General features: G+C 61.7%; 55 protein-coding genes, 1 pseudogene and 1 riboswitch (1 of these 57 running past the window's edge). Of the genes and pseudogenes, 29 read left to right on the top strand and 27 right to left on the bottom strand.

The features are described 5' to 3' along the window. Together gcvT and CCR94_RS07435 are read right to left on the bottom strand one after the other, a co-directional pair. On the bottom strand, nt 1–754 hold the 5' portion of the coding sequence (gcvT, locus tag CCR94_RS07440; protein WP_104507247.1) for a glycine cleavage system aminomethyltransferase GcvT. 347 nt of this gene lie to the left of the window's left edge; the window shows 754 of its 1,101 coding nt (coding positions 1–754); the start codon lies at nt 752–754; its stop codon lies off the left edge, out of view. Nucleotides 755–897: 143 nt separating this feature from the next. Continuing rightward, nucleotides 898–990, bottom strand: a riboswitch (glycine riboswitch). Nucleotides 991–1,029: 39 nt separating this feature from the next. After that, nucleotides 1,030–1,536 carry an invasion associated locus B family protein gene (locus CCR94_RS07435; protein ID WP_104507246.1) on the bottom strand — a complete coding sequence of 169 codons (507 nt, stop codon included), beginning with the start codon at nt 1,534–1,536 and terminating at the stop codon, nt 1,030–1,032. A 149-nt stretch (nt 1,537–1,685) separates the two neighbouring features. Here CCR94_RS07435 and thrC point away from each other — a divergent pair, with 149 nt between their 5' ends. The 4 genes from thrC to CCR94_RS07415 all read left to right on the top strand — a co-directional run bounded on the left by thrC (nt 1,686) and on the right by CCR94_RS07415 (nt 8,097). Then, nucleotides 1,686–3,104: a threonine synthase gene (gene thrC / locus CCR94_RS07430; RefSeq protein ID WP_104507245.1), complete on the top strand. Its 1,419-nt coding sequence runs from the start codon at nt 1,686–1,688 to the stop codon at nt 3,102–3,104. Further along, nucleotides 3,094–4,356: a M16 family metallopeptidase gene (locus CCR94_RS07425; RefSeq protein ID WP_104507244.1), complete on the top strand. Its 1,263-nt coding sequence runs from the start codon at nt 3,094–3,096 to the stop codon at nt 4,354–4,356. The genes thrC and CCR94_RS07425 overlap by 11 nt, the downstream gene beginning before the upstream one ends. Nucleotides 4,357–4,404: 48 nt before the next feature. Then, nucleotides 4,405–5,031 (top strand): GNAT family N-acetyltransferase, encoded by a 627-nt coding sequence (locus tag CCR94_RS07420; protein WP_425332319.1) that lies wholly within the window; start codon nt 4,405–4,407, stop codon nt 5,029–5,031. A 165-nt stretch (nt 5,032–5,196) separates the two neighbouring features. Continuing rightward, a complete protein-coding gene (locus CCR94_RS07415; RefSeq protein WP_425332318.1) occupies nt 5,197–8,097 on the top strand; it encodes an EAL domain-containing protein in 2,901 nt (966 codons plus the stop codon). A gap of 165 nt (nt 8,098–8,262) precedes the next feature. Here the strand turns inward: CCR94_RS07415 and CCR94_RS07410 are convergent, their stop codons facing one another. Then, complete coding sequence (locus CCR94_RS07410; protein WP_104507242.1) at nt 8,263–8,868, bottom strand: YqgE/AlgH family protein; 606 nt, start codon at nt 8,866–8,868, stop codon at nt 8,263–8,265. Between the two features lie 203 nt (nt 8,869–9,071). Here CCR94_RS07410 and CCR94_RS07405 point away from each other — a divergent pair, with 203 nt between their 5' ends. The 3 genes from CCR94_RS07405 (at nt 9,072) to CCR94_RS07395 (ending at nt 10,862) form a co-directional block, all read left to right on the top strand. After that, on the top strand, nt 9,072–9,770 hold the full coding sequence (locus CCR94_RS07405; RefSeq protein WP_158254658.1) for a protein-disulfide reductase DsbD domain-containing protein: 699 nt from the start codon (nt 9,072–9,074) through the stop codon (nt 9,768–9,770). Then, nucleotides 9,767–10,513, top strand: coding sequence for a 16S rRNA (uracil(1498)-N(3))-methyltransferase (locus CCR94_RS07400; protein WP_104507240.1), 747 nt, complete (start codon nt 9,767–9,769; stop codon nt 10,511–10,513). The genes CCR94_RS07405 and CCR94_RS07400 overlap by 4 nt, the downstream gene beginning before the upstream one ends. 73 nt (nt 10,514–10,586) lie before the next feature. Then, the gene (locus tag CCR94_RS07395; protein ID WP_146089887.1) at nt 10,587–10,862 is read left to right on the top strand and encodes a hypothetical protein; all 276 of its coding nucleotides are present in this window, start codon (nt 10,587–10,589) and stop codon (nt 10,860–10,862) included. On the opposite strand, the gene CCR94_RS07390 is transcribed toward CCR94_RS07395, so the two are convergent. The 3 genes from CCR94_RS07390 to CCR94_RS07380 all read right to left on the bottom strand — a co-directional run bounded on the left by CCR94_RS07390 (nt 10,856) and on the right by CCR94_RS07380 (nt 15,203). After that, entirely contained in the window at nt 10,856–12,256 is a 1,401-nt protein-coding gene (locus CCR94_RS07390) for a glutamate--cysteine ligase (protein ID WP_104507238.1), read from the bottom strand. The two genes, CCR94_RS07395 and CCR94_RS07390, sit on opposite strands and share 7 nt — an antisense overlap. A 182-nt stretch (nt 12,257–12,438) precedes the next feature. Beyond that, nucleotides 12,439–13,218 (bottom strand): DUF937 domain-containing protein, encoded by a 780-nt coding sequence (locus CCR94_RS07385; protein ID WP_158254657.1) that lies wholly within the window; start codon nt 13,216–13,218, stop codon nt 12,439–12,441. 119 nt (nt 13,219–13,337) lie between these two features. Next, nucleotides 13,338–15,203, bottom strand: coding sequence for a monovalent cation:proton antiporter-2 (CPA2) family protein (locus CCR94_RS07380; RefSeq protein ID WP_104507236.1), 1,866 nt, complete (start codon nt 15,201–15,203; stop codon nt 13,338–13,340). Nucleotides 15,204–15,352: 149 nt separating this feature from the next. Between CCR94_RS07380 and ispH the strand changes: the two genes are divergently transcribed. The 3 genes from ispH to cobT all read left to right on the top strand — a co-directional run bounded on the left by ispH (nt 15,353) and on the right by cobT (nt 18,476). After that, nucleotides 15,353–16,312, top strand: coding sequence for a 4-hydroxy-3-methylbut-2-enyl diphosphate reductase (ispH, locus tag CCR94_RS07375; protein WP_104507265.1), 960 nt, complete (start codon nt 15,353–15,355; stop codon nt 16,310–16,312). A 192-nt stretch (nt 16,313–16,504) separates the two neighbouring features. After that, nucleotides 16,505–17,353 (top strand): tRNA nucleotidyltransferase, encoded by an 849-nt coding sequence (locus CCR94_RS07370; RefSeq protein ID WP_104507235.1) that lies wholly within the window; start codon nt 16,505–16,507, stop codon nt 17,351–17,353. 106 nt (nt 17,354–17,459) lie between these two features. Further along, a complete protein-coding gene (gene cobT / locus CCR94_RS07365) occupies nt 17,460–18,476 on the top strand; it encodes a nicotinate-nucleotide--dimethylbenzimidazole phosphoribosyltransferase (RefSeq protein WP_104507234.1) in 1,017 nt (338 codons plus the stop codon). 63 nt (nt 18,477–18,539) lie between these two features. Here cobT and CCR94_RS07360 read toward each other — a convergent pair whose 3' ends face one another. Next, complete coding sequence (locus CCR94_RS07360) at nt 18,540–20,009, bottom strand: sensor histidine kinase (RefSeq protein WP_338052975.1); 1,470 nt, start codon at nt 20,007–20,009, stop codon at nt 18,540–18,542. A gap of 214 nt (nt 20,010–20,223) precedes the next feature. Here CCR94_RS07360 and CCR94_RS07355 point away from each other — a divergent pair, with 214 nt between their 5' ends. From CCR94_RS07355 to CCR94_RS07345, 4 genes are all read left to right on the top strand, one after another. Continuing rightward, a complete protein-coding gene (locus tag CCR94_RS07355) occupies nt 20,224–20,835 on the top strand; it encodes a glutathione S-transferase family protein (protein ID WP_104507232.1) in 612 nt (203 codons plus the stop codon). Between the two features lies 1 nt (nt 20,836). Then, nucleotides 20,837–21,508: a uracil-DNA glycosylase family protein gene (locus CCR94_RS07350; RefSeq protein WP_104507231.1), complete on the top strand. Its 672-nt coding sequence runs from the start codon at nt 20,837–20,839 to the stop codon at nt 21,506–21,508. Nucleotides 21,509–21,610: 102 nt separating this feature from the next. After that, complete coding sequence (locus tag CCR94_RS24460; protein ID WP_146089886.1) at nt 21,611–21,832, top strand: hypothetical protein; 222 nt, start codon at nt 21,611–21,613, stop codon at nt 21,830–21,832. A 15-nt stretch (nt 21,833–21,847) separates the two neighbouring features. Next, nucleotides 21,848–22,579, top strand: a complete 732-nt coding sequence (locus CCR94_RS07345; RefSeq protein ID WP_104507230.1) for a DUF1614 domain-containing protein — start codon at nt 21,848–21,850, stop codon at nt 22,577–22,579. A 76-nt stretch (nt 22,580–22,655) separates the two neighbouring features. Here CCR94_RS07345 and CCR94_RS07340 read toward each other — a convergent pair whose 3' ends face one another. From CCR94_RS07340 to CCR94_RS07320, 5 genes are all read right to left on the bottom strand, one after another. Further along, nucleotides 22,656–23,825: a DNA cytosine methyltransferase gene (locus CCR94_RS07340; RefSeq protein WP_104507229.1), complete on the bottom strand. Its 1,170-nt coding sequence runs from the start codon at nt 23,823–23,825 to the stop codon at nt 22,656–22,658. 54 nt (nt 23,826–23,879) lie between these two features. Then, on the bottom strand, nt 23,880–24,137 hold the full coding sequence (locus CCR94_RS07335; protein ID WP_104507228.1) for a hypothetical protein: 258 nt from the start codon (nt 24,135–24,137) through the stop codon (nt 23,880–23,882). A 75-nt stretch (nt 24,138–24,212) separates the two neighbouring features. Beyond that, the gene (locus CCR94_RS07330) at nt 24,213–24,659 is read right to left on the bottom strand and encodes a DUF1178 family protein (protein ID WP_104507227.1); all 447 of its coding nucleotides are present in this window, start codon (nt 24,657–24,659) and stop codon (nt 24,213–24,215) included. Further along, complete coding sequence (gene grxC / locus CCR94_RS07325) at nt 24,656–24,922, bottom strand: glutaredoxin 3 (RefSeq protein ID WP_104507226.1); 267 nt, start codon at nt 24,920–24,922, stop codon at nt 24,656–24,658. Before grxC ends, CCR94_RS07330 begins: the two co-directional genes overlap by 4 nt. A gap of 68 nt (nt 24,923–24,990) precedes the next feature. Continuing rightward, nucleotides 24,991–25,809, bottom strand: coding sequence for a ComF family protein (locus tag CCR94_RS07320; RefSeq protein WP_184421678.1), 819 nt, complete (start codon nt 25,807–25,809; stop codon nt 24,991–24,993). Between the two features lie 85 nt (nt 25,810–25,894). On the opposite strand from CCR94_RS07320, the gene CCR94_RS07315 reads away from it, so the two are divergent. Beyond that, a complete protein-coding gene (locus tag CCR94_RS07315; protein WP_104507225.1) occupies nt 25,895–26,758 on the top strand; it encodes a methyltransferase domain-containing protein in 864 nt (287 codons plus the stop codon). 81 nt (nt 26,759–26,839) lie between these two features. On the opposite strand, the gene CCR94_RS07310 is transcribed toward CCR94_RS07315, so the two are convergent. Next, nucleotides 26,840–27,355: a disulfide bond formation protein B gene (locus CCR94_RS07310; protein ID WP_104507224.1), complete on the bottom strand. Its 516-nt coding sequence runs from the start codon at nt 27,353–27,355 to the stop codon at nt 26,840–26,842. Nucleotides 27,356–27,357: 2 nt separating this feature from the next. Then, the gene (locus CCR94_RS07305) at nt 27,358–27,939 is read right to left on the bottom strand and encodes a YqaA family protein (protein WP_104507263.1); all 582 of its coding nucleotides are present in this window, start codon (nt 27,937–27,939) and stop codon (nt 27,358–27,360) included. A gap of 230 nt (nt 27,940–28,169) precedes the next feature. Between CCR94_RS07305 and CCR94_RS07300 the strand changes: the two genes are divergently transcribed. The 3 genes and pseudogenes from CCR94_RS07300 (at nt 28,170) to CCR94_RS25635 (ending at nt 29,764) form a co-directional block, all read left to right on the top strand. Further along, complete coding sequence (locus tag CCR94_RS07300) at nt 28,170–29,474, top strand: DEAD/DEAH box helicase (RefSeq protein WP_206605795.1); 1,305 nt, start codon at nt 28,170–28,172, stop codon at nt 29,472–29,474. Beyond that, nucleotides 29,465–29,536 (top strand): annotated as a pseudogene (locus CCR94_RS26575) (hypothetical protein); the annotation flags it as partial. The gene CCR94_RS07300 and the pseudogene CCR94_RS26575, both read left to right, overlap by 10 nt. A 72-nt stretch (nt 29,537–29,608) precedes the next feature. Next, on the top strand, nt 29,609–29,764 hold the full coding sequence (locus CCR94_RS25635; protein ID WP_206605794.1) for a hypothetical protein: 156 nt from the start codon (nt 29,609–29,611) through the stop codon (nt 29,762–29,764). A 783-nt stretch (nt 29,765–30,547) separates the two neighbouring features. Here the strand turns inward: CCR94_RS25635 and CCR94_RS07295 are convergent. The 7 genes from CCR94_RS07295 to CCR94_RS07265 all read right to left on the bottom strand — a co-directional run bounded on the left by CCR94_RS07295 (nt 30,548) and on the right by CCR94_RS07265 (nt 39,485). Further along, nucleotides 30,548–31,252, bottom strand: a complete 705-nt coding sequence (locus CCR94_RS07295) for a hypothetical protein (RefSeq protein ID WP_104507223.1) — start codon at nt 31,250–31,252, stop codon at nt 30,548–30,550. Nucleotides 31,253–31,511: 259 nt separating this feature from the next. After that, nucleotides 31,512–32,234, bottom strand: a complete 723-nt coding sequence (locus tag CCR94_RS07290; protein WP_146089885.1) for a DUF7168 domain-containing protein — start codon at nt 32,232–32,234, stop codon at nt 31,512–31,514. Between the two features lie 86 nt (nt 32,235–32,320). After that, nucleotides 32,321–33,061 carry a M48 family metallopeptidase gene (locus tag CCR94_RS07285; protein WP_104507221.1) on the bottom strand — a complete coding sequence of 247 codons (741 nt, stop codon included), beginning with the start codon at nt 33,059–33,061 and terminating at the stop codon, nt 32,321–32,323. Next, nucleotides 33,058–36,027: a type I restriction endonuclease subunit R gene (locus tag CCR94_RS07280; RefSeq protein WP_104507220.1), complete on the bottom strand. Its 2,970-nt coding sequence runs from the start codon at nt 36,025–36,027 to the stop codon at nt 33,058–33,060. The genes CCR94_RS07285 and CCR94_RS07280 overlap by 4 nt, the downstream gene beginning before the upstream one ends. Next, the gene (locus CCR94_RS07275) at nt 36,024–37,331 is read right to left on the bottom strand and encodes a restriction endonuclease subunit S (protein WP_104507219.1); all 1,308 of its coding nucleotides are present in this window, start codon (nt 37,329–37,331) and stop codon (nt 36,024–36,026) included. Before CCR94_RS07275 ends, CCR94_RS07280 begins: the two co-directional genes overlap by 4 nt. Further along, nucleotides 37,321–38,847, bottom strand: a complete 1,527-nt coding sequence (locus CCR94_RS07270) for a type I restriction-modification system subunit M (RefSeq protein ID WP_104507218.1) — start codon at nt 38,845–38,847, stop codon at nt 37,321–37,323. The genes CCR94_RS07275 and CCR94_RS07270 overlap by 11 nt, the downstream gene beginning before the upstream one ends. 8 nt (nt 38,848–38,855) lie before the next feature. Further along, nucleotides 38,856–39,485, bottom strand: coding sequence for a restriction endonuclease subunit S (locus CCR94_RS07265; protein WP_104507217.1), 630 nt, complete (start codon nt 39,483–39,485; stop codon nt 38,856–38,858). A 165-nt stretch (nt 39,486–39,650) separates the two neighbouring features. Between CCR94_RS07265 and CCR94_RS07260 the strand changes: the two genes are divergently transcribed. Further along, complete coding sequence (locus tag CCR94_RS07260) at nt 39,651–39,902, top strand: hypothetical protein (RefSeq protein WP_104507216.1); 252 nt, start codon at nt 39,651–39,653, stop codon at nt 39,900–39,902. Between the two features lie 132 nt (nt 39,903–40,034). After that, nucleotides 40,035–40,322 (top strand): DUF3892 domain-containing protein, encoded by a 288-nt coding sequence (locus CCR94_RS07255; RefSeq protein WP_104507215.1) that lies wholly within the window; start codon nt 40,035–40,037, stop codon nt 40,320–40,322. 147 nt (nt 40,323–40,469) lie between these two features. Here CCR94_RS07255 and CCR94_RS07250 read toward each other — a convergent pair whose 3' ends face one another. The 3 genes from CCR94_RS07250 to CCR94_RS07240 all read right to left on the bottom strand — a co-directional run bounded on the left by CCR94_RS07250 (nt 40,470) and on the right by CCR94_RS07240 (nt 43,749). Beyond that, a complete protein-coding gene (locus CCR94_RS07250; RefSeq protein ID WP_206605793.1) occupies nt 40,470–41,660 on the bottom strand; it encodes an XRE family transcriptional regulator in 1,191 nt (396 codons plus the stop codon). A gap of 46 nt (nt 41,661–41,706) precedes the next feature. Next, the gene (locus CCR94_RS07245) at nt 41,707–42,420 is read right to left on the bottom strand and encodes a hypothetical protein (RefSeq protein ID WP_104507213.1); all 714 of its coding nucleotides are present in this window, start codon (nt 42,418–42,420) and stop codon (nt 41,707–41,709) included. A gap of 423 nt (nt 42,421–42,843) precedes the next feature. After that, nucleotides 42,844–43,749, bottom strand: a complete 906-nt coding sequence (locus CCR94_RS07240) for a hypothetical protein (protein WP_146089884.1) — start codon at nt 43,747–43,749, stop codon at nt 42,844–42,846. Between the two features lie 642 nt (nt 43,750–44,391). Between CCR94_RS07240 and CCR94_RS25630 the strand changes: the two genes are divergently transcribed. The 5 genes from CCR94_RS25630 to CCR94_RS07215 all read left to right on the top strand — a co-directional run bounded on the left by CCR94_RS25630 (nt 44,392) and on the right by CCR94_RS07215 (nt 49,036). Continuing rightward, a complete protein-coding gene (locus CCR94_RS25630) occupies nt 44,392–45,381 on the top strand; it encodes a hypothetical protein (RefSeq protein WP_206605792.1) in 990 nt (329 codons plus the stop codon). Beyond that, nucleotides 45,382–45,660: a hypothetical protein gene (locus CCR94_RS07230; protein WP_104507211.1), complete on the top strand. Its 279-nt coding sequence runs from the start codon at nt 45,382–45,384 to the stop codon at nt 45,658–45,660. An 18-nt stretch (nt 45,661–45,678) separates the two neighbouring features. Then, complete coding sequence (locus CCR94_RS07225; RefSeq protein ID WP_104507210.1) at nt 45,679–46,428, top strand: hypothetical protein; 750 nt, start codon at nt 45,679–45,681, stop codon at nt 46,426–46,428. Between the two features lie 43 nt (nt 46,429–46,471). Further along, on the top strand, nt 46,472–47,452 hold the full coding sequence (locus CCR94_RS07220; RefSeq protein WP_104507209.1) for a hypothetical protein: 981 nt from the start codon (nt 46,472–46,474) through the stop codon (nt 47,450–47,452). Nucleotides 47,453–47,596: 144 nt separating this feature from the next. Next, nucleotides 47,597–49,036 (top strand): exonuclease domain-containing protein, encoded by a 1,440-nt coding sequence (locus CCR94_RS07215; protein WP_104507208.1) that lies wholly within the window; start codon nt 47,597–47,599, stop codon nt 49,034–49,036. Nucleotides 49,037–49,201: 165 nt separating this feature from the next. Here CCR94_RS07215 and CCR94_RS07210 read toward each other — a convergent pair whose 3' ends face one another. Then, nucleotides 49,202–49,801 (bottom strand): hypothetical protein, encoded by a 600-nt coding sequence (locus tag CCR94_RS07210; RefSeq protein ID WP_104507207.1) that lies wholly within the window; start codon nt 49,799–49,801, stop codon nt 49,202–49,204. Nucleotides 49,802–50,110: 309 nt separating this feature from the next. Between CCR94_RS07210 and CCR94_RS07205 the strand changes: the two genes are divergently transcribed. The 4 genes from CCR94_RS07205 to CCR94_RS07190 all read left to right on the top strand — a co-directional run bounded on the left by CCR94_RS07205 (nt 50,111) and on the right by CCR94_RS07190 (nt 55,492). Then, nucleotides 50,111–50,452, top strand: a complete 342-nt coding sequence (locus tag CCR94_RS07205; protein ID WP_146089883.1) for a hypothetical protein — start codon at nt 50,111–50,113, stop codon at nt 50,450–50,452. A 3-nt stretch (nt 50,453–50,455) separates the two neighbouring features. Beyond that, the gene (locus tag CCR94_RS07200; RefSeq protein ID WP_104507205.1) at nt 50,456–53,581 is read left to right on the top strand and encodes a relaxase/mobilization nuclease domain-containing protein; all 3,126 of its coding nucleotides are present in this window, start codon (nt 50,456–50,458) and stop codon (nt 53,579–53,581) included. Between the two features lie 78 nt (nt 53,582–53,659). Beyond that, nucleotides 53,660–54,715, top strand: coding sequence for an AAA family ATPase (locus CCR94_RS07195; RefSeq protein WP_104507204.1), 1,056 nt, complete (start codon nt 53,660–53,662; stop codon nt 54,713–54,715). A gap of 411 nt (nt 54,716–55,126) precedes the next feature. Further along, the gene (locus CCR94_RS07190) at nt 55,127–55,492 is read left to right on the top strand and encodes a hypothetical protein (protein WP_104507203.1); all 366 of its coding nucleotides are present in this window, start codon (nt 55,127–55,129) and stop codon (nt 55,490–55,492) included. Here the strand turns inward: CCR94_RS07190 and CCR94_RS24455 are convergent. Continuing rightward, on the bottom strand, nt 55,472–55,771 hold the full coding sequence (locus CCR94_RS24455; RefSeq protein WP_146089882.1) for a hypothetical protein: 300 nt from the start codon (nt 55,769–55,771) through the stop codon (nt 55,472–55,474). The genes CCR94_RS07190 and CCR94_RS24455 overlap by 21 nt on opposite strands. A 479-nt stretch (nt 55,772–56,250) precedes the next feature. Further along, nucleotides 56,251–56,423: transposase domain-containing protein (locus CCR94_RS07185; RefSeq protein WP_146089881.1), on the bottom strand; the 173-nt coding region annotated here is incomplete at its 5' end.

Raw genomic sequence — 56,423 nt, 5'->3', positions numbered from 1 at the left:
GGCCGGCCTCGATCGGGCTGGTGGTCGCATCAATGTCGTGGCCGTAAAGGCACAGGCCGGCTTCGAGCCGCAGCGAATCGCGGGCGCCCAGGCCGATGGCCTGCACTTCCTCTTCAGCCAGCAGGCTTTCGGCGAGATTTTCAGCGAAATCGGCGGGAATCGAGATTTCAAACCCGTCCTCGCCGGTATAGCCGGAGCGGCTGACGAACAGGGTCTCGCCGCGCCAGACGAAATCCTGTTGCGCCATGAATTTTAGCGCGGAGACGCCGGGGATGTGGCGCTCCAGCGCCCGCGCGGCCAAAGGCCCTTGCAACGCGAGCAGGGCGCGGTCTTGCAGAATTTCCAGTTTCAGATCGGGCAGGTTGGCTTGCAGGAGGGAAAAGTCCTGGGTCTTGCAGGCGGCGTTGACGACCAGAAACAGCTTGTCGCCGGCCTCATCCAGCTTCGTCACCATCAGATCGTCCAAAATGCCGCCGTCCGCGTTGGTGAACTGGCTGTAGCGGATTCTTTTGCACGCGAGGCCCTGGAGGTCGCCGGGCAGCAGGGTTTCCAGCCGCGCGGCCGCGCCGGGGCCGCTGACAAAAGCCTGCCCCATGTGAGAGACGTCGAACAGGCCGGCGTTTTCGCGGGTCCAAAGATGTTCGGCGATGATGCCGGCGGGATAGTTCACCGGCAGGTCGTAGCCGGCGAAGGCGACCATGCGACCGCCAAGGCCGAGGTGCAGCGCGTGCAAGGGAGTGGGCGAAGCGATCATGCGGACATCCTAAAGCGATTCTGCGGAAAACCCCTCCGCGTCTCGCCCCCTCTGTCTCGCAGACCTGAAAGATTTCCCCGGATTTTTTGCCGGGTTACCCTCGTCGGTGGACAGACGAAACGTCCGTCTCTTTCCAGAGCGTCATCTCTCGCGCGGTCCTTTGGGCCTGAGCGTTTCCGGGGCGGTTGCGCCTTCGGCGTCAGCTTTTTACGGCTGAACTCTTCCGCGGAGTTTTTTACTGACTTGGATCAAGTCGCCCGAAACGGCGTCCCAAGTCAAGGCAGCTTTTCGAAACCGTCTTTAAAACCGGTCAGCGTGAGCGGGATGCCGATGCCCTCCTCCGGGGTCTGGAAGATGATGAAGGTGCCGGTGGTCCCGGCGCGCATCTGGTCGAGCAGTTTGTCGTCCATCACCACTTCCGCGACGCAACCGGAGGGCAGGCAGCGCACGAAGCCGGCGCGGCCAATGTCGGTCTGGTCCACTTTCAGGCCAAGGCCGGAAGGCAGCAGCACGCCCAAGGGGGCGATCACGCGCAACAGCTTGCTCTTGCCGTCGGCCGTCTTCAGCACGATCACCACGAGATTGACGTTAGGCTTGTCGTCGGCGGCGACGCTCTGCATCAACGCGCATTGTTCGCGCGCGGCGCCCGGCGGCGTCTCGCAGCGCATTTCCCAATCGCCGAACTTGCCCTTGGCCACGCCCTGGGCGCTCGCGGGGGCGGCAAGGCCCAGAAGCAGGCCGAACGCCAGCAGGACAGCCCGGAACATGTTTTCGCGCGCCATGACGACTCCAGAAATCTAGGGCGGCGCAGCAAGGGAGCCGCCTTCAGGCGGGACAGGCCTAGCAAACAGGCGGGGCGTGTTCAAGCCAAAGCCTTGGATTTCGCCGCGCAAGCGTCTAAAGGTGCGGCGACAGCAGCGGATCGAGAACCTTGACCTATATTTCCACGCGCGGACAGGCGCCCGTAAGAACGTTCACCGAAGCCCTGCTCGCCGGGCTCGCGCCCGACGGCGGCCTCTATGTGCCGGAGAAAATGCCGACCCTGTCGGCCGAGGTTTTGCGCGGTTTCGCGGGAAAACCCTATGTCGATGTGGCGCAGGCGGTGATTTCGCCCTTTCTCGACGGCGGCCTCGCCCCGGCCGAATTCCGCGCCATGCTGGAGGGCGCCTATAAAACCTTCCGCCACAAGGCGGTGACGCCGCTGGCGCAGATTGACGACAATCTGTTCGTGCTGGAGCTGTTCCACGGGCCGACGCTGGCTTTCAAGGACGTCGCCATGCAACTGCTCGCCCGTCTCATGGACAAGGCGCTGAAAGCGCAGGGGCGCCGCGCAACCATCGTCGGCGCCACCTCGGGCGACACCGGCGCCGCGGCCATCGAGGCGTTTCGCGGCCTCGATCAAGTCGATGTCTTCATCCTCTACCCGCACGGCCGCGTGTCCGACGTGCAGCGCAAGCAGATGACGACCGTGGCCGACGCCAACATCCACGCCATCGCGCTGGAAGGCACGTTCGACGACGCCCAGGCCATGCTCAAGACCTTTTTCCGCAATGCGCCGCTGCGCGAGGAATTGGGGCTGTCCGGGGTCAATTCCATCAATTTCGCCCGCGTCGTGGCGCAGATGGTGTATTATTTCACCGCCGCCGCCGTGCTCGGCGGTCCCGGCCGCGAAATCTCGTTCACGGTGCCGACCGGCAATTTCGGCGACATTCTCGCCGGCCATATGGCGAGGCGGATGGGCCTGCCGGTGTCAAAACTGGTGGTCGCCACCAATTCCAACGACATTCTGGCGCGCGCGCTGGAAACCGGACGCTATGAGGTGCGCGGCGTCCACGCCACCCAATCGCCCTCGATGGACATTCAGGTGTCCTCCAATTTCGAGCGCCTGCTGTTCGACGCGGTGGGGCGCGACGCTTCCGTGCTTCGCGGCTTGATGGCGAGCCTTGACCAGTCCGGCGCCTTCGACATTCCCGCCCCGGCGCTGGCCGCGATCCGCCAAAATTTCGCCGCCGGGTCCGCCAGCGAGGCCGACACGGCGCAAGAGATCGCCCGCACCTATCGCGAATGCGATTATATTCTGGACCCCCACACGGCGGTCGCTGTCCATGTGGCGCGAGAGCATCTGGCGCGCGATCCCAAAACCCCCATGGTCGCGCTGGGCACGGCGCATCCCGCCAAATTCCCCGACGCGGTCAAGGCGGCGATTGGCGTGTCCGCGCCCTTGCCCGCCCATCTCGCCGACCTGTTCTCACGCCGTGAAAAGTTCGACATTTTGCCCAATGATTCGGAAAAGATCGCCGGTTTCATCAAATCCCGCGCCCGCGCCGTGACCCAAAAACATGGCGGTTGAAACCACCGAACTTCCCGGCGGCCTGCGCGTCGTCACCGACGCCATGCCCGGCCTTGAGACCGCTTCGCTGGGGGTCTATTTCGCGGCGGGGTCGCGCCATGAGAGCGTGGCCGAGCATGGCCTGTCGCATCTGCTCGAACATATGGCCTTCAAGGGCACAGCGCGGCGCGACGCCCGCGCCATCGCCGAATCCATCGAAAATGTCGGCGGCGACCTCAACGCCGCGACATCAGTCGAAAACACCGCCTATTACGCGAAGGTTTTGCGCGAGGATTGCGGGCTGGCGATGGACGTGCTGGCCGACATTCTCACGCGGAGCCTGTTTGACGCCAAGGAGCTGGAGCGGGAAAAGCAGGTGATCCTGCAAGAAATCGCCGCCATGCAGGATTCGCCGGAAGAACTGGTGTTCGACCTGTTCAACGCCGCCGCCTTCCCGGACCAGCCGATCGGACGTCCGATCCTCGGCACGGCGAAGGGGGTGAAGGCTTTCTCGCGCGGGACGATCCAGGCCTATCTCGACCGTCACTACACCGCGAAAAATTGCGTGATCGCCGCCGCGGGCGCGGTCGATCACGCCGCGATCCGCGCCCATGCCGAATCCCTGTTCGCCACCTTGCCGGGTCACGATGCGTCCCCGCTCGCGCCCGCGAACTATCTCGGCGGCGAGATCCTCGTCTCCAAGAAGCTGGAGCAGACCCAGGTCGTGATCGGCTTTGCCGGCCTGTCCTATGCCGACCCGTCCAATTACGCGGCGCATATTTTCGCCAATGCTGTGGGCGGCGGCATGGCCTCGCCGCTGTTCCAGGAGGTGCGGGAAAAGCGCGGCCTCGCTTATGGCGTGTCGGCCTTCCACTGGTCGTTCCTCGACGCGGGCCTGTTCGGCTTTGAAGCCGGCGCCAATGCCGGCGACGTGCGCGAACTCATCGCGGTCGGCGTGGACGTTCTGGGGGAGGCGGCACAATCCCTAAGCGAAACCGACATGCTCAGAGCCAAGGCGCAGACCAAGGTCGCCCTGCTCACCGCGCTGGAAAGCTCGTCGTCGCGCGCCGAACAGATCGCGCGGCAGACCATGATTTTTGGACGCGTTCTTTCCCAGGCCGAGGTCATCGGGAAAATCGACGCGCTGACGCTGGAGGCTGTGCGCGCGGCCGGCGCATCCCTGCTGCGCACGCCGCCAACCGTCGCCATTCTCGGCGCGGTGAAGAAGCCCGTGACGACGGGAGACATAGCCGCGCGCCTCGCGGGCGTGTAGATTAACCGGGGACGAGATGGCGTTCCGTCGTCGCGCCAAAAAGAACAAATGCCTTCGCAGCCGCCCGTTATGAGCTTTTTCACGCTGTCGCGCCGCAAGCCCGCCGAACAGGTCATCCCTGGCGAGGGGGTCTATCTGCGCCCCGCCATGAACAGGGATTTCGAGTGCTGGCGCGACTTGCGCGCCGACAGCCGGGCGTTCCTGAAACCCTGGGAGCCGCGCTGGCCCGCCGACGATCTCAGCCGCGCCGGTTTTCGCCGCCGCTTGCTGCGTCAGGACCGCGACCGTCAGGACGATCAGGCCTATTCCTTCCTGCTGTTCCGCGAACAGGACCACGCGCTGCTCGGCGGCCTGACGCTTGGCAATATCAGGCGCGGCGTCGCCCAGTGCGCCACGCTCGGCTATTGGATGGGCGAGGCCTTCGCCGGCCAGGGCTATATGTCCAAAGGCGTCCACGCGGCCTTGCGCCACGCTTTCACCGACTTGCGGCTGCACCGGGTCGAGGCCGCCTGCGCGCCGCACAACGAACGCTCCCGGCGCCTGCTGGAGCGGCTCGGATTCCAGCATGAGGGCTTCGCCCGCGCCTACCTGCTGATCGACAGCGCCTGGCAGGACCACCTCCTGTTTGGCTTGCTCGAAAGCGACTTCCTCGGCTCCGCGCCGCCCGACCGTTAAAAATCGACAGAAAATAGCAATGAATCCGGCGCCTTTTGCTCAGCGCCTCTGGACGCGGAGGCCCATCGCTTCTAAGGCTAAGCTGGACACACATTCGACACGAACAAGGCGCAGGCGTTCCGCCCCGCCCCGCCCTACAATGGCTAAACCCTCGCTCAAGGTCACGTGCGCCTGTTTCGTCTGGTTCTCCTGCTCATTCTTCCTGTTGTCGCGTGGCTGACCGTCTCCGTTCCGGCGGGAGCGGTGGAATCCGTGCGCGTGCCGCCCGACGCCCAGGCGATCGATCTGACGCACTGGGTCGAGAACTATTCCAACCAGGGCGACCGCATCCAGGTTTCCACCGCGCCGGGCTCGGACGGCATCGTCCGTCGCATCGAGGTTCACGCGCGCGAACAGGGCGCGCGTCCGTCCTGGATCGTGTTCGCCCTGACCAACGACACCGACGAGCAGATGGAGCGCCTGATCGTCGCCCCGCATTATCGCCTCGTCAATTCAGGCGTGATCTGGCCCGACCTGGGCGCCGAGCGCATCGCCGAAATCACCGCGTCGCAGGGCATAGCGCCGGAAAAGCAGGACATGGCCGACGCCGATGTGTTCCGGCTGACGCTCGATCCGGGCGCCACGGTCACTTATGTCGCCGAGCTGAAGACGCCGAAACTGCCGCAGCTCTATTTATGGGAGCCCGAGGCCTACAAGGACAAGACCACCGGGCTGATGCTCTACAAGGGCATTGTCATCGGCATAGGCGGGCTGCTGGCCCTGTTCCTGACCATCGTTTTCGTCGTCAAGGGCGCGGTGATCTTCCCCGCCGCCGCCGCTCTGGCCTGGGCGGTGCTGGCCTATGTCTGCATCGATTTCGGTTTCTGGTCCAAGGTGTTCGGAACCGAGGCCAATGCCGACCGCATCTGGCGCGCCGGCGCCGAAACCGTGCTGGCGGCCACGCTGGTGGTGTTCCTGTTCGCCTATCTCAACCTGAGCCGCTGGCATGTCCGCGCCTCGCAACTCGCGGGCGTCTGGATCGTCTTCCTGCTGGCGCTGGCCGGGCTCGCCGTTTACGACGCGCCGGTCGCGGCCGGCGTGGCCCGCATTTCGCTCGCCACCATAGCCGGGGTCGGCTTCATTCTGGTGGTCTATCTCGCCACCCACGGCGTCGAGCGCGCGGTCATGCTGATCCCGACCTGGCTGCTGCTGATGGTCTGGGTGTCGGCGGCGGGTTTCACCGTCAATGGCGCGATCAACAACGATCTGGCCTCGCCGGCTCTGCTCGGGGGCCTGGTGCTGCTGGTCATGCTGATCGGCTTCACCATCATGCAAAGCGCCTTCGCCTCCGGGGGCGTCGCCCATGGCGCCATCACCGACGTCGAGCGCAAGGCGCTGGCTCTGACCGGCGCCAACGAAATCATCTTCGACTGGGACGTGATCGCCGACCTGATCTATGTCAGCTCCGAGATCGAGGAGCAGTTGGGCCTGGGCCGGGGCGCCCTGGAAGGGTCGGCGTCGTCCTGGATCAATGTGCTGCATCCGCAGGACCGCGACCGTTACCGCGCCTGCCTCGACACGGTGATCGCGCAAAGGCGCGGACGGCTGGCCCAGGATTTCCGCCTTCACGCCGCCGATGGCCATTATTTCTGGTTCCGGCTGCGCGCCCGTCCCGTGGTCGGGCCGGACGGGCAGGTGGTGCGGTTGGTGGGCACGCTGGCCGATGTCACCGACCAGAAGAACGCCCTCGAACGCCTGCTGCACGATTCCGTCCACGACAATCTGACGGGCCTGCCGAATCGCGAAATCTTCTTCGACCGGCTCGACATGTCGCTGACTCTTGCCGAGAGCCAGGACAGCCAGGGCCAGCAGGGTCATCGCCCCACCGTGGTGTGCATCGACATCGACCGGTTCAAGAAGATCAACGATTCCGTCGGGGTCTCCGCCGGCGATTCCATCCTGCTCACCGTGGCGCGCCGGCTTGGCCGCCTGCTACAGCCACGCGACACGCTGGCGCGCATTTCCAACGATCTGTTCGCGGTCATTCTGGTCTCGGAGGATCAGACCGAGGCCATTGTCGCGCTCGCCGAACGCATCCGCCGCACCCTGTCCACCCCGGTGACTTTTGCGAACCGGGAAATCGGCCTTTCCGTATCCATCGGCATCGCGCTTTACGATCCGCAATGGCATCCCAAGCGCGAGGACATGCTCAAGGACGCCGAAATCGCCATGCGCTACGCCAAGCGCGACGGCGGCGGCCGCATCGAGGTGTTCCGCCCGTCCATGCGCTCGCAGACCTCCAACCAGCAGGCGCTGGAGAGCGAATTGCGCCGCGCCATCGACCGCGACGAAATCAAGCTCTGCTTCCTGCCGGTCGTGCGCTTGCAGGATCGCACCGTCGCGGGTTTTGAGACGCTGTTGCGCTGGCAACATCCGCGCATCGGCAAGATCGAGCAGGCGGACTTTTTGCCGCTGGCCGAGGAAACCGGCCTGACCGTGGATCTCAGCCTGTTCGTGTTGCAGCGCGCCGCGCGCGAACTCGCCGCCTGGCAGCGGGCGCTGGTGGTCGATCCTCCGATCTTCGTCACCGTCAACATTTCGTCGCGGCAGCTCCTGCGCAACGATCTGGTCACCGACGTGAAAAATGTCCTGACCCGCGCCCATGTCGCGCCCAACTCCTTCCGGCTGGAGCTGAGCGAAATGCTGGCGATGGAAAATCCCGAATTCTCCGTCCAATTGATGAACCGGCTGAAAGAGGTCGGCGCGGGCCTGTCGCTGGACGATTTCGGCTCCGGCTATTCGTCGCTGGCCTATTTGCAGCGCTTCCCGTTCGATTCCATCAAGATCGACCGCGCCTTCGTGCGCCAGGACGGCGGCGGCGACCGCGCGGTGATGCTGCGCTCCATCGTGTCGCTGGCCCATGATTTCGGCATGGACGTGATCGCGGAAGGCGCGGAGAGCGAGTCCGACGTGATCGAACTGTCGCAGATCGGCTGCGAATATGCGGAAGGTTTTGCTTTCGGCCAGCCGCTCAGCGGCGCCGACGCGCGCAAACTGGTCGGCGCGGCGGCCGAACCAGTGGCTTGAGGCGCCGCGAATCCTTGCCGCCGCCACAATCCCCTCACCCAGAGGAGGCCCCGCGAACTCCCGTCTCGAAGGGAGAATTCTCTTTGGATCCGGTTACCTGTGGACCGCCCTCCTGGTTCGAGACGGAGGCCGCGCCTCCTCCTCGCCATGAGGGCTAATGGGAAATCATGCGTGCCCGGCCTGCTCCGACAAAAAGCCGAGATTGACCCCGATGGCGTGCAGCGCCCGCTCATATTTGGTTTCGTGGTCCTGGTCGAACAACAGGTCGGGGTCCGCCGGAACGATCATCCAGCTATTGGCCAGGATTTCGCTCTCCAACTGCCCCGCCGACCAGCCGGCATAGCCAAGCGCCAGCACCGCCTGGCGCGGACCCTCGTTCAGCGCCATGGCGCGCAAAATGTCCAGCGTCGCCGTCAGGCAGACGTCCCGGTCGATGGGGAGCGTCGTCTCGCCGCCTTTATAATCGGCGGAATGGAGCACGAAGCCGCGCGTGGTTTCCACCGGACCGCCGTTCAACACCCGCATCACCTCCAGGTCGGGGCTGAGGCGGGCGTGGCCGGGCGTCTCGATCACCTTGAGCTGCAGCAGCAGCTCGCGCAGGCTCACGCCGGGCGAGGGATGATTGAGGATCAATCCCATGGCGCCGTCCTCGGAATGCGCGCAGATATAGACCACCGCACGCTCGAAAATCTGCTCCCGCAGGGTCGGCATGGCCACGAGACATTGCCCGTCCAGGAATTTTTTGCCAATCGTACCGGTCACGTCGTGCATCCCATCGAGCGGCGCGGCGGAGTGAACGCAAACTTTCGCAAGACCATGCGAAAACAAGGACTTCTATTCTGAATGCGGCCGAATCGCGATCCAGAACGGCCGTGCGGCCCCGCAACTTTCCTGAAAGAGCATGCTAAAGGATGGACGCGCAAAGAAAACCCCCGGCGATTCTTTTTGTTCTCATAATTTCGGCGCTGGCGCCCTTGCCTGGGCAAGCCGGCGCCGCGCCGGTCGCCGACGCGCAACTGATCGACGGCGGCCTGGCGTCCTCCGGCCGTTACGCCGGCCTGCGCATCCGCCTGCCCGGCGACGCCCTGACCTACTGGCGCGATCCCGGCGACGCCGGCGTCGCCCCAAACTTCGATTTCTCGAAATCCGACAATCTCGGTTCGGCCGAAGCTTTGTTTCCGGTTCCAGCGCGCTTCGACGAGGCGGGGTTTCAAGCCATCGGCTACAAGCATGAGGTGGTTTTTCTGCTGCGCCTGAGCGCAAAAGACCCGGCCGGGACGATCGGGCTGGCGGTCGCGGTGGATTACGCCGTTTGCGCGCAGCTCTGCATTCCCGCCCATGCCGATCTGCGCCTCGATCTGCCGCCGCAGGGCGTGGCGCCCCCCGGTTTCGCCGAGTATTTCGCGCGCATCCCGCGCCCGCTGGATGCGCGGGAGACTTCAGGCTTCGCTTCGGTCGCGCGCGCCGGCGCGGCGCAATGGTTTCTGCGCACAACAACGGGGGTGACCGACGTGTTTGTCGAAGCGCCGGCGGGCGTTCACGTTGAGAGCCAAAGAACGCCGGAAGGCGTTCTGCTCACTCTCGACCAGCGGCCTGCATCCGACGCGCCGCCTTCCCTGCGTTTCACACTGGCTGGCGCGGCGCCGGTCGAGTTTTCACTGGACTTGAAATGACCCGTCTCGATTTCACCTCCCAGCGCCTGTTCGTCGATGCGCCCTTGAGCGAAGGCGCGCGGGTCGAACTCAGCCGCGAGCAGGGCAACTATCTCTTCAACGTGCTGCGCTTGAGCGAAGGCGCGCGCCTGCTGGTCTTCAACGGCCGCGACGGCGAGTGGCGCGCCCTGGCCCATGCGGCGAAAAAGGCGGCGACGCTGACGGTCGAGACGCGCACGCGCGAACAGGAGTTTTTGCCGGACGTGGACTACCTGTTCGCGCCGCTGAAACACGCCCGGCTCGACTATATGGCGCAGAAGGCGGTGGAAATGGGCGCGCGGCGGCTGCGCCCGGTGCTGACCCGGCGCACCCAGGCCAGCCGGATCAATCTCGACCGCCTGCGCGCCAACGCCATCGAGGCGGCGGAGCAATGCGGCATCATCGCCCTGGCTGAAATTTTCCCCGAGGAGAAGCTCGATCGCGTGCTGGACCAATGGCCTGATGATCGCCTGCTGATTTTTTGCGACGAAGCCGCCGCCATCGCCGATCCCGTCGCGGCCTTGCGCGCGGCGGGCGCCGGTTTTGAAAAATTCGCCGTGCTGATTGGCCCGGAGGGCGGGTTCGACCAAACCGAACGCGCCCGATTGCGCGAATTGGCGCCGGTCGCGCCGTTATCGCTGGGGCCGCGCGTGTTGCGCGCCGATACCGCGGCGGTGGCGGCCTTGACCCTGGTTCAGACGGTTCTGGGAGATTTGGCGGGCTGACCCCGGCGGGGAGACGCGCCGACATGATCTCGCCATCTTGTTGCGTTGAAACATGAGCATGAATGCTGTCCGCATGACTGCCCTTCCGCTACGCAAATTGCTCGCCTGCTCAATGCTCGCCTGCTCAGCCCTTGCCTTCTTCGCCGCGCCCGTTCTCGCGCAGGACCATGGTCGCGTGCGGCTCGAAAGCGGCCTGCGTGCGGGTCTGGCGACCGACGCGCGCAGCCTGTTTGCGGCGCCGCTGCCTCCAGGGCCGGATTTCAGCCGAAGCGGTTCACGCGCCGTCAGCGCCTACGCGCCCGAACAGCGCGTGCGGCTGAAGCAGATGAATTTTGTCGGCGATCAGTAAACGCAGTCGATAAACGCGCGTTTGATGTCGCGGCCCCAGCCCCCCGCCGAAACGTCGCCGTGGTAGAGGGCGAGCCTCCGGCTGGCGAGAGTCTGGGCGCTGGCGGCAATCTCCTCCAGCGGTTCCAGATAAATGGCTTCGTCGCGGCCGGACGCGTCGACGCGGGCGCGCCGCTCCAGCCCTTGACGCGCCAGCGGCAGGATTTTCCGCGAGAGATCGAGCAGGCTCATCCCCGCGACCCGAGCCGCCAGGCCCTCGCGCGGAACGGCGCCGCGAAGAGTCTGGCGGTCTTCGTCGCTCCAGTGCTTAACCAGATCCCAGGCCGCTTCGCTGGCTTGCGCGTCATAGAACAGCCCCGCGCAAAAGGCGGTGAGCGCCAGAATATGGCTTTTCGGCCCGACATCGGCGCCGCGCATCTCGATATAGCGCTTCAGCCGCACCTCCGGGAAAATGGTCGAGAGGTGATTGGCCCAGTCCGACATGGTCGCGCGCTCGCCCGGCAGCGCCGCGAGCCTGCCCGCCAGCAGGTCGCGGAACGAAGCGCCGGCGACATCGTGATAGACGTCGCCGCGCTTGACGAAATAGAGCGGCACGTCCAGCGCGTAATCGACAAAGGCTTCAAAGCCCATGCCTGACTGGAACGCGAAGGGCAGCATGCCCGTGCGCGCCTTGTCGGTGTCGGTCCAGATTTGCGACCGCATCGACTGAAAACCGTTGGGCTTGCCGTCGGTGAAGGGCGAGTTGGCGAACAAAGCGGTGATCAGCGGTTGCAGGCTCAGGCCCAGGCGCAACTTGGCCACCATGTCGGCCTCGGAGGCGAAGTCGATGTTGGTCTGCACCGTCGAGGTGCGGAACATCATGTCGAGGCCGTAAGAGCCGACCTTTGGCATGTAGCGCGCCATGATGCCGTAGCGCTGCTTGGGCATGACCGGCGTTTCCGCGCGCGGCCACAGCGGGCTCATGCCGAGATCGAGGAAGCCGATGCCGCAGCTTTGGGCGGCGGGCGCCAAGGCGGCGAAATGGGCGTCCAGTTCGGCGGCGGTTTCGTGGGTGTTGTCGAACGGCGCGCCGGACAATTCAAACTGGCCGCCGGGCTCCAGCGAAATCGCGCCGCCGCCGATCGGGTCAAAAAGCCCGATCAGCGCGCCCTCGTCCTCGATTGGCTCCCAGCCCTGCGCCACGCGCAAGGCCTCCAGCAGGGAGGAGATGCCGCAGGTCGCGCAATCCAGCCTCCCGCCATAGGGCACCGGGCGGTCGTCGATGCGGTAGAAGGGAATTTTCTCGTGTTCCGTGCCGATGCGGAACGGACCGTTGGGCTTGGAGCCGGCCTCGAACCAGCCAACCAGTTCGTCGCGCGACGAAATGACCTGTTCATCGATAACGTCGCGGGCCATGAAACTCTTTCGACACGTTTTCCCAAGGCGCGGAACTTCGGGGCGACGCCCCGACATTCCGCATGAAAGCAAAGGCGCCGGCGAGCGCCGACGCCTTTACGCCACTGCCCTTAGATAAAGCGTGGCCGCGATTTGCGCAATCTTGCATCGACGCAAGCCAGACTTGCGTCGGATCCGCCCGTTCAGCGCTTGGCGAAAATCTGGCCAAGCACGCCCTGTAGCGCTTCGGACGCCTGCGACGACTTGAGCAGATCGCCAAGCGCGGTAAGGCCGGTTTGCAGATCGGCGCCGACCGAGGCCGCCGCCGGTTCGGGCGCGGGCGCGGCGACAGGGCCAGGGGAAGGCGTGCGCGCAGGCGCGATTTTTCCCTTGAACAGCGCGCCGAACAAGGCGTTGAACAGCGGGTTGACGATACTGCCGACGGCCGCGCCCGGCCCAACGCCCTTGACCTTCTGGGTGTTCGAAACTTCGGGTTTCGGTTCTTCCGCGTCAACCTCCGGTTCGACGGGCGCGACGCCGACTTGCGCCGCCGAACCGAATCCGCTTTCCGCCAGAACCTTGGCGACGCCGCCCGCGACGACGGAGGCGACCGTGGACGCCAATGCGCTCAGGGTGGTCGCGTCGATTCCGGTTTCGGTCGAGACGTGGCTGACGATCTGGCCAAGCCCCTGCGCGCCGAAAAGCTGGTTGAGAAGATTCTGGCCCGCTTCCGAGGCTTGCGGCGTTTGCGCGGCGGCCGGATCGGCATAGGCCTGCTGGTGTGTTGGGTCGTTGAGGGCCTCGATCACCTGGCCGCGGGTTTCATCGCTTTGAATATGATTGTGCACGCCCTGCGCGATGGCGGAGGTCAGCGAATCAATCGCGGCCTTGGTCTGTTCCGAAGAGAGGCCGAACTGCTGGGCGAGGTTGCCAACGACTTCGCCGCCATGCGCGGCCTGAACAAGGGAAGGAAGATCAACCATTTGCGCCTCTCGAGCCATTCATAGGCGTTCTCTACTTGAACGTTGCGCTGCGACGTTAGCGCAAAAAGAAGCCCTTGACGAGCATCGCGGGCGCGACCTTGCGACAAGGCGCCAATTTGTCACAACTTTTTAAGGTCGCCGCTTTCCACGATGTCCTGGCTCTCCTTGGTGAGGCCGCGCGACTTGCCTGCGGGCTTGACCAGCGGTTCAGGCGAAAAGCGCGGCTGGTCGGGCGGCAGATAGGGCGGCGTCGGGCCGCCGGCCTGCTGGATCGCCAGACGGTCTAGGTCGCGGCTGCGCGCCGCCTCGACGCCTTCGCGCGCGCGGTCGGCGTCGCCGGTCAGTTCGCTGAGCGCGGCGCCGCCGAAGGCGAAGGCGGATTCCAGCGTGTCGCGCATCTGGAAATCGACGCCGCGTTCGAGCAGGTCGATGGCGTGGATGCGGTCATAGGCGCGCACGAAGATTTTCGCGACGGGAAAGTGCTCTCGGCACAGGTCGACGATCTCATTGGCGGTCTGGCGCTCGCCGACGCAGACGGCGATGATCCTGACTTCGCCGGCGCCGGCGGAGCGCAGCACATCGAGCCGGCAGCCGTCGCCGTAATAGACCTTGAAGCCGAACCGGCCGGCGTTGCGGATGCGCTCGACGGAGGTGTCGATCACGGTGACATCGATGCGTTCGGCGAGCAGCGGCTGCACGGCGATCTGGCCGAAGCGGCCGAAGCCGACCACCAGAATCTTTCCACGCCGGGCCTTGGGAATGACCGGCGGCGGCGCGTCGGGCTCATCGGGCGGCGCAGGCGCGGGGGCGAAGCGCGCGACCAGGAAATCCGTTGATTTCGCCAGGAACGGGCCGACCACCATGGCGATGGCGGCGAGCGCGGACAGCAGGCTGGAATCGGCGGCGGGAATCAGCGCGGTCTGGGCCGCGAGTGGAAAAATGGCGAAGGAAAATTCGCCCGCCGGGGTCAGCACGCCCGCCGCGCTCAGCGATTCCCGGCTGGAAGAGCCGTTGAGCCGAAACAGGGCGAACATGATCGCCGTCTTCACCACCAGCAGCGCCGCCGAGGCGCCGGCCAGCCAGCCAATGTGCTCGACGATGAGATGCTGGTCCACCGACATGCCGACGGAGATGAAGAACAGGCCCATCAGCAGGCCGCGAAACGGTTCGATATCGGCTTCAAGCTGGTGGCGGAAATTGGATTCCGACAGCAGAATCCCGGCGAGGAAGGCGCCGAGCGCCATGGACATGCCGACCGATTGCATCAGCACGGCCGCGCCGAGCACGATGAGCAGGGCGGCGGCGGTGAGAATTTCGCGCGCGCCCGTGCGCGCCAGCAGGCGGAACAATGGATTGAGCGCCCAGTGGCCGGCGAGGATGACGAAGGCCAGCGCCGCGAAAGCCTTGGACAGATCGATCAGGGCGTCATGCATGGCGCCGGTCAGCGACGAACCGTCGCCGAAAAAAGGAATGGCCGCCAGCAGAGGCGCCACGGCTATGTCCTGCGCGAGCAGCACGGCGAAGGCGCGGCGGCCATAGGCGGTCTGCGCGTCGCCGCGCTCCTCCAGCAATTGCATGGCGATGGCCGTGGCCGAAAAGGCCAGGGCGACGCCGGTCGCGACCGACCCGAACGGACTCAGGCCCAGCAGCTTCCAGGCGGCGAGGCCGATCGGCAGCGCGGTGAGCGCCATCTGGCTCACGCCGATCAGGACGATGTCGCGGCGCATGGCGCGCAGCCGCGCCGGCTTCAGCGACAGGCCGATCAGGAACAGCAGCAGCACGACGCCAAGCTGCGAAATGTTCAGGGTCAGGCGCGGGTCGGCGACCAGCGCCAGCCCGGAGGGTCCGATGATCATGCCCGCCGCGAGATAGCCGATCACCGACCCCAGTCCCGCGAGGCGGAACAGGGGCGCGAAGATCACCGCCGAGGCGAGCAGGATGAGGGTCGGAACGAGGAAGGAGGTCTCGCCGGTCAGATCTTGCATGGAGATTGGGTTGCTGGGCGCGGTCGAATCGCCGCCTGCATGGCTTAAAGCGAGAACTGGGCAAAAGGGGGGCGGAGCGCGCCGCGACCAAGCTTCCGCTTGACACCGACCCGCGCCCCGCTGAAAACAGGGCCAAATACGAGGACGCGATGAGCCAGAAGCCGACCCTGAAAATCCTCCTTTGCGCGCCGCGCGGTTTTTGCGCGGGCGTGGTCCGGGCGATCAATGTCGTCGAACAGGCTCTGTCCAAATTCGGGGCGCCGGTCTATGTGCGTCACGAAATCGTCCATAACCGTTACGTCGTGGACGCTTTAAAGAAAAAGGGCGCGGTCTTCGTGGAGGAACTCGACGAGGTGCCCGATGGCGGCCAGCCCGTGGTGTTTTCCGCCCATGGCGTGCCGAAGGACGTGCCCGCCGAGGCCGAACGCCGCAACCTCCTGGCGATCGACGCGGCCTGCCCGCTGGTCAAGAAGGTGCATCTCGAAGCCGAGCTCCACTATCGCCGCGACTTGAAAATCATCCTCGTCGGCCACAAGGGACACCCGGAAGTGGTCGGCACCATGGGGCAATTGCCGGAAGGCTCGGTGATTCTGGTGGAGAGCGCCCAGGATGTCGCGGCGCTTCCCTTTTCGCCGGACGACGCCCTCGCCTATGTGACGCAGACCACCCTGTCGATTGACGACATGGCGGCGGTGGTGGCCGCGTTGCAGGCGCGCTATCCCAACATCATCGGACCGCACCGGCAGGATATCTGCTACGCCACCACCAACCGCCAGGCGGCTGTGAAGGCCATCGCCGACAAAGTCGACGCCTTTGTCGTGGTGGGGTCGCCCAATTCATCCAATTCGCAGCGGCTCAGGGAAGTGGCGGAGCGCAGCGGCTGTCCGACGTCACAACTCGTGCTGCGGGCGGGCGACCTCGATTGGTCGAAGCTTGAGAACATCCGCTCCCTGGGCGTCACCGCCGGGGCCTCCGCGCCGGAAGTGCTGGTGGAGGAAATCCTCGACGCTTTCGCGGAAAAGTTCGAGCTGGATATCGAGACCGTGACCACCGCCACCGAGGATGTCTCGTTCCCGCTGCCGCGCCAGCTTCGCGAAGAGGTCGCCTGACCCCGCGGATCGCAAAGCGATCTCGCGCACGGATCGCGCAGCGATCTCCCGCGGATCGCGCAGCGATCTTGCGTTCTGGCAAGGCGCTTGCAAGCGACCGGGACAGTCCGAGTCCTGAAGGCGATCTTTGGAAGCGATACTTGGAAGCGATACTTGGAAGCGATCCCTGGAGGCGATCCCTGGAGGCGATCCGTGAACGTGCAATCCTTCGCGCAACTGCATCCGGGTCTTGGCCTGCTGCGCCATGTCGCCTTGCTCGCCGAGGGCGATGGCGCGCCCGACCAGGATGAACTCGAACTTCTCGCCGAACGGATCGACGCGGGTTTTCTGCTCGACACGCCGCCTGAAAGCATCTGGCCGGAGTTTTCGCGCGGGCTGATGGGCCCCGCGCCTGGACGCATGCTACATTATCTCCATGAAATCGGCGCGCTGGAACAGATTCTGCCCGAGGTCGCCGCGCTGCATGGCGTGCCGCAAATCGCCGCCAAACCGGCCAGCGTCGATCTCGGCGCCTTGATCGAGGCGGCGCTCGACGAGGCGGCGAAAATCGCGGCCCCGCTGTCCGCCCGGTTCGCCCTGCTCGTGAAGGATGTCGGCAAATCCGATTCTCCCAGGGAGCATCTGCCGGCGCATTACCGGCATGTCGAGCGCGGCGCGCCGCGCATTCTCGCCATCGCGGCGCGCCTTGACGCGCCAGCGGATTGCCGCGCGCTGGCCTTGCAGGCCCTGCTCGAATGCGAACGCGCGCACCGCGTCACGAAAATGCGCGCGGGCCCGGTTGCGCTGCTGCTCGAACGCAACGGGGCGTTCGACGCGCCGGAGCGTTTCGAAACCTTCATGATGGTGTGCGCGTGCGATTATCGCGCCTATCCCGGCCACTCCGGCGCTGATTATCCCAAGGCGGCGCTGCTCGACGCGGCGCGCCAGGCCTGTGTCGGGCTCGAATGCCCAGATGACCCCGACGAAAGCGCGCTGGAGGCGCTGCGGGAGGCGCGCGGCGTCGCGATCGCGCGCGCCCTGCGGTCCTGTCGCGAAATGTAGCTGCGACCTTGACCGACATCAAAAGCCCCCGCGTTTGCGCCGGAGCATTTCCCTTTGCGCGCTCATGTTTTAAGAGCGGCGCATGAGTCCCAATGCGCGAGCCGACATGTCCAGCGACCTTCCCTTCGACGCCTTCAACATCCTGATCAAGCAGATGCCGGGGCCGTCAGCCCGGGCCGTGGCGGCGGTGCGCGCGCGCGACGCGCAACTGACCAAGCCGCCGGGCGCGCTGGGCCGCCTCGAAGAGATCGTGGAATGGCTCGCCGCCTGGCAGGAAAAGGAACGTCCCACCATCGAGCGCCCGACGGTCGTCGTGTTCGCCGGCAATCACGGCGTGACCGCGCAAGGGGTCTCGCCCTTTCCCGCCAGCGTCACCGAGCAGATGCTGAAGAATTTTTCCGCCGGCGGCGCGGCGGTCAACCAGATCTGCGCCACCTGGGGGGCGGGACTGAAAGTGTTTGAACTGGCGCTGCAAATCCCGACCAAGGATTTCTGCGAAGCCCCGGCGATGGACGCGCGCGAATGCGCGGCGACGGTCGCGTTCGGCATGGAGGCGATCGCCGGCGGCGCCGACTTGCTCGTGCTCGGCGAAATGGGCATTGGCAACACCACCTCCGCCGCCGCCATCTATCACGCGCTCTACGGCGGCGCGGCCTCGGATTGGGTGGGGCGCGGCACCGGCCTCGATGACGCCGGGCTGAAGCGCAAGGTTTCGGCGGTGGAGCGCGCCGTCGCCCTGCACAAGCCCGATCTCACCGACCCCTGGGAAGTGCTGCGGCGGCTCGGCGGGCGCGAGATCGCGGCCATGGCCGGCGCGATTCTCGCCGCGCGCCAGGAGCGCATCCCGGTTCTGCTCGACGGCTATGTCGTCTGCTCCGCCGCCGCGATCCTGCACGCCATCGATCCGTCGAGCCTCGACCATTGCCTCGCCGGCCATCTCTCGCCGGAGGGCGCGCACGCCGAAATTTTGAAGCGCTTCGGCAAGAAGCCGCTGCTCGACTTGGGGATGCGTCTCGGCGAGGGCTCGGGCGCGGCCCTGGCGATCGGCCTGGTCAAGGCGGCGGTGGCCTGCCACCGCGACATGGCGACTTTCGCCTCGGCGGGCGTGGATAACAAGGCGTAAGCAAGCGGCCATGCTGCCCTGGACGATCAGGCCCGCGAGGAGCCCTCAGTCCGCCAACCCGACTCAGGCCGCGCCGCGCAGACCCTGCCTGCGCTCGGCGTTGACGGGGGCTTCCATCTGCGGCAGCGAGTTCATCACCCGCTCCGGCGGCAGGATGACCAGCACTTCCGTGCCCTCGCGCAGTTTCGAGCGCAAGGTGAATGTGCCGCCGTGCAACTCGACCAGCCCCTTGACGATGGGAAGGCCGAGTCCTGTGCCTTCGTCGGCGTTCTTCTGCGCCATCGAGCCGCGTCCGAACGAGGACATGATGATGGGGATTTCGTCTTCCGGAATGCCCGGACCGTTGTCGCGCACGGAAAAATACTGGCCGCCGACCTTGGTCCAGCCGACCTTGACGATGACCTGGCCGCCGGGCGGCGTGAATTTGATCGCATTGGTCAGGAGATTCAGCACGATCTGGCGCACCGCGCGCTCGTCGGCCCAGATGCGCGGCATGTTGGGCTCGACCACATCGGTCATGGTCACCTCGCGCTTGCGGGCGCGCAGCGTCAGCAGGCGCAGGCAGTCGTCGATCACGCCAGGCAGCGAGACCGATTCCTCCTTCAACTCGTAGCGGCCGGCCTCGACGCGCGACAGGTCGAGGATTTCATTGATGAGCCTCAGCAAATGCTCGCCGCTGGAATGGATGTCGTTGGAATAGTCGCGATAGGCCGCAACCGCATGGGCGCCGAACAACTCGCTCTTCATCACTTCCGAAAAACCGAGGATGGCGTTCAGCGGCGTGCGCAATTCATGCGACATGGTGGCGAGGAAGCGGGATTTCGCCAGGCTCGCCTCTTCGGCGCGGCGGCGCGCCTCGTCGGAATTGGCCTTGGCCTGCTCCAGTTCGGCGATCAGCATGTCCTTTTCCGATTGGAACGCCAGCGAATCGACATGGCTGGCGTAAATGCGGCGGGCGAGAATCACGAAATAAAGCAGGGTGGAGCAGGCGAGCAGGGTGAGCGGCGCCACCGGCCCCTGCAAGCTGGTGGGCGACATGTAGAACACCACGCCTGCGGCGAGCGGCGTGAGGACGGCGTAAACCGCGCCGGGCACGAAAGCCGCCACCACGGTATGGATGGCCGCCGCCAGCATGAACACCACCATGACATAGGTGGTCGCCCAATGGTCGTTGACCCCCGCCATGAGAATGGCGAACGAGGCCCAGGCGACGCCGTTGACCGCTTCGGCGAAGGTGAAGCGCGCGTACCAGGAGCGGGCGTCGAGATCGGCGCGGTTGAGTTTCAGGAAGCGGCGAGCGAGCAGGCAGGCGAGCGCCAGCGCGCTCAGCGTGAAGCTGAGCCAGATGAGAACGACCAGCGTGGGCAGCCACAGCGTCGTCATCGCCGCTATGGCCTGGCAGAGCATGATTTGGGGCAGAATCGCCGCCATGCGCCCTTCCGCGTAGAGGCGCAGCAGTTCGATATCGAAATTTACATTGCCGGCGCCGGCCGAACTCAGTTTTTCCCGCGCTTCCCGCAGGCGATTGGCCATGCGCCGTCGTTCGGTCGAGCGCCCGTCGAACCGGCCGCGCGCGATCATATCTGCCGTGACATTCTCCATACCGACGCGAACCAGACACACTCAAGAAACCGTTCATCGACCATGGGCGAAAATGCTTAAGGATCGCCTGCCGCCCGGTTAGAAATGGAAGACCATCCACGGCGGACGGGCGGCGGCGCCCTGCCTTGGCGAACAGGAGGCGTTCGTGAAGCTCTATGATTCCCCCCATGCGCCCAATCCCCGGCGGGTGCGCATCTTTCTGGCCGAAAAGGGCGTCTCGCTCCCCATGGTCAGCGTCGATCTCGGCCGACTGGAGCAGAAGGGCGCGGAGTTTTCGGCCGTCAATCCGCTGCGACGCACGCCGGCGCTGGAGCTGGACTCCGGCGAAATCCTCACCGAATCCGTGGCGATCTGCCGCTACTTCGAGGAACTTTATCCGCAACCGCCGCTGTTCGGCCGCGACGCGCTGGAGCGGGCGCGGGTGGAAATGTGGCAGCGCCGCATCGAATTTGAGTTTTTGGCGCCGATCATCCATGCCTTCCGCCACAGCCATCCGGCCATGCGGGAGATGGAGCAGCCGCAAATCGCCGAATGGGCGGAGGCGAACAAGCCGCGCGCCGAAAGATTCGCCCGTTTCCTCGACGCCGAACTGGCGCAACGGCGCTATATCGCGGGCGATGTCTTCACCATCGCCGATATCACCGCGCTGGTGGCGGCCGACTTCGCCAGGCCGGCGCGCATTGCGTTTGCCGACGACCTCGGGCATTTCGCCCGCTGGCGCGCGGAGGTGTCGTCCCGCCCGAGCGCGGCGGCCTGAGATGGACGAATGCGCGGCGCAACCGACGTCGCCCGCGGCGGCGGATCAACTCGCCGCCTTGGTCGAGCGGATCGGCGCCTGCCGCATCTGTGTCGAGCACCCCATCGGCGCGCCGCTGCCGCATGCGCCGCGCCCGGTGGTGCGGGTGTCCGGGACGGCGCGACTGCTGATCGCGGGTCAGGCGCCCGGCGCGCGCGTTCACGCCAGCGGACTGCCCTTTGATGACCCTTCGGGCGACCGCCTGCGGGACTGGCTGGGGCTTGACCGCGAACGGTTCTACGATGTGTCGCGTGTGGCCGTCGCGGCGATGGGTTTCTGTTTTCCGGGCTATGACGCGCGCGGGGCCGACCGACCGCCGCGTCCCGAATGTCGCGCGCGCTGGCATGACGCCTTGTTCGCGCTGATGCCGCAGGTCGAACTGGTGGTTGCCGTGGGGCGCGCCGCGCAGGATTTTCACGCGCGAAGATTGGGACGCGCTTATGACCGCAAGGCGCTCATGGCGGAATGCGTGCGGCATTTCGCGGCGGGGCGGGAGGCGGCGCCGCGCCTCATCGTCCTGCCCCATCCCTCCTGGCGCAACACCGGTTGGCTCCGGCGCAATCCCTGGTTTGAGGCCGAAGTGCTGCCAGAGCTTAAGCGATCTGTTGAAAAAGTGATTAAATTTACGGCTTGACCTAAATTTGGGCTGGACATGCTGCGCTGCGGTAATAATATAAAAGTTAAATCTGCTGCGGTTTAACGTCGCGCCAGAAAAATGCGAACGAGAGCCATTGTCATGATCACTGGTGAAACAGTTCGCCTGAAAACGGCGTCGCCTCTCGCGAGACGCCTCAATCTTCCGAGAGAGGCCGTGGGGGCGGTGATGTGCCGTTACAGCCTTTTGCGCGGCGGACGGTCCGCACAGAAGCTTGATGTGCAATTTGGTCCCGGACTGGTCGTGTGGGGCGCGCCGGCCGAGGCGTTCGAGCCGGCGGTGGGTGAAAAAGCTTCCGCCTGAGTGTCACGAGGCCTCATGGCCGCCCATTCGGCCTATCTCCATTACATCCCGCTGGCGTGGCCTTTCTTGGCGATTCTGGCTCTCTGCCTCGGGCTGTTGCTGCTGCTCGTTCAGATCCGCATCCTGCGTTTCGCTTATATGAGTCTGGGCGTCTCCTCCGGTTGGGCGCTGGCGCTGCTCGCCGCTTCGCTGCTTGGCTCCTCCATCGACATTCCCATCGCCGAATTGTCCGGCGGCGATCTTGTCGCGCCGGGCGACGTGTCCTTCCTGGGCATGCGCTATCCGGTTCCCGAATTTATCGACGAACCCGGCGTGGTCCTCGCGATCAATGTCGGCGGCGCGCTCATCCCCACGCTGCTTTCGCTTTATCTGATGGCCACGCGGGGGATCTGGGGCCGCGCGCTGGTCACGACCGCCGTGATCACGGTCATCTGCCACATGCTGGCGCAGCCCGTTCGCGGCGTCGGCATCGCCCTGCCGATCTTCGTTCCCCCCATCGCCGCCGCTCTGGTCGCGGCCATCGTGTCGTGGGAGGAACTCGCGCCGCTGGCCTATGTCGGCGGCAGCCTCGGGGTGCTGCTGGGCGCCGACGTGCTCAACCTCGGCCTGCTGTCGACGCTCGGCGCGCCGGTCGCGTCGATCGGCGGCGCCGGGACTTTTGACGGGATTTTCGTCACGGGCCTGCTCGCGGCGCTGCTCGCGAGCCTAAGCAGGATTTCCGAAAAGTGGCCTCCGGTTTTCGGATAAAAATCCTGCTCAAACAAAGAACGCTAAGCAAACATTCGTTGGCGAGCCAACGAATGTTTGCTTAGCGCGGAGGTGATTATTCCGCCGCCTCAAGTCGCGCGTCGCCGTCGAGCAGGGGCGCGAGCAAGTGTTCGGCGAGATGGCGGATGACCGGGACGCAAAGGCCGTCGCCGCAGAGCTTGTACGCCAGGGTCGCGTTGCGCGGCAGGATGTAGCTGTCCGGCAGACCCATCAATCGCGCCGCCTCGCGCGGCGACAGCAGGCGCGAGCGCACGGTCTCGCCGTGAACCTCCAGCAGAATCTGGCGCGACGAGCCCCCGCCCGGCGTGCGCAGGCAGCCAGCCACGCCATCGAAGCGGACTTCCGCGCGTTGCGCCTTTTGTCCATGTTCGTCGATCCGCGTGCGCCGGTAGACGGCGCCGACGGCGCGCCGGCCCGAGGCCTGAACCTCCCGGATTTTTTCGAGATGGGCGGGCGCCATCAGGTCCAGCAATTTTTTCGTCGCGGCGGGCGGGCGCCACAGCGCCTGCTTCGGCTCGACTTCAAGAAGATCGATCAATTCGGTATTGCGCCGCGCCGGTTGCGGCAGGCGCCACCACACCCATCGCGCCGCGAGTTCCGGCGGCAGTTTCGCGTGCGCGGCGATCAGCGCCGGCGGCGTCCAGAACTTTTCTGGCGCGGCGCCTGAGCGGACCGAAGCGTCCTGCATCGCGTCGGCGCGCGCGGCGACGAAGAACACGCGGGGCCGCGACTGCGGGGTAAAATGCCGAGCGTCGAGCACAAAGGCGCCGGTGCGATAGCCCAGATCGCTCAAGGCCGAGACAACAGCGCAAAAATCGCGTCCGCCATGGGAGGTGAGAACGCCGGGAACATTTTCCAGCACGATAAGTTTTGGCGCGCGGCTTTGCGCCGACAACGCGCGCATCTTGTCGTGGAACAGCCAGAAGGCGCCGGAGCGCGTCCTCACTTCATCCTGCGCGGCGCCCATGCCCTTGCCATTGCCGGCAAGCGACAAATCCTGGCAGGGAAAGGACGCCCAGGCGAGATCGGCCGCGCCCGACAATTGCTCCGCCCGCACCTTGGCGAGATCGCCGCAAAAAAATTCTTCATCGCCCCAGTTGGCGCGGTAGCTCTGGGCTTTTTCGGGATCGAAGTCATTGGCGAACAGGCAGGTCCAGTCGGACCCGAGTCCGAGCCGCGCCATGCCGCCGCCGGCGAAGAATTCGTAAAACGTTTTTCCGGCCATGTCTCGCGCGAAGGGATGAGCGAATCAGCTTTCCCATCAGGTCACAGGCGCCGCTCAGGCGCCAGCCCCGGGCCGCGCTTGCGCACAGCAAGCCTCGATAAAACCGCGCGCCGCCTCGTTACGCCACACCACGCATTCGAAGGCGCGACGCTCGGCCGTGCGGCGTTTCTCGCCGCCGTCATATTCGATCAGGGCCGCGCGCTCCTCGTAGGCGTCGCGCAGGTCATCCGGCAGAAGGTTCAGCCAGAGTCGCCAATCGGTCGGCAGGGGGCGTCCGCCGCCGGGATGCAGGGTCAGGGCGCTGCGGGCCAATCACGCCTCCTCTTCGCGCTATCACTGCAATGTTCATACTTTGTTCTTACCCCGAAATCAAGGCCTCCTAACGAATCACCCGAGTTTTTCGGGCAGGATCGGCACGGGCATGATGGCGACGCCGTCCTCGATCAGGGCGCGGGCCTCTTCCAGCGAGGCCTGGCCGCGAATGGCGCGGTCCGGCGCCTCGCCGCCGTGAATGCGGCGCGCCTCGTCGGGGAATTTCTCGCCGACATCCACTGTGGAGGCGACGATCTTCTCGTGCAGCTCGCGCGCCAGCCGGCGCAATTCGCCGCCGGAATCGCTGACCAGCGCCACACTCTGCTTGATCGGCTCGACGTGCTTTTGGCCACGATCCGTGCGCGCGACCGCCGGGGCCATCACGCCCTTGCTGACCTTGACGCTGTTGCAATGGGGACAGGCCACCAGATCGGCGTCGATCTGGAATTCATAGGACTCGTTGCTGGCGAACCAGCTGTCGAACTCATGTCCGTTATCGCAGACAAGGGTGAAGCGGATCATGGCGCCAAGCCGGTCAAGAGGGGGGTGAGGGCGCCCTGCGCATCGAGCGCGTAAATATCGTCGCAGCCGCCGATATGCCGGCCGTCGATGAAGATTTGCGGCACGGTGGTTTGACCATGGGCGCGCTCCGTCATCTTGCCGCGCAGAATCTGGTCGCCGTCCACGGCAATCTCCGTGAAAGCGACGTTCTTCTCGGCCAGCAACATTTTCGCGCGCATGCAATAGGGGCAGGTCGCGGTGGTATAAATCTCGACTTTCGGCATAGGCGGCAACGCTCTCCCGCGCGCTCTCGATCTCGCGCCGATCTCCTGAAGCTCGGCGTTTACAGCGGCTATATAGACTCGTTTCGCGTTTCTGTCACAACTCTTGCGAAGACCAAAGCGTCCACCCGCTCCGCCCCGGCGCGCAGCAGGACGCGGGCGGCCGCGTTCAAGGTCGCCCCGGAGGTGGCGACATCGTCCACCAGCACCAGGCGCCGGCCGGCCAACTCGCCCTTTCGGCGCGGATCAGCCGCGAAGGCCCCCTGCATGTTCAGGGCGCGCAACCTGCGGTTCAAGCCGACTTGCGGCGGCGTCGGTTTTACGCGCGACAGCAGGCCGGTTTCCACGGGCGCGCCGCAATGCCTGGCGATTTCCCGCGCCAGGGCGGCCGACTGGTTGAAGCGGCGTTGCGCCAGGCGCCGGGGATGCAGGGGGACGGGAATCAGCAGGTCGGCGTCGTCGAGCAGCTCCGCGCCGGCCCGCGCCATCCAGCGGCCCATCGGCGCCGCGATTTCGTGCCGGTCGCCATATTTCAGCCGGTGAACCAGCGTGCGCGCCGGCCCCTCCTCGAAACAGGCGACGGCGCGCAGCCGCGAAAACACCGGCGGATCGGCCCGCGCTTCGAGCGACACGGTCCGGCCGCTCTCGTCCGCGCCGAGACTGGCCTCGAACGGCGTCCCCAGCCGCTCGCAATAAGGCCTTTCGATGAAGCGCACGGCGCGCCAGCACGCCGCGCACAGACCGCCATCGGCGGCGATGGCGCGCCGGCAGGACAGGCAGACGGGCGGATAGAGCAGGTCGAGCGCCAAAGCGCGGACGCGTCTGAACAGGCCGGCGCGCTTGATCGCGTCAAGGCCGGAGGCAAGCAGGAGGCGCGGGCCGTGCGACATGGCGTCATGTCTAACACCTTTGGACCGGGTCGGTTGGCGCGGGGACAGCTTTTGACGCGAAAAAACTTCGGGCGCATAAAGGGGCGTGTCAGCTCCGCCGCAAATTTTCGATCGCGCCCTGTTGCGCCGCCGCCTCGCCCGCGCCGCGCGCGGCCCTTGCGATTTTCTGGCGAACCGGGTCGCGGAGGATTTGGTTTATCGGCTTTCCGGCGTCTCCCGCGCCTTTCCGCGCGCTCTGGATTATGGCTCGCCGCATCCGGCGGCGGCCAGGGCGCTGTCCGGCCGGGGGCGAACGCTCTTGCGCGCCGCGCCCAGCCGCGAAACCGCAGCAGGCGCCGATCTCGTCCTCGACGAGGAATTCTCGCCCTTCGCGCCCGAAAATTTCGACCTTGTGTTCAGCGCGCTGTCGCTGCAATGGGTCAACGACCTGCCCGGCGTGTTCGCCCAGATACGCCGGAGTCTCGCGCCGGACGGCCTGTTTCTCGCGGCCATGGTCGGCGGCATGAGTTTTCTGGAGCTGCGTCATTGTCTCACGCGGGCGCAGGAGGAAATTGAAGGCGGCGCCAGCCCGCGCGTCTTTCCCTTCGTCGATCTGCGCGATCTCGGCGGCCTGCTGCAACGCGCCGGTTTCGCCCTGCCGGTGACCGATTGCGACGCCATCGCCGTGCGCTACGACGACATGTTCGCCCTGCTGCGCGACTTGCGCCAGATGGGCGCGACGAATGTTCTCACGGCCGGCGCGCGGCGACCGTTGAAGCGATCCGTGCTGTTGCGCGCCGCCGAACTGTATCAGACCGATTTCGCCGATCCCGACGGCCGCATCCGCGCCACCGTCGAAATCCTGTGGCTGTCCGGCTGGGCGCCGCATGAAAGCCAGCAAAAACCGCTGACGCCCGGTTCGGCGCGGGCGCCGCTGTCCAGCGTGCTCGGCGACAAGAGCCAGATCTAGCTTTTTGACGCAGCGCTAGAGCCTATTCCGATCCGATTGAATCGGATCGGGGCTCTAGTTTTTTTGTTTTTACGCGTTTTCTTAACGCGAACTGGCATCCACTTCGCTGGAAAACGCTCTAAGAGCCGCGACCGCCCCGAGGGCCGATGAGACAAGGAAATTCCAGAAGGCGAGCGAAAGCCCCAGGATTTTCAGCGCGGGTTCGTCGCAGCGCACCACTTTTACCGTCTGCAACTGGCGCCGGAAGTCTTCCATCGTCGCCGGCTTGACGAAATCGCCGGTGCAATCCGTCGGACCGGCCCAAAGCTTCCACTCGACCCCCGCATGATAAAACGCCAACGCGGCATTGGCGGCGAAGATCAATGCGAGCAGCGCGAGGGCGGTCCTGGCGGCGGCCGGCGGCGCGTTGCGGGCGAGGAAAATCGCCGCCGCCGCGACCGGCAAGGCGGCATAGAAGGCGTAGCGCTCCTTCAGGCACAATTCGCACGGCTGAAAACCCAGCGATTGCAAGGTCCAGGCGGCGATCAGCGTAAGCGCGGCGGCGACGAGAATCAGGCTCGCCGCCAGCAGGGTTTTAGGGCGATCGCGCGAGGCCATGGTCACGCCATCCGCGCGGCCATGTAAAAGCCGAACACGACAATCGCCAGCAGGCCAGCCATGAAGGCGCCGAAATGCTTTTCCAGGAAATGACGGAAGAAGTCGCCGAACGTGTTCATCGCCGCCGCCAGGAGAAAGAAGCGCGCGCCGCGCGTGACCAGAGAAAGCGCCATGAACAGAGCGAAATTATAGGCGAGCAGACCGCTGACGATGGTGACGAGCTTGAAGGGGATGGGGGTCATGCCCTTGACGAGGATGAAGGCCCAGCCCCATTGCGCGTAAAAGGCGCGCAGCGCGTCGATTTTTGACGCATAGCCGTAGAGATTGATGATCCACTGGCCGAGGGTGTCATAGAGCAGCGCGCCGATGGCATATCCGGCGGCGCCGCCCAGGACGGAGGCGACGGTGCAGACGGCGGCGTAAAACCATGCCTTTTGCGGCTTGGCCAGCGACATCGGCAGCAGGATCAGGTCCGGCGGCAGCGGAAAGAACGAGCTTTCGGCGAAGGCGACTCCGGCGAGCGCCCATGTGGCGTGGCGGCTCTCGGAGAGGGAAATCGTCCAGTTGTAAAGTTTTTCGAACATCCTGATGCCGCCGCCCTTCATGATTGGCGCCCTCTTAACATCGGCGGGCGGCGCTGACCACCGCGATGGTTCAAACTTTGCGCGGGCTACGTGGACGGCCGCGTTGGCAAGGCGTTTTTTAATTTTGAACGCGCAGGTCGGCGTCTCATTTCGCTATGCCGGCGTCTCCCGACGATCCAAAAATCCTTTGGATCGAAAATCCTTTGGATCGATGACGCGGCCATTCGCTTTTGGTCGCGTCGCGATTTCGCACATTTCCAAATCTGGAGTCGCGAGGATCACAGCAGAAACGTCGGCGCGAGGCGCCGGCCACAGGCCCGCATTATCCACCGGGATTTGCGCGCGCGTCGCGCAAGGCCGACAAGGAATGGAAAGCTTTTGTCGCGCGACTGAACGCGGCGGACTCGCGCCAGCCGCAACCGCCGACCACGCTTCAGGCCGAGCTGCGCGATTACCAGCTTGAGGGCTTCCAATGGCTGTCGCGGCTGTCGCATTGGCAGGCGGGCGCCTGTCTGGCCGATGACATGGGCCTGGGCAAGACCGTGCAGGCGATAGCGGTGATGCTCGAACAGGCGCCGCACGGCCCCTGTCTGGTGATCGCACCCACCTCCGTCTGCCACAATTGGGAGAAGGAGCTGAGCCGGTTCGCGCCGAGCCTCGCCGTGCTCAAGTTCGGCACGACGGCGGGCCGCGCCGAAATCGTCTCCGGGCTCAAGGCGATGGATGTGCTGGTGATCAGCTATGGCCTGCTGCATCAGGAGGCCGACCGGCTCGCGGAAATCGGCTGGCGCATGGTGGTGTTCGACGAGGCGCAGGCGATCAAGAACGCCGACACCCGCCGCGCCCAGGCGGGACAAAGGTTGAAGGCCAATTTCCGCCTCGCCCTGACCGGCACGCCAATCGAAAATTATCTCGAAGAGCTGTGGAGCCTGTTCAATATCATCAATCCCGGCCTGCTCGGCTCGCGCGAGCGCTTTGTCCGCCGTTTCGCCACGCCGATCGAACGCAACCGCGATTCAGCCGCCTTGCAGGCCCTGCGCGCCCTGATCCGGCCTTTCATCCTGCGCCGCGTCAAGAGCGCCGTGCTGGCTGAATTGCCGTCGCGCACCGAGGTCACGCTGGAGATCGACCTGCCCGACGAAGAGCGCGCCTTTTACGAGGCGATGCGGCTGCGCGCGCTGGAAGCGCTGGCGCAACTCAACGAAGGCGGCGGCAAGCCCGGCCAGAACCGCATCCATATTCTCGCGGAAATCACCAGATTACGCCGCGCCTGCTGCCATCCCGGCCTGGTCGATCCCGAGACCGTGCTGCCCGGCGCCAAGCTCGAAGCCTTTCTGGAGTTGGTCGAGGATTTGATCCGCAACCGCCACAAGGCGCTGGTGTTCAGCCAGTTCGTCGGCCAGTTGGAGCGGGTCGCCGAGGTCGTGCGCAAGCGCGGCATCGCCTTCCAATATCTCGACGGCTCCACACGCCGGCGCCGGAACGCGCCCGACGCGTCGAGGCCTTTCAGGCCGGCGAGGGCGACCTGTTCCTGATCAGCCTCAAGGCGGGCGGCTCGGGCCTCAACCTCACCGCCGCCGATTATGTCATTCATCTCGATCCCTGGTGGAATCCCGCCGTCGAGGATCAGGCCAGCGACCGCGCCCACCGCATCGGCCAGTTGCGTCCGGTGACGATCTATCGCCTGATCGTCAGCGACTCCATCGAGGAAAAGATCCTGGACCTGCACCGCGCCAAGCGAGACTTGGCCAGCGATCTCCTTGAAGGCGCGGAAATGAGCGCCCGCCTCACCGACGAGGACTTGCTGAACCTGATCCGGGGATGAAACGCATGGGACGGGCTTCAAGCGCACAGACAGCCTTCACCGTTCCTGTCACGGCGACCTTTCAATAGTGACGATTCAATCTCGTGCGTGTTCGTAGTTTGACCCCACATGACGCGCCACTCAGGATGGAACTTTGACCACCTTATCGGGGAACTGGCAGCATCATGGCGGTGGGGGACGCGGACGCGAAAAGCCCCGTCCTGTGATGGACGAGGCTTGTTTGATAACGATGGTTGCGGGGACAGGCAACCATCTCAAATTGCTGTTTGAAGCCAAAGCGTGACAGTCCCGCCCCAACCCGCAAAGACCGAAACCATGGGCCATTTTGGCTGGGGCGGCAGGAACCCCGCCTCAATCACAAATTAGGCTAACCTATTGATTCGTCGTAGGTACTTGCGCTCGCGCACAGAGTAGCGCACACATCGGGGTACAGGCAAGAGATAGGTCGCGAGAGCGTACGTGATCGAAATTCTGTATGGCTGTCACATCCAAAATTCTTGGCATGACCACACGCCGGCGCTCGCCTCCCTCCGAAGGCAGAGGCCACAGGTTCGAATCCTGTCGGGTGCGCCAGTCGGGATATAGATGGGCACTGTGATCGTTGGGAAATTTCCCGCAAACGCGCAAAAACGTGAAAGAAACGGGCGAAGTACGATCCGTTCCCGCATACACCCACTCACATGTAGACCTGCGGCGAGCCAGATTGAGAGGCCTGATCGACCGGGTTCGGCTCTAAGCCGACCTCCACAAGACACGGGAACGCGGTCGAGCTTGCGCTTGATTTTATGTGTCGCAGTCTCCGGGTCTCAAGCTCATAGCCTTGTTCAAAAGCGTCCTTACTGCTCTACGATACATGAGCAGGTCTGACATCGTAAATTGGACGCACGACCCTATATTCGGCAGGGTGACGACCCCAGATTTGGCCAGTAAATTGATTGCAGTTTCATTCCACACGCCCTTATTATGGACGATGATATTCCTAATTGCGATTAGTTCTATCATCCCTATGGCGCTCCATACCTTAAGAGCGGTTTCCTTCTTTGCTATATGCTCATTTTTCGCTTTCAGGCGGATGATTGTTTCCTCTTTTTCAACTTTCTCCTTGAGGCGGGCGAGCAGAAATGTTGCCTTCGAGCCGGGGTCGTTTGGGACGTTCAGGAAGCCGTTTGCTGCAAGAATTTCAGATGAGAGGTCGTCGAATAGGACGACAAGATCGGCCACCAATAACCTGACTGCGTCTTCGAACAGTTTTTGCGCAGCACCATCTTTGATTGAGTAAGTGATAGATTTCCGCTTAATATGTTTGGTTTTAATTGCGGATTTAAATCCTATTCGCGATTCTTGTCCATTCATAATGCTCTCAATTATCTCAGATACATTTATATCCCCATTGGGCTTGCTTCGTTTCAATTTTTGAATAGCGATTAACAATCCGTAGGCCGTTTGGCTCCATGCCTTAAGGCGCAGCGGAATAAAAGTTTCATCCATCTCTGTCTCACAATTCTAAAGCGACGCTAACGCCCATGGAAGAGTTGCCGAGTCGCGGGAACCGTCAAGAACTTGCATGGGCGACGTTCAAAAAGAAATCTGCTTCAAAACGCTAATTTCGCAGGTGTCGAATTTAACGTCAGACCAAAGGGGGGGGATGGCTCTTTTCCGCCGCTCTCTGCCTTCGACCAAACGCGCGATCCCTCTACATATAGTAGGTGTATACGTTAACCGGATAGGCAAGGACCATCCCTCGGGATCAAGTTTCGGAAACGCTACGGTGCGGCTCGAATTTCCGGCCGGCCGCACGGCCCGCGTTATAGGCGTCTGGGGCCACCTTTCGCTTGCGGTTTTGCGATTTGGCGCGGAACGACAGCCCGAGCTTTTCCAGTTCCTCTTCGATGACCGACGTTTTCAGCGGTACGAGGTCGCGGCCGGTCGCGCGCCTGTTCGCGGCGTCGCGTTCCGCCTTGAGGCCCGTCAGTTTTTCGCAAATCCCATGGGCCAGCCCGATCTGAAACGAATGCGCCGAAACCCGCCGCCCGTCCCCCGCGTCCGCAAGCGCCGCGCGCTTGAACCGCGTTGTCTCGGTCTCAAACGTCGCGACAATCAGGTCATGGAGATAATGCGCGGCTTCGACATCCGCGGGCAGGCCGAAAAAAACAAAGCGGAGCGTGCTGTCCCTGGCCGTCTCCCCCCAAAGGTCGTCGGCGTCGGCGCGGCGCTGACGGATGAAACGTTCGAGTGGGGAGACGCCCAGCAGCGAAGATGAGAACAGGGTCAGAAAGCTCGCGAGCGCGAAAGCTTCCATGACCCGCAGGGGGCTGGTGGGATCATTGGGATCGAGGGGTTTTTTCGCAAGCCATTGCTGCGCCGTTTCCTCAATCCTGGCCGCAGCCAAGCTGGCGACGGCGTCGAGATCCACGTCCTGGATTCGCTGTGCGAGGCACACGATGTCGTGATCCGCGTCGCGATCATCCACGCGATGATCATTTCTCGCCCTTGGCTGCGTCTTCATGTCTCACTCTCTTCGTCGCCCATATCGACAGGTCGCGCCCAAAGTCTTTTTCACCAAATGAATAAATGGCCTTGCCGATCAAGTTCGCGCAATCTCATCTGATAGTCGGGCATTATTATTTCCAATGACCTCCAGAAGCGTCGAGAATGATTGTGCTCAAGGATATGACAAGCCTCATGGGCGATCACATAATCGACCGACTTCATTGATGCCATGATCAGCCGCCAATTCAGCCGGATGCGTCCATAGGCGTCGCAGCTGCCCCAGCGCTTGGACTGATCGACGACTTGCACCGCTGGCGTCGGAATTCCAAGGAGCTCGGCCATTGCTTTTGCCCGCGCCAAAAAATGCATTTTTGCATGGTCGCGATACCAATGCCTCAGCGCGCTTCGAACCGCTGCGCGACGCACTGGCGCGCCGGCATTCGGCAAGACAGGAGCCAGGAGTGACGACCCTCGTGCGACAATGCGCGTGATGACCGCCTTCTCGTCGGGGACGACTTTGAGCCGGTAAGGTCGACCCAAATAGTGGAACGTCTCGCCGCTGACGAATTCACGCGTGGAAGGCGTCCCGCCTAGCTCGCGATATCCAGCCTGTTTTCGCAACAGCCAGGGGCCTTTTTGGCGGACAATTGCAATGACGCGATCGTCATCGAGATCGAAGGGAGCGAGCACGCGGACGCCATCATAGCCGACTGAAATAGCAACAGTCTTTCGCCGTAACGTTCGCTCTATCGAGAAATTGATGAGCTCGCCGCCAAAATCCAAATGATGCGATTCGCCGCTGTTCATCGCGCAAACCTCGCGCGCGCAACGTCCATAACCTTGGCGGTGACGGCCTCGATTTTTGCGGCCTCCATTCCGAAAGACCGCAGTCGCTCCTTGATTGCGCGCCGCATCTGGCGTTGAACGTCTTCCTTGTGTTGCCAGTCGACGACAACGGCATAGCCTTCCAGAGCCCTGGCGACGTCAGCGGCAGCGCCTGAACGAATCTCAATATCTGCGCCGTCGTCGATGAATGGTAGAATCGCGCCAGCTGCTCCCGAAAGCCCGTGACCCGATCCGCTTCCACCCGCCCGAACGCCTGAAACTTGCGCCGCCATCTCTTCCAGCCGCGCTAACGCGCTGGCGGCGGACACACGCGCCTCCCGCCTTTCATTGACGATCTTCTCTAGCTGCTCCCAAAGGGACGCGTAGGCCATCGGGTTTTCGTCACGATGGACATGGATTTCATGGCGAATAGCGTGCTCGATTTCTGCGGCCTTGGCTTCCGCCGAGGACAGACTGTCAAGATGCTGCTTGAACGCCGGGTCAAGGATGTCGCGTTTGACCAGAAGTTGTTCAACGCCTTCTACGGAGAGATGCTTGGTGATGATTTCACCAACCTTCGCGCCGTAGTCCTTGGGGTCGAAAGGCTCTTGATAATGCGCGCGCCGGGCGGTCACACGCAACCGCGCGAGCCATTTCAAATCAGAGACGTAGGGTTCTTCGAGCGCCTTCGGATCGGGTAGAACCATGTCCATGGCTTCGGCGAAGCGAAGGAAATCGAGTTCGAATTTAGCCCGGACGTCGTCGGGATCGAGCAGCGCGAGGCACTTCGCTTCATCCGCGCGATCAACGCCCTCGAACAGGCGCATGGCCGCGCGGTGACGGCTTTCCAGCAGCTGGATTTTTTCGGAGAGTGGACGAAGCGCATTCAACACGCCGTCCTCTTCCGAGAACAGGTCTAGTGCGTTGCTAATGCGTCGGTTATCGCCCCAGTAGTCGACCACGAGCCCATAGGTCTTGCCTTCAGCCGTTCGGTTCACGCGGGCGATGGCCTGCAACAGGGTGTGTTCGCGCAGGGGCGCGTCGAGATAAATTACTTGTTCGACCGGCGCATCGAAGCCGGTAAGAAGCATGTCGCAGACAACCAATATTTTGAGCGGATCGTCCGGCTTCTTAAAGTGGAAAATGCGATCATCGCGTTCCCGCTTCGACAGGTGATGCGCCTGCAACCGGGCGCTGTCGTTGTTCGACGTCGACATGATCAGCGCGCATTCCGGCGCGCCCAAACGACGCAATGCCTCGACATAGCTCACGGCGACATCACGGCTTGCCGTGACGATTTGCGCTTTGAAGCCGTTCGGCGCGATCGTCGAGCGATAGTGTTCCAGAATGTCCTTGGCGATCGCTTCCACCCGCTGCGGCGCGCCCGCGAGCTTTTCCTGAAGGCGCATTCCGCGCTTCAGCTTCTCAATCTCTTCGTCAGAGAGTTCTGGGAAGGAGTTTCGAATATCGCTTTCAAGGTTGCGCCCATCGATCCGCAAGCACGCATCGCGCATCTCGTAGAAAATGGGGACGGTCGCACCGTCCTTCACAGCCTGGTCAATTAGATAGCGGTGAAGGTAATCGCCGAACACCTCCCGCGTGCTGCGGTCTTTCTTGTCGATGGGCGTGCCGGTGAAGGCGAGCATGCAGGCGTTGGGCAGACCGGCCCGCATGCGGGCGGCGAGCGCGCCATATTGCGTGCGGTGCGCTTCGTCCACCATGATGAAGACATTTTTCGCATCGGAAATGACGGCGGAGCGCCTTGGCACGGCGCTGTGGAACTTATGCACGGTTGTCAGAACCGTTGTTCCCGCGCCACCGGAAAGGGCCTTGCGCAGCGCTTCGCCGCTCTCGGCTTGAATGGGGTTTGCAAAACCGGAGCGCTTAAATTGCGCGGCAATCTGGTCGTCAAGGTCGGTGCGGTCGGTGACAATGACCAACGTCGGGTTTTCAGCCTCCGGTAAGCGGCGAAGTTTGGTCGCCAGAAACACCATGGTCAGCGACTTGCCCGAGCCCTGCGTGTGGTGGATGACGCCGCCACGCCGTTGCGGATTGACCGCCCCGCGAATGCGTTCAATCGCCTTGCCCACGGCAACAAACTGCTGATAGCGCGCGAACTTCTTGATGCGCCGCCCGTTGATGGTTTCGAACATCACGAAATTGCGCACGAGATCGACGAGATTGGCGGGTGCGAGAAGCCCGGCGAGCAAGATGTCTTGCCCGCTTGGCGTTCGCCCAAGTTGCGCGGTTAACGCATCGAGCGTTAGCGGATAGGGGTCCTTCCACTCCGCCCATTGTCGCGCCGGTGTCAGCGTCGTGCCGTATTTCGCCACGTCATGGGCGATCGCGATCGACAATTGTGCTGTCTCAAACAGGCGCGGCGCGCCAAGCCCGGAGAACTCATCGCGGCTTTCGTAGCGCCGAAACTGGCTAATGGCGTCGCCCATCGGGTCCGCCAGCGCCGGGGACTTGCATTCGATCACGGCAAGCGGCAACCCGTTCACGTAAACGACAATGTCCGGGATAATGTCCTGTCGCGGCCCCCTGATTGGCACTTGCCGGGCGAATTCGAACGCATTGGCTGATGGATCGTCGAAATCGAAAAACCGCACATTGCGATCCTGCCGGCGGCCGTTTTCCGTGTGTGGCGCAGTGACGCCGTAGGAGAGGGCCGTATGAGCCTTCTCGTTGGCCTCCATCAAATCGACGGCGGCGATACGCGTGACGGCCGCGACAGCGCGACGCACGCCGTCCTCACCTAACCACGGATTGAGCCGCACGAGACATTCGGCGAGTCGGACTGTTAACACTGGCTCGGCGGATAGCCCCTCACGCAAGCGACGCACGTCTGCAGACGACAGGGCCTTGTAGTCGAACAACACGCGCAACAGATCGGCGGCGGGTTCCTCCACCCATTCGCGTTCTAGTTGGTCGGCCCCCTGGCTCATGCGGCTTGTTCCGGCTTGTCGCGATGACGCGCGACAATGCTTTCGGGAAGGCGAAGACGACCAGAAAGGAGTTCTTGGGAGAGAGCAGCCCGATTGTGGAGGAGCCCCGCAAGGGCAGCCCGCTCGCAAGAAATGCGATGGTCAAACGCTTCCCCAATCTCAGCGATTTTCTGTTGCTCGATCTTTGGCGGCTGCAAAATTTGCAGTTTTTTGAACACTGGCATGTAGATCGTTTGGTGTGTGCTGCCTTCCTGAAGACGCTCCCATTCGCGACCCATGTGACGAAATACTTGCACTAGATAGGCCGGGAGCAGTGTAGGACCACATATCCAATTCGCGAAATCTTGGCTGGTCGCCATGGGTATCTTCATCCGCGTTGCCTTGCCAACTGTTGCAGTACGCGAGAAGACGACAGTATCCTTTGGTAGAATTCGTGCCGAAGAGTGTGCAATTCCCTTTGAAGTCACATATTCCGAAGTTTGGTCGACTTCGAGCGCTTCAAGTGCGTCGGTGTCCGCGAGCGACAGCCAAGGAATGTCGCCGCCCCAATAGTCGGGCTGATCGCGGCTAGGCGTATGCCCACTTTCTAGTTTCGCTACTTTCGTGAGTGTAACAAGGTCCCAGTCACAAGCGATGTGGGTGACACCTTCGGTGATGCGCCCCAGAACCCAACGGTTGGGCAATTTCTTCAGAGGTGCCTTGGTGCGGCGAATACCAAGGGTAAGAAGCTCACGCATCGTCGCGTGTTTTGCGTTTGCAATCGCCCTGATCAGCTCTCCCATGGCAGCGATAGTGTCCTCGAGCGCGAGCAACACTTCAGCTATCGAGCGCTGTTCGGCGAGCGGTGGAAGGTTGAGTGGGAAGTGCAAGAAGTCATCTTCACCTAGCCGGTTTCGGCTGATTGATGTCGTGCCAGTCGAAAAAGCGTTGGCTCGTTCTGACGTTCTAGGATGTTTCAAAATCCGGAGAAGGAACTGCGGATCGACGCAATCTTGCCGCGCTGCAAAAAGCGGAAACTCATTTGACACGTAGCAGCCAGCTAGATTGTCGCCCACTAACCCGAATGCTCCTTTCCAAGCGAAAAGACGATTGTAAATCACGTCTCCCGGCTGCACCCGGTAAATATGTTGTGCGGACAACCCTTCGCCCAAACGCTCTTCTCGGAGGAATGCGCCGTTTCCGTACCAACGAACTCCAAGCAACTTGTAAGTTCGATTGGGATCAATCTGCTCGCGCCGCTCCTCCAAGCGCATTGCGTCGCGGAAGCGTGCGGTGGTCCAGCCCTGCGGCAGTTCACCCGGCATAGCCCATCTCCTTCAGGAGGGCGTTCATGCGCGCAGCCGCCTCGTCCCGCGCCTTCTCGGCAGCCCAGAGCTTGCTCAGTTCGGCTTTCACATCGATCGGTTTTTCCGGCTCCAGCGTGTCGATGTAACGGGAGATGTTGAGGTTGAAATCGTTCTCGTCAATTTCCTTCATATCGACAACACGACAGAAGCGGTCTTCGTCCTTCCATGCCCGGAAGGCATCGACGATACGGGTGATGTTGCCCTCTCCAAGGATGTTCTTCTTGGGTCGCTCCTCGAACTCCTTCGCGCCGTGGACGAACAGCAACTTGCCTTTGCGCGACTTAGGCTTCGCCTTGTTGAGGATAAGAATGGTCGCGGGAATACCGGTGCCCGCGAACAAGTTTTCCGGCAGTCCAATAACGGCCTCGAACAAATCCGCTCTCAGCATCGCCTCGCGAATGCGCCCGTCGCCAGAGCCACGAAACAGTACGCCATGTGGCATGACGACACCGCACACGCCCTTGGCGTTGAGCGTCGCAACCATGTGCTGCACAAAGGCGAGATCGCCCATATTCTTGGGCGGAATGCCATAGATGAAGCGATTGAAACTTTCCTTCTCATTCTCGCCAGACACGTCATCCGCGCCCCAGCTATCGAGTGAGAAAGGCGGGTTTGCAATGACGCGATCGTAAAGGATCAGATTGCCCTCTTCATCGAGAAGCCGGGGATTGCGGATCGTGTCGCCTTTTTCAATCCGCGCATCGCGCAACCCATGCAGCAGCAGGTTCATCTTTGCGATGGCCCATGTGCCGAGGTTCTTTTCCTGCCCGTGCAGCGTAATGTTGATCGGCTCCCCGAGACGCTTGTGTTCGATGTCAGCAATGTGGCGCGCGCTTTCGATCAACATGCCGCCGGAACCGCAGGTCGGATCGCTGATGCGCATTCCCGGCTTAGGGTCAAGCAATTCGACGATCAGGCGCACGACATGGTGGGGCGTGTAAAACTCGCCGCCCTTCTTGCCCGCGTCGTCGGCGAACTTGTCAATGAGATATTCATAGGCACGGCCCAGCATGTCCGGCTCGGACAATGAGGTGTTGGACAGGTCGATGCGCGAGAAATGATCGATCAGTCGCGCAAGCACTCCTTCTCTGTTCTTGGCGTCGCCAAGGCGCGATTCGGAATTGAAATCGATATTAGCGAGGACGCCCTCAATCGAGGGGTTTTCGTCTTCGATTGCGGCGCACGCCTTGTTGAGTTGGTCGCCAATTCCGGTTGTCAGCTTCTTGAGCTTTGACCAGCGCGCGCGTTCTGGGAGAAAAAATTCATGCTCATCGGGGTCGCTATAGGCGATGTCCTTGGACAAGCCGTTGCGGATACACTCCTGCGCCTCTTCTTCAAACCGGTCTGACAAGCGTTTCAGAAACAGGAAGCCGAAGATGTAAATCTTGTAATCGGAGCTATCGATGGAGCCGCGCAGGATATCGGCGGATTTCCAGAGATGACTTTCCAGTTCGCTGCGCGTGAGCTTTGCCATATTTTCCCTCAATAGTTTCGGTTGCCGCCGAAGAGACGCGCGTCAATCAAACGTCGCGCGAGCCGGCGGCGGATGTCTGCGGCCTCGATGGCGGTGCGGTAAGCGGTCTGCGCATCCTTGACGAACGCGGCGATGCGCTGCTGTTCGTCCAGCGGCGGCAAATTGATTTCCAGCTTGGCAAGGTCCTTTGGAGACAGCGACAACAACGTGGTCGCTCCCCGACGCAGCACTTCGATCTTGGGGCGAAACACCTCACTGGATAGGATCGCGAAGAGCACGCCGCCGGTCGTTGCCGGATTGGGTCGTACGACGATGACGTTGCCGCTGGCGATTGCGCCCGCCGTCTCATTGCCAACCAGCCCAAACTTCAACAGTGTGCCGCGCCCGGTGACGAGAACATCGTCCGAGCGAACGGCATAGGTCTTGGCGCGAGATGGGTCCGGAAAGCCGACTGTGTCCAGCGCCTCGCGCTCGGTCACCATGCCATCCTGGAGGTCGCGAACGCCAATGACCGGCAATTTTTCGCCAGGGCGTTCAAGCGAATCTTCGCGGGATACGCCAATACCCGCGAAGACCTCGGAGATATCCACAAGGCGGACAGGCGGCGCAGGCGGGGCTTGCATTGGCGAGCGTTTCATGTTGCCCTTATGCGCTCAGCGCTATTTGCCGTCAATACGAAAATGAACCGTAATAGGCTACGTAAAATAATTGTTAGATTATGCCTTGATTTTGCCAGAGTCCGCCTCCATCTTGGCGCTATCGGGCCTTGAGCTCGACGGCGCAGCATAGAAAGGAACAGACTCATGGGTACGAGAGCAGAACCGAGCGGGCTCGCATTGACGGCACAGGATGCCGCATTGATCCGAGGAATGATCAACAGGGGTGACCGGCACCACGACATCGCGGCGTTCTTCGGCGTGAATCAGGGCCGTGTCGCCGAGATCAAGGATGGGTCAAGATATCCGGGGGTTCAGGCCGCCGATGCCGATGAGCTTCCGCCGAAGGGGCCGTATCTGACCCCCAAAGCGGCGTGGCAGGAGAACCGGCTGCGCTAACAGCCGGTTTCCATTAACCGGGGCCGAAGCCCGCTGATCGTGTCTTGAACACCACGAAATTAGCTGGCCCCGTCTTAAAGATCAATGACCAGGCGCTTCGGACTGGTCATATTTTTGTAAGGACTGGCCGAAATGGCTGATTACAGAATCGACTGCATAAACAAGCCCAACCGCAATAGCCCTCATGAACACATCACCCATGTCGGCGGCCCCAAGCCCGATAACTCGGGCCGGTGGAAGGACACTGTGGCCAACGTGATTCAACTGATCGAGCAGAAGGCCCACCGCTTTTACACGAGTGAAGGCGGCGTCAGCGCTTGGGTCGGCGTCCGGACGAGCGCTACGGGCAACAAGTTTATCCAGTCAACGGCGGACGGTGTCTGGAAGGACAATCTTCTGGCGCTGAAAGAATGTGGCTGAACTTATTGCTCCGCCTTTGTAATCCCGCCAGAATTTGAAAGTGGTAGTCGGGCGGCCTTGCTGTCCGGCTATATTTTTATCACGATTTAATCCTCGCGCCTCCCGACTAAAACCGCTTGAAGGAACGTGCTGCAAAAATAGCGACCATCATTTTCGAGCGAAAGGCACGACGACGCCGGGCTGATCCGAATTGCTGTGTCGCCGCTCGATATCGCTGCGAAGCTGAACAATCTCGCCAGATTTCAACGCAAACCATCCGGCGGGCAAGTTGGTGACATTCTCGATATCGCCGGGCGACATCGTGAATTCAACTGCAAGCAAATCTGCCTTGGTGCGGATGCCAGACGTAACGATAACTTCCATCGCGTCCTTCAGCACGCGCGGCTCAGTGACGGGCCACGCCCGATCGAGAGGTTCCTCGCGGCTCCAGCCTTTCGCCGAATAGAGCTTATACAATTCCACCTGGTGGTCGCCGGAAACGATTTCCAAGTCGGACAGGCGCTTGATTTGGGCTTTGATCGATACGCGCCAACGATCTTTTAACGACAAGAACGAGGCGAGCGATGGTCGCGAAACCTCGTGCGAATAGGTCGTGGATGGCATCAGGAATGCGCTCGCCAATCTGAAGGCCTGCGTCTCGATGAATTTGAGATTCTGCTTTAATTCAGCGACTGTCACATCCTTGTGGAGGATGGCGTGCGCCATTTCATGGGCAGCGTCCATTTGTCGGCGAGGAAATGACATTTTATCGTTCGCAAGCAATACGTGAGGGCGATCTTCGGCCGTCGACCAACTGCAAAGGCCATCAAGTTTCGACGTGCCCATCTCGATGGTGCTGATCACGAAGCCAACGCGCTCCATGAGCGCAACGACATCGGTGCACGGGCCTTCCCCGATTTTCCAATGGCTGCGCAAATCCAGCGCGATGCGCTCGATATCTTCATCACGAAGTTGCTTGTAGCTGCTTCCTTCCAGGACGTCGGGAATATCGATCGCAGGGAAATCGACGTAATGCTGCAAAATCGAACTGAGTTCGTGGAGCCAGCGCATTTGCGCATGTTGGTAATCGATGTCGCGGACAAGCGTACTGGCAAGCGACCGATGAAACATCGGTCGCGCGCTATCGTAGATTGGCCGAAGAAAGAACTCCCGCCGGACACGCAGAACGTCGGAAAGAGCCGTTAACGCCTCAGTGTCAGGCGAGCTGGAACCGTCTTCCCATCGAGCCACCGTACTTGCGTTGACACTCAGAAGCCGCGCCAATGCAGATTTACTCGCGATGCGCCGCGCAGCCCGCGCTTCCGTTAGTCTCTCCGGCATAAATCCGGGCGTTCCCACGCGCATTTTCCACCTTTACCTGCAACAATTTTAGATGGCCGAAGCCTTATTCCTGTCCTGCCCCACCGTCCTCTTTCTTCGGCTTGCGCGCTTCCGGCGGCACGAAGGGCTTCACATTAGCCTTGAGAGAAACCGAAGAGGCCGGCGGCACGGCTGTCGGCGTAGTGCGTGTTTCGGGCGCATCGCCAGAGCCGCTCAGGAACTGGTCGATCTGCTCATAATACAAAAAGCCTTCATATTTCGAGTCCACAACGCCGATTGCCATTTCCTGAATCTGGCCAGCCTTCTCCCGATCGCGCGCTACCAGGAAGAGCGCGAAGATATCGCCAATCCTGGGGCCTGACCCATCTAAGTCCAGGCGTGGAGACAAATGGTAATTCATTGTCACGCCGGCCTGACGAGACATGTTCTTGTGCGGCACAGCCTTCGGTTCTGGCATCGCCGCCAGCCCGAGGATGATGCCCTTCCCTTCGACTTCAAACCGCATGAAAGGTTGGAAAACTTTCAGCTCAGTGTTTGGAATTACTCCACCGTCCAGCAGACGTCCTCCATGCAACTGACAGACATCCTCGAACCCCTCTTCCATCATTCGGAAGCGGGCCTGTCCTTCCAGTTCACGGGCACGCTTCCGGTTTAGACCGGCGCGGTCGCGGATCATCTCGAAAGCTTTCACCGCTTCGGCGCGAAGTCGGTCTTCAAGGTCAATCAACAGTTCCTTGCTCACCGTCAGACGAAGGCGGCGTTTGATGAAGTCGGTCATAAGAGCCCCGAATCGACGGAGATTGCATAATGACGGATTTATACCACGAAATTTTGCACTTTGAAATATCTAATGTCCTGCTCTGGGTCTCCTCCCCAGGAAACTGCAGCCACAGATCAAGCTGATTGTCTGAGGTTCCCGGTTCGGAATTCGTCCAGCATGCGGACCATGATACCGTACCCATGATTTGATGCGTAAGAGGGGGTATCTATGCGCAGCTATGGTCAGGCTGCTTCCGGCACGCATTTGATTTTCAATGATTTTTAGAAGCAAGACGATGCTTTTCGGCGACCCGAAAGAGATCGAGAAAGCAGCCAATCGAGCATGCTGATGTGGCGACCGCCATCGACGACGTAGCTGCCATCGCTAAGGCGTCGCTGAAATAGATCAGGCGCCCCCACGACCGCTTTGCTTGAGCCCAAACTAGATCGCCATCTGGCCCGTGCGATCCGTTGGCGCACCATGGCCATGCGCCTGAATGATGGCGTCCACGTCTTTGCCATCGTCAGTCGAAGCCAATTGCGCCGCTGGATCGCTGGGGTTGATATTTGCGTAGGCGATAACCGGCTCTGCGTTTTCGGCGCTTACCGCATCGCACGACGCCGCGGACTCCGTCGATTCGACGTCCGTGGACGTGGCGGCGTTGTCGAGTTCCGACGAGACGCCCTGCTGCTCGTCGAACAGGTCGGCCTTCTCTGCCGGAAGTTGATCCTGGAAAGCCTTCGATTTGGGCACTTCGACGACGCTCCCGCCGAACTTCGAGACGATCGCCTCGACGCGTTTCACATTGGCATGGCCTTGCCAAATGAAGTCGCCAGGGTTCTTCATTTTCGTATTGGCGTTGCAGAACAACCTAAGCGCCTTCAACGGAGCCTCGTCATCGGGCGCCAGGCGCTGAGGCACGCTGGCGAGCAGCTTGACGATGCGATCATCATCTTCGAGCATGGGGGATGCCTCGATCTTCTCCGCCATTTTCGGCGCCGGAACGACTATGGCATCCTTGATTTCCTTCGGCTCAGGCACAGAGGACCCCGGCGCGATCGGGACTTGGGCATTTAATGCGGGCTGAGCCGTGAACGTGGCGTCGGGCAGAAACGCCATGATTCTGGCCTCACCCGCCAGCCTGTACTTTTCAAGCGTTTTCGGATCCGAGCACGTCACGGCGTCGACCATCGCGCCGATCACGACCACGAATTTTTCGGAAAGCGGATCGACACCAGCAACTTCGAAGGCGGACATGGCCGCGCTTGCGCGCTTGCGCTTCAGTCGACTGAGCACCTTCTCAAGTGCATCGGTCAGTGGGAAATTATCGGGATTTACGTGCAGCATGGCGATCTCCTTGTTGAGAACAAGGATAAAACAGTTCTGTCTAACGCCTAGAAAAATGTTGCTGTAAAAATGATGTATATAATTTTTATACATAAAAAAATACTTTTTTTGCACAATTAATCCACGCAAAACGCCGGCACCATATGGATTTTTTCATTTGTTTTTTTTCGAGGCCCTGGCCGAAACGCTACGAATTGGCCCAAAATTGTGGCGCGAATGGCTCTATCGCCTAGCTTGTCGTAATATACGCCTTAGCTTTATTTAAAGAATTTGGATAATTATTTTTAAGTCAAGAAAAATCGAAAAACGTCAGTCCACATATTCTTACGAATCCAGTCGGCTGCTGACATCTGACGTGAGTAATGAGCATGAGCATTTCCTACGGCACCGCCCTTAACCCGTCGAAGAACCACGGTAGCACAAAACACGAACTCCGGCAGTCTTATTCGCATTTTGTAGGCCTTTGGCCCTCCGCTTATCGAAATTCTCCGAGTTACTCGGGCGAGCAAGGACGGGACGAAGATTGTCCCATAGCATTTTTGTTGCTTGCCATTTGGAGCGCAAATTCCTATTTCAAGCATCAGGCATAAGCGGGGCGGCGGGACATCCGGCGTCCTGTCCTTAACAGGATAGGAGCGAGCGTTGGAAAACAATTATCAGGAGCGCCACGAAGAATTCAGCCAGAGCTACACGGACTGCGAGGGCGAAGACCTGGTCAGCCTCGTCATCGCCACGGGCGAGTGGCTGGAGCGGCTACTTATCGATCGCCAAACGGTCGAGACCATCATGGTCGCCTTGTATTGCGCTCTGAGCGGCAATGACGTCCCGGAAGAGTTTGCCGGCGACGATTGGCGTCAGCTCTGGTCGACCCATTTCAACGACTGCAATCTCAAGTCGACGCAATTGATGACCGAACTGAACGCCTATGGTTTCTGGGGACTGCGCCCAGACTCTTACCTTGTCGACAAGCAGGTCGCGGAAAAAGAGTTGATCGAGAGGATTGGGTTTTTGGTGGCCAAGGGCCGTGCCTTGATCGACGCAATTCCCGCAGGATGGGGTTCCAATCAATTCATCGGGAACACCGTCCTCGCCGCAGAGGCGCGTTTCGCAATCGACGCCGGACATGGTGTGACCCCCGCGCAGTTGGCGGAACTATCGAAACTCAGCCTTAAGAGCGTCAAGAACCTCCTAGCGCCCGGCAGCGGGGTCGCGGTGCTGAATCTCGACGCTGACGGCAAGATTCCGTCAGCGGACGCCAAGCGCTGGCTGGAAGCCCGTTCGGATTTTCGTTCGTCCATCTGGCACATGGCCGAAGCCAATGAGCTTTTCGAGCGCGTCGAGGAAGAAAGCGACGACCTCGACGACGTGATCTTCGTTCCCGCCACCAAGGACGGCAACCTTTTCGACCCCAAGACCTGCCGCCGCGCGCATGGCTACACGATCGGAAAGAAGGGCTCCGAGGTGAAAGTGGAAGATTATCGATCCGCTCTCGACCGGCTCTCCAAAATGCCGACCCCGCAATGGCGCCGGCCGAACGCTCTTGGCAATTGGGGAATCGTCAGCGGCGTCTCCTGGCAGCGCAAGACGCTGGCCGAACTTGGCCTAGCGACGAACGACGGAGGAGACGCCTGAATGGAAATGACAATCACGCACCACGCCCAGCGCCGCCTTCAACAACGCGGCATTCCGCCGGTCATCGTCAATCTGCTCGACCAGTATGGCGCGGTCGAGCGCAGTCGCGGCGCCGACACGCTTTTCTTCAACCGGGCTGCGCGCGACCGGATGACCCGCGCCCACGGCGGCCGATCCATCGCCGGCATCGAGAAATGGCTCGGCGTCTACGCCATCGTCAGCGATGAGGGCTCGCTGATTACGGTCGCCCATCGCCGACGTCGCTTCAAGCGCAAGTAATATAAGGAGGATTTTGACATGAGCCTGCTTTCCACGATTGCGACCTTTCCCGCCCATGGGCCGATCGCCTGCCGCCGCTGTTTTGGCGCGTCGACGGATGAAACCCTGACCATCGGCCGTTGGCAGGCAGTCAATGATCCCGGCGCATGGGGCTCGGCGGCGCCAAGAATTCTGGTGTTGGGCTTTTCGAAGGGCTTTACCCAGGCCGGCGCTTACAAGACCGGAAAGTTCGAGAACGTACCGTTCAAGGGGATGCGTCCGCGCCTGACCGAAATGCTGCAGGCCCTTGGCCTGCTACAACGCGGACATGCCATCGATCCGACGATGCGCGCAGATGAAAAGGACTTCGCCTTCGGGTCGCTGGTGCGGTGCAGCCTGGCGCGCAGCAATGACGACGGCCGGCTGGAGTGCACGGGCGCGGTCATGCCGAAAGCCTTTTCGGAGGAAATCGCCAGCGTCACGAGGGGCTGCGCCGAAACCTATCTGACCAATCTTCCATCCAGCGTCCGGCTCGTCCTGATGCTCGGCACGACGGACGGCTACATCAAGAGCTGCAAGAAGTTGATCCGCTCGATCCACGGATCAACATACGCCGACATAAATGACGTCAGCTATCGCGCCGGCGGCGCCATTTTCGTTCACGTCAGCCATCCCTCCGGTCTGAACGGACACCATCCCAAATGGATGGCCGGCGACATGGCCACGCCGTCCGGCATGAAGCGCAAAATGGCGGAGGCCGGCGTCCGCGCCGCGATGCACGCCGCCTGAGGCGCTTTTTTAAGAAACCAGATCAAAGGAGGGATGAGCCACGATGAAAGTGTTTATCGCCAATTTCGGCCGTGAGAATTACGAATGGCCGGTTTGCCTGCAGCGCGGAACGATCGCGACCATGAACCGTGTGGATCTTCAGAAGCTCTGGGCCGCTGGTGACCGCGACGCCTATATCGACTTGCAAATGAAAGGCAAGACGGCGGCGGGCATCACTCCAACCAAGGCGGTGGCGTCGCGCTGGTTCAACCTGATGACCATCATCGCCGAAACCGATGGCGATTTATGGATTCATCGCGAAAAGGATCAGCTCTGGTGGACCACGTCGCGTTCGAGCACGCCGACGTTCGAACCGAAGCACGAAACAGTGGGCGAGAAGCGCGACGTCATCGTCTGCCACAAGCCCTCCGAACCGTGGTCAAACAGGAACCGATCGGGAAACAGACTCGACTGGAACGCGCTTCATCCAAAGGCGTGCGAATTTCTGTTCACCGAGGGAACGCTGCAGCAACTCCGCGACGATTATGCTGAATATGCCGCCGCATTGATCAACGGAGACGATCTTAGCCCCTGGCATTCTCGCCCCGAATGGAAGGCGAAAATCGAAAAGGCGAAGGGGAAGAAGGGCGTTGCGACAATCTTCAACGCCCGACAGCGATCCGCTGCCCGCATGGCGATGACCGCGATGGGAACGGTCGCTGGCGCCAACGGGCAGAAGGCCCTTCATACCGTCAAGAACAAGGACATGGGCTTCGCCTCGCAGCAGGATTTAGAAAAATATCTGCTCGACTTGCTCGAACTGCAGGAGGGACTTTGCGCAATCACTGGCCTTGCCCTCCAATTCGACGGAGACCACGACGACGTTGAAATGCTCTGCTCGCTCGATCGGATCGACAGCGCCGGCCACTATGAACCGGGAAATCTGCAGATCGTTTGCCGCTTCATCAATCGCTGGAAGCGCGCAGACGGAGATGATGAATTCCGGCGCCTGATCCGCGTCGTGCGATCGATATCCGATTCATAGCAATCCCATGCCTCGCAAATCTTTGCCTTGCAGGACGGCGGCGAAGTGAAGGCGTCAGGAGGGCGATCAAGCGCGGAATAGACGGAGCCAAGCGTTTTTAGATCATTTTCGGACTGGGGTTTGCCCTTTGGCAGGAAAAATCCCATGAAAACTGAAACGACGAATTATGTCCTCTATGACGTTGAAACGTCAGGAACTAGCGCTCATTATGACCAGATTTTCCAGCTCGGCGCTCTGCTGACCGATGAACATCTTAATGTCCTCGATCGGCTGGAACTACGCTGCCGCCGCCTGCCGCACGTGATTTCAAACCCCGAAGCAATGCTGGCTACTGGTGTCGATGCCACTATTCGCAATGGCGGCGATCACTCGCATTACGCTCTCGTTCGCGCCGCTCAGCAGACATTCAATGCCTGGTCGCCAGCGATTTTTTGCGCCCATAATGGATTTCAGTTCGACGAACGAATGCTGCGGCAGGCGCTTTTTCAGACGCTCCATCGACCCTTCCTGACCCAGTCCCATGGAAATCAGCGCATCGACTCGATGACCATGGCGCAGGCCTGCGCCATCCTGGCGCCGGGTCGGCTGACGATCCCGGATCTCAACGGGAAGCCCACGTTCCGACTCGGGCCGTTGGCGCGCGCAAATGGCGTCGCGTTCCCGGAGGAATCAGCTCATGACGCCCTCCACGATGTCGAAGCCATGCGCGGGCTGATGGCCGTCATGGCGGATCGCGCGCCGGACGTCTACGCAGCGACACTGCGCAACTCAAACAAAAAGGCGCTTCTGAGCCTGATCCGAAGTCACGAAATTCTTCGATTTTCAGCGGTTCACGCAGGCCGAGTGATCTCGCGGATCGTGGCCCCCGTCGTCACCGCGCCGTCCAATTCGAACGCGCTTTGTGTTTTCGATCTCGCCCATGATCCTGATTCAATCCGTCGGTTGACCGATGCCGAATTGGTTGGCGCTTTCTCTGCCTCGCCTCGCATCCTGCGCACGATCAAGCTCGGTTCGGCCCCAATTCTGTCCCCGGTTGGCGTTTTTCCAGGTGAACCCAGGGTGACGATTAGCGCCAATACCCTCGCCGAGCGTGCAAAAACCATACGTGAGGATCGTACATTTCAGGCCCGGATTGCGCGCGCAATGGATCGTCATTTCGCCAAATCGCCAGCTTCTGCTGCACCGGCAGAGCAAATCTATGGCCGTTTCATAGACCCTGCGGACGAGGTCTTATGCGAGACGTTTCATGAGACGCGATGGGAGGATCGTCGGCTTGTCCTGGATCAGATTGGCGACGACCGGCTGCGGGTGTTTGGCCTTCGGCTCATTTACGCTGAAAGGCCGGACTTGCTGACCGATGTCGAACGCGCGGAGATGCACGCGTGGCAATGTGATCGAATTCTCGCGGATAATGATGCGGCCTGGATGCCGGCGCCGACGGCGCTGCAGGCCGTGACGGAAATGATTCGCCGTGCGCAACCGAGCATGGCCCGTCAACTTGAGCAATATGTCCAACGCATCGCCCGAATCCGCACCGTCGCGACCCAATATCCTCACGCAGCCAAGATTCGGAAAGCGGGCTGACCGTTTGGCGCGTGGATCTGGCACCATAAAAGAGTATGGACGCGGGCGACCCCGCGTCCATTTTCTTTGCTTTCGGGATCAAACCCCACGGGCGCGCCGTCGGCGATTAATGGCGATGCGATGATCCTACGGCATTCGAAATCGCCGCCGGTTTCTGCCGACTTCTTAAGAGCCGCTTCCGATCTTGAAAAGCTCTTCTTCGCTCTCCTCCGGGGCTGACACCCCAGTCGTCACGTCGATCGAGACGGCTGCCCCAGCATTCGCTTCGGCTGCGTCGACGGGATGGTCGCCCGACTGGGAGCTCGGCCGCTCAGGCAAATTGGATAGCGCCGAACCCTGCCCTTTTGCGGCCGGCGACAATGCCGCGGCCACCTTTTGCGATTTGGCGCGCTTTCCGGAAAGCGCCGTCGCGCCGGCGTCGGCGCCGGCGCCGACGAGGTCGGCTTTGGCCTGGCCCGCTGCGGAGGCAGGCGCCTGATCGCCCCGTTTCTTTGAAGCCGCTTCGGCGGCCTCGAATATCGCCCGAAGCGTCTGCACGAGTTCCTGCAAATCATGTTCATCGCCGACTTGGTGCTTTTCCATGATCGCGATGATCTCTTCATCGAAGAACCCTTCGCGGAATCGCGGCGTTAAAGCTTCGAGATAGAACGGAGGCAGACGGGTTAAAGAGAAGCGGCTTGGAGTTAATTTTTCAAGTGCGGCCACAGCCTGTTTGAATTTTTCGACATCGATTGCGACGGACGAGGCTGTATTTTTCCGGGCCATTACGGCGATCCTTATGAAATGCAGGCGTGTATCGCCTGTTGTCTATGATCATGAGGCGCCGATGATTATCGCGTCAAGTGTATATAAAAAAGTTATAGCGTATTCGTGCAATTCGTATTGCGGATACGCTTGTATTATGAAATAAGAATGGCGTCAAAAAAACATCGGTTACTTAGCCAGCAATGGTCTTGTAATACAAGACCGGCTGGCCTTACCGGGCAATGCCTTCGCTCGCTGCCGCTCGCTATCGGAGAAAAGAGGATGTCGAGAACGACAATCATGACGACAGTGCGGCTCCCCGAGCACCACGTGAACCTTCTTGCCGAGAAGCAAAAAAAAATCGGCCTATCGACGTCTGCGGTCATCTCGAAGACCGAGGTCATCATTCGTGCGATTGAGTCCTATTGCGATCCCAACCGCCGCGCCGATCATTTCATCGACGCTGACGTCCATCGTCAGCGCGACGCGCTGCTTTGCGAGATGGGCCGGATCGCATCGCAGCAACGCACCTTGGGCGGTCTGTTCGCATTGGCGATCAAACGGGAATGCGGCGTGGACGCCGCGGCGTTGGAACAGGACCGTGCAAAACTGATCCAGGCCGCTGATTTACTTTCCGCCATCGCCGTTGAAATTTCTAAATCGGCAGGGTGACGGATGATTGCGCGGGCGATTTTTGGCGATGATTTTGCCGGGTTGCACAATTACCTCGTCGCCGCGCGCCGCGATCTCGACCCCGCCGACTTCACGCTCTTCAATATCGCCAGCCTCGACTCCGCCGTCGCCGAACTGCGGGCGGAGGCGCGAAAATCACACCGAGTAAAAAAGCCCGTCGCCCATCTGATTCTTGCCTTTCGAGCCGATGAGTCTCCGACGCGCGAGACGATGGGCGAGGCGGTCAGGCGTTTCCTTGAAACGCTGGGGCTCAGCGAACACAAAGCCGTCGCCGTCAATCACTCTAGATTTCCTACGGTCGCGTCGCACTACGAGGTCCATGTAGAAGTCTGCAAGATCGGTCCCGATGGGCGCACGGCGCGATCCCTGGACTCCTGGAATTTCGCATATGTCGAGCGCGCCGCCGCGACCGTGGCGAGAGAACTCGGCTTTTCGATCATTCCAGGCCGTTTCAATACGCTCGACTCTGCCGTGTTCGGTCCCGCCATCGTCGTTCGCGACGGAATCCTCCCGCCCGCAAAAACACAAGAATTTCGAGGTTATGCGGCCCAAACCGGCGCCATGGCGATCAGCGAGCAACTCAATGCGGACAATAGCTTTCGTGAGGAACTGGTTGCCGCCCGCATGGCGGCGGATTGGCGCGCGCTGATCGGGCTCTTCGCCACGCGCGGCTTCTCACTTTATATTAACGGAAAAACGAAGGGACGATCACAGCGCCTAGAAGCGGGCCTGCTGGTCGTCGACACAACCAATCCCGACCGGCGCGAGGCGCTCTCGAAATTGAGCCTGACGTCGGACGAAAAACTCAGTGGGCCGGGCCTTGTTAATGGCGGCGGCAAGATCGACGGCAAAAAGTTTCCGGCATTGGGCCCGCCACCGGAGGGATTGCTCACCGTTATTCCGCCAAAGATTCGCAAGTCGCCTTACGCCAAGGGCGCATCCTCGCCGTGCGCAGAAAAGGCGGCCGTCGAGCCGGCCCTGTCCGATCGGTTCGATGCTGCCGCCGCGTTTGCGCGATTCGAGGACGCACTCAAGGCCGCTCGGAAAACGAATTCCGATATTGCTACCGAGCGAAGCAAGGCGATCGGCGAAATAAAGGCGACATATGCCGAGCGGCTTGACAAAATCATCACCACCGGAAGATTGCGCCGCCGGTTGGTCAACCTCGTCCTCGGCCGCAGATCGGAAGTCGCCCGGTTTATCAACGTGACGGCCGATCTGATCGTCGATCATAAATTGGAACAGCTTCGCGCCGAGCGCAGTCAGACCTTTGCCAAAATCAACCAAAATGCCCAGATGCGCCGGGCGACCGTGCCGCGCTGGATCGAGTTCAAGGCCCAAGAGCTTGATCGCCATCGTGAGGATGTCGCCGACCGGCGCACGAATGGGCAAGCGGCGCCGCCATCCGTCGCCTCGTTAACCGAGCCGGCAATTCCTTCAACTCCGGCCGTCGCGACCATGTCGGCGGAGATGACAAATTCCAAGGGCGCTAATCCGCTTGTCATGTCCTCAACCAGGAACGAGCTGAACACGAAATCTGACGAAGAAAAGCAGCGTGATCAAATCCCAAAAAATGGGGTTGCTTATAAGGAGCAAATCAATGTCGACGCAAAATCCACCGAACGACGAACTCCCCAGGATCCTCACCGCGGCGCGGAATGCCGACAAGAACAGCGCGGCGGCGGACCGCAACGCCTATCGCGCTGCGAAATCGTCGGAGGAGGTTTTGGCCCTCATGAAGACGGCGCCGTCCAAGGGCGAAGATCCGCTCGAATCCTTGATGGAAATCTTGAACCTGGTCTGCAAGAAACTCAACGGAATCCAGGCGCAGGTGGACCGCATCCAAACTCAGAACGACCTGATATTGGCGCGATTGCCGGCCAATCCGAGCCCATCGACGCCGTCCGCCCTGATCACGCGATAGCCCCGTTGTTGCTGCAAGGGGCGGAGCGCGCGTCGTCTTTGCCGCGCGCTGTCCTCAAAGAGTCGTCGTCGACGGCAGAGACGCCGCCCGTTGCGCCGACATCGGCCTCGGTTACCTTCAGACCGGAAACTTTCAACGCCATTCACCGACGTCGCGCGGCTATCCAGTTGCGGCAATGGGCGAAACGTGCGGCGCCATCGCTGGACACTATCCTCAAGGGTTTGGAGTCAGCCGTGAAGACGCCGTTGCCCGTCACAACGGCGGTCGCCGCCATGACCGAAACAGCGTTGGCCAGATCGGTTGCGCCGACTGCCGTCATCGAAACCGCTAAAGGCGCCGCATCTGCCAAAGCCGGTTATGTCGATCTTGAGGCTGCTCTGGCATGCGCGATTCGAGAAATGTCCGAGCTTCAAAATCCCAAGGCTCGTGACGCCAACCCGAAGGTCACGGCCCCCCCCGCGATGGCGCCATCGCCGGACACCATAAAGGGCTTGACGCCAACCGTGACGACGCCGTTGTCCGTAACAACCGCAGTCGCCACCATGACCGAAACAGCGTCGGCCAGATCGCGGGATCCGGTTACCCCGCCTGCCGTCATCGAAACCGTCAAAGGCGCGGCTTCTGCCAAAGGCGGCCATGTCGATTTTGAGGCCGTTCTGGCGCGCGCGATCGAAGAAATGTCCGAGCTTCAAAATCCCAAGGCGCGTGAGGCCAACCAAAAACTCACGGCCCCCCCGATGGCGCCGCCGCGAACGGCCATGCCCGGCATCGAGGCGACCATCAAGGCCGAGATTGGATCGGCGCCGCCGTATCCATCGAAACCGTCGATCAAGCCACTTCCGCCGGATCACAACGAACGGCTGCTCGCTGCCGCATATTCGAGCACATTGAGCCGAGAGAAACGGCCCTTGGCCGCGGCTTTTCTATTGCTCAATCACAACCGCCACCACCCTGCCGCTATGAGCCTGCTGACCAGGGTTTGCCGAGCCATGGGCGCCGACATGACTCGAGACGTCGAAAGGTGGTCGATGAAAGTCTCCAAGGCAGAGAGGCTTGCGCTTTTCAATGAGGTCGATCCCAGAGGGGTGATGCGCAACAGCGTTGAAGGGGTCGAGGCGATGCTCAGGACTGTTTCGCAAGCAAAGGCGAAAAATGGAGGAAGGAACGCCAATGGGAGGGGTTAGGTGCGGGTTTTTGCACGACGGCTAGGGCAATAGGACTCTGCTTGGGGAGCCGATAATAAATAAGGAAACCCCAAAAACATGAACCCTGCAAAACGACCTTCAAAGATCACAAAAACAGCAACGCGCATCCGGCCGACGGTGACGCTCTATGACGAAAATGAGTTATCCGCGCTTATCCGCGCAGCCGAAACCGCCGCAGGCAGCACGGAGTTTGGCGCTGCCGCGTCAGAAGAAGCGAAGCGTCTGGCGCATTTGAAAGACATTGCAACGTCGTTCATCGGACCGGAGCGATCCCTATTGGTGGGCGATGATGGAATGATCGGGGACCTCCAGCGCCTCGGCGAGGCGGCTCCGAATCTCGGCCCTCTAGTCAAGCTTTTCATTCGCGAGGCGATGTCGTCGCGGCGCACCGGCTCCCCGATGACCATGCCCCCGCTCTTACTGCTTGGGCCTCCAGGTGTCGGAAAGACGTATGTTGCAAAGCGATTAGCTATCGCCATCGGCACCGCGTTCGTGCCGATCGAGATGACCATGTTAGATGATGTGGGTGACATCGGGGGCCACACAATGTCCTGGAAAGCCGCCCGCCCTGGCGTCATTGCCAGAACACTCCTTGACGAGCCGTGGGCATGCCCGATCATTGTCCTAGACGAAATCGAGAAAGCACCACGCTACGCGCATTCTGAACGTCCTTTAGACTTGTTCCACGTCCTTTTCGAGGCGGAAAGCGCGCGGCGATTCCGTGATGGGTATCTGCGTCTGACAATGCGAGCGGACCATATTTTTTTCGTTGCGACGGCGAATTCGATCGAAAACATCCCCCCGGCGGTGCTGGATCGCTGTCTGGTTGTGACCATTGATCGACCGAGTCTCGCAGAGGGTCGCGCCATCGCAGAAGGCCTTTTTCGCAATTTCGCTGCGGCCAGGCCGGGCATTGCCGGCCACCCTACCCGAGCGATTCTTGACGTACTGGCCCGGCACTCGCCACGTCATGTCAGGCGGATTCTTCATGTCGCCGCCGGATACGCCGCAGCCCGGGATGCGACCGCGCTGAATGTCATTGATCTGGAGGCTGCCGAAGCTATGGTTGGGGCGGGCGCGGAGCCTGAGCCTCGTCGGATTGGATTCATCTGAGGGCGCCGTTTATCGTCAAAAATCAATCATATCGCCCAATCGCACGGGCAACCCACAGGAGCCCCTGCAATGGCGGCCATAAAAGACTCAAAAAAAACCAATAAATCGATTTCGAGCCAACAGTTGAGTGTCCCCCGCGCTGAGCTCGAACTGCGAGTAAATATCCCTCGGCAAAGCAGGGGGCTTTAGGGAACAGGAAATCGTGGTGGCACGATCAGTTTCGCGCCACCACAAAAACCTTTTACTTGCCAAACAACGCGAGCGGCCGCACAGCCGCGAACGAGAGCGACCATGAACATTAGAAGAACACAAAGGGCGCATGTCAAGGCAAGATGCCTAAAAGTGAGCTTTCCACGATAGTTTTAGTGCTAAGTCTCAACGCTCAGACCTAAGAGGCACTTCAAGGACGGCATGCGCGCCGACCACGTCATGTGGATCGCCACGTCCAATACGATCGCCACGTTGCCTGCCACGGTCGTCGATCGCTGCGTCGTAGTCACGATCGGGCGACCGAGCCTAGCGGAAGGACGCCGTATCGCGGAAGAACTTTTCGCGAAGTTCCTACGGGATCGACCTGGAATCACGCCGCGACTGCCGGCCGGGGCCTTCGAGCTACTGGCGCACCAATCGCCGCGGACGATGCGAAAGAGTTTGCACTTCGCCTGCGGCTTCGCCGCTGGAAGAGATTCGTCCGCGATCTCGGTCGACGACATCAAGGCGGCGCTCGACATCGCCGTCACGCCTACGGAAGCGAGATCAAAAATCGGATTCATATAGCAATCCCTCGCTGGCCGAGCCAATGTTGGCTTGAGGACACCATGTGCTATCGAGCCAAGAAGCGCCGGCCGGCTTGCGGCGGCGGCCATGGGCCGAATGGCTCAACGGCCCATTGGCCAGCATGACGTTCGCCCAACACCGGTCATTCGTCCTCACCCCCGCAGGCGCATCGATTTGCTGCATGTCCACGGGATCGGCTGGCCAACTTTCCGCAACGGAAACACTTTGATCGTCATTCCCGTTGACCTGAAGCTCGTGTGCATGGGATATTTCGTTCATGGAAACAATCCGCTAGGCGTGCCGAAGTTTGGCAAACTCAGGGCAATGCCTGGAAAGGCGGGTTGTCGCGGCTACACTGTTACTGGCGCGTTCGTGTCGAGCCACAAGTTCAAAATAGGCACGACGCTTTGGTTCAGAGGGGAAATTGGCGCTCGCGGGCACATGCCTGATCCCGGAGCGCCAGGCATTTCGTGGGAGGCCGTGTCTGTCCGCATGGTGCGTTGACAGGCGGCAAGTCGCACTGCCCCACGTCTGCTCGTGCGAGCGGCCGAGAACAGGCCGTTCACCGCCCGGTTTCCGCCGGGCGCGAGGCAGGCGCGTGGTTAAAACTCCTTCCCTCAAACAGAGCCCGACGAGAATCCGCCACGATGCGGATCGTTCATCTGTTCTTGAGCCGGCACGGATCAAGAACAAGGGCTCATCCAACGTACGCATCCGACCGGCGCCGCAGGCAGCCTCGGATTTGACCACTTCAGCGATCAGGCGGCGACAGTGGCGGCGAGCTGGCGCTCTCTCCACTTCCAGGGCAACAGGTCGTCGATCTGTTTGGCGGGATGATCCGGCAGGCGCGCGAGGAGATCGGCGAGCCAAGCCTGCGGGTCAATATCGTTGAGCTTGCAGGTTTCGACCAGTGTGTAGACGGCGGCGGCTC

The sequence above is a fragment of the Rhodoblastus sphagnicola genome, assembly GCF_002937075.1.
GTDB classification, from domain to species: Bacteria; Pseudomonadota; Alphaproteobacteria; order Rhizobiales; family Beijerinckiaceae; genus Rhodoblastus; species Rhodoblastus sphagnicola.
Note: the sequence above shows the minus strand (reverse complement) of the source record. Positions and strands in the feature narration are given on the sequence as shown.

Coding starts and splice junctions, on each gene's coding strand:
- CCR94_RS07435 (WP_104507246.1), bottom strand. CDS start 1,536: ATGGCGCGCGAAAACATGTTCCGGGCTGTCCTGCTGGCGTTCGGCCTG.
- CCR94_RS07350 (WP_104507231.1), top strand. CDS start 20,837: ATGGACGAATGCGCGGCGCAACCGACGTCGCCCGCGGCGGCGGATCAA.
- CCR94_RS07395 (WP_146089887.1), top strand. CDS start 10,587: ATGACTGCCCTTCCGCTACGCAAATTGCTCGCCTGCTCAATGCTCGCC.
- CCR94_RS07420 (WP_425332319.1), top strand. CDS start 4,405: ATGCCTTCGCAGCCGCCCGTTATGAGCTTTTTCACGCTGTCGCGCCGC.
- grxC (WP_104507226.1), bottom strand. CDS start 24,922: ATGCCGAAAGTCGAGATTTATACCACCGCGACCTGCCCCTATTGCATG.
- ispH (WP_104507265.1), top strand. CDS start 15,353: ATGAGCCAGAAGCCGACCCTGAAAATCCTCCTTTGCGCGCCGCGCGGT.
- CCR94_RS07410 (WP_104507242.1), bottom strand. CDS start 8,868: ATGCACGACGTGACCGGTACGATTGGCAAAAAATTCCTGGACGGGCAA.
- CCR94_RS07270 (WP_104507218.1), bottom strand. CDS start 38,847: ATGGCAAAGCTCACGCGCAGCGAACTGGAAAGTCATCTCTGGAAATCC.
- CCR94_RS07360 (WP_338052975.1), bottom strand. CDS start 20,009: ATGGCCAATCGCCTGCGGGAAGCGCGGGAAAAACTGAGTTCGGCCGGC.
- CCR94_RS07380 (WP_104507236.1), bottom strand. CDS start 15,203: ATGCAAGATCTGACCGGCGAGACCTCCTTCCTCGTTCCGACCCTCATC.
- CCR94_RS07345 (WP_104507230.1), top strand. CDS start 21,848: ATGGCCGCCCATTCGGCCTATCTCCATTACATCCCGCTGGCGTGGCCT.
- CCR94_RS07295 (WP_104507223.1), bottom strand. CDS start 31,252: ATGGATGAAACTTTTATTCCGCTGCGCCTTAAGGCATGGAGCCAAACG.
- CCR94_RS07275 (WP_104507219.1), bottom strand. CDS start 37,331: ATGCCGGGTGAACTGCCGCAGGGCTGGACCACCGCACGCTTCCGCGAC.
- CCR94_RS07425 (WP_104507244.1), top strand. CDS start 3,094: ATGGCGGTTGAAACCACCGAACTTCCCGGCGGCCTGCGCGTCGTCACC.
- CCR94_RS07215 (WP_104507208.1), top strand. CDS start 47,597: ATGAAAACTGAAACGACGAATTATGTCCTCTATGACGTTGAAACGTCA.
- CCR94_RS07340 (WP_104507229.1), bottom strand. CDS start 23,825: ATGGCCGGAAAAACGTTTTACGAATTCTTCGCCGGCGGCGGCATGGCG.
- CCR94_RS07330 (WP_104507227.1), bottom strand. CDS start 24,659: ATGATCCGCTTCACCCTTGTCTGCGATAACGGACATGAGTTCGACAGC.
- CCR94_RS07210 (WP_104507207.1), bottom strand. CDS start 49,801: ATGGCCCGGAAAAATACAGCCTCGTCCGTCGCAATCGATGTCGAAAAA.
- CCR94_RS24460 (WP_146089886.1), top strand. CDS start 21,611: ATGATCACTGGTGAAACAGTTCGCCTGAAAACGGCGTCGCCTCTCGCG.
- CCR94_RS24455 (WP_146089882.1), bottom strand. CDS start 55,771: ATGAACGAAATATCCCATGCACACGAGCTTCAGGTCAACGGGAATGAC.
- CCR94_RS07255 (WP_104507215.1), top strand. CDS start 40,035: ATGGCTGATTACAGAATCGACTGCATAAACAAGCCCAACCGCAATAGC.
- CCR94_RS07320 (WP_184421678.1), bottom strand. CDS start 25,809: ATGTCGCACGGCCCGCGCCTCCTGCTTGCCTCCGGCCTTGACGCGATC.
- CCR94_RS07400 (WP_104507240.1), top strand. CDS start 9,767: ATGACCCGTCTCGATTTCACCTCCCAGCGCCTGTTCGTCGATGCGCCC.
- CCR94_RS07265 (WP_104507217.1), bottom strand. CDS start 39,485: ATGAAACGCTCGCCAATGCAAGCCCCGCCTGCGCCGCCTGTCCGCCTT.
- CCR94_RS07280 (WP_104507220.1), bottom strand. CDS start 36,027: ATGAGCCAGGGGGCCGACCAACTAGAACGCGAATGGGTGGAGGAACCC.
- CCR94_RS07190 (WP_104507203.1), top strand. CDS start 55,127: ATGCGCGCCGACCACGTCATGTGGATCGCCACGTCCAATACGATCGCC.
- CCR94_RS07260 (WP_104507216.1), top strand. CDS start 39,651: ATGGGTACGAGAGCAGAACCGAGCGGGCTCGCATTGACGGCACAGGAT.
- CCR94_RS07240 (WP_146089884.1), bottom strand. CDS start 43,749: ATGCTGCACGTAAATCCCGATAATTTCCCACTGACCGATGCACTTGAG.
- cobT (WP_104507234.1), top strand. CDS start 17,460: ATGTCCAGCGACCTTCCCTTCGACGCCTTCAACATCCTGATCAAGCAG.
- CCR94_RS07385 (WP_158254657.1), bottom strand. CDS start 13,218: ATGGTTGATCTTCCTTCCCTTGTTCAGGCCGCGCATGGCGGCGAAGTC.
- CCR94_RS07220 (WP_104507209.1), top strand. CDS start 46,472: ATGAAAGTGTTTATCGCCAATTTCGGCCGTGAGAATTACGAATGGCCG.
- CCR94_RS07285 (WP_104507221.1), bottom strand. CDS start 33,061: ATGAACAGCGGCGAATCGCATCATTTGGATTTTGGCGGCGAGCTCATC.
- CCR94_RS07200 (WP_104507205.1), top strand. CDS start 50,456: ATGATTGCGCGGGCGATTTTTGGCGATGATTTTGCCGGGTTGCACAAT.
- CCR94_RS07245 (WP_104507213.1), bottom strand. CDS start 42,420: ATGACCGACTTCATCAAACGCCGCCTTCGTCTGACGGTGAGCAAGGAA.
- CCR94_RS07305 (WP_104507263.1), bottom strand. CDS start 27,939: ATGTTCGAAAAACTTTACAACTGGACGATTTCCCTCTCCGAGAGCCGC.
- CCR94_RS07390 (WP_104507238.1), bottom strand. CDS start 12,256: ATGGCCCGCGACGTTATCGATGAACAGGTCATTTCGTCGCGCGACGAA.
- CCR94_RS07195 (WP_104507204.1), top strand. CDS start 53,660: ATGAACCCTGCAAAACGACCTTCAAAGATCACAAAAACAGCAACGCGC.
- CCR94_RS07310 (WP_104507224.1), bottom strand. CDS start 27,355: ATGGCCTCGCGCGATCGCCCTAAAACCCTGCTGGCGGCGAGCCTGATT.
- CCR94_RS07225 (WP_104507210.1), top strand. CDS start 45,679: ATGAGCCTGCTTTCCACGATTGCGACCTTTCCCGCCCATGGGCCGATC.
- CCR94_RS07230 (WP_104507211.1), top strand. CDS start 45,382: ATGGAAATGACAATCACGCACCACGCCCAGCGCCGCCTTCAACAACGC.